Origin of the sequence: Cupriavidus sp. DB3 (assembly GCF_020418465.1) — a bacterium.
GTDB lineage: Bacteria > Pseudomonadota > Gammaproteobacteria > Burkholderiales > Burkholderiaceae > Cupriavidus > Cupriavidus cauae.
Genome location: NZ_JAIZPL010000007.1, coordinates 1 through 51,392, shown reverse-complemented (window position 1 = coordinate 51,392; position 51,392 = coordinate 1). Strand labels below are relative to the sequence as shown.

The 51,392-nt window shown below is 65.1% G+C and carries 75 protein-coding genes and 2 tRNA genes (1 of these 77 running past the window's edge); 48 read left to right on the top strand and 29 right to left on the bottom strand.

Annotated features, from left to right (window positions below):
• From K7G19_RS21205 to K7G19_RS21160, 10 genes are all read left to right on the top strand, one after another.
• Positions 1–2, top strand: a tRNA-Val gene (locus K7G19_RS21205) (it extends 75 nt beyond the left edge of the window).
• A 327-nt stretch (positions 3–329) separates the two neighbouring features.
• Positions 330–2,237 carry a threonine--tRNA ligase gene (thrS, locus tag K7G19_RS21200; protein WP_150082174.1) on the top strand — a complete coding sequence of 636 codons (1,908 nt, stop codon included), beginning with the start codon at positions 330–332 and terminating at the stop codon, positions 2,235–2,237.
• 41 nt (positions 2,238–2,278) lie between these two features.
• Positions 2,279–2,800: a translation initiation factor IF-3 gene (gene infC / locus K7G19_RS21195; RefSeq protein WP_149319229.1), complete on the top strand. Its 522-nt coding sequence runs from the start codon at positions 2,279–2,281 to the stop codon at positions 2,798–2,800.
• A gap of 162 nt (positions 2,801–2,962) precedes the next feature.
• Complete coding sequence (gene rpmI / locus K7G19_RS21190; RefSeq protein WP_006575466.1) at positions 2,963–3,160, top strand: 50S ribosomal protein L35; 198 nt, start codon at positions 2,963–2,965, stop codon at positions 3,158–3,160.
• Between the two features lie 28 nt (positions 3,161–3,188).
• Positions 3,189–3,545: a 50S ribosomal protein L20 gene (gene rplT / locus K7G19_RS21185; protein ID WP_006575465.1), complete on the top strand. Its 357-nt coding sequence runs from the start codon at positions 3,189–3,191 to the stop codon at positions 3,543–3,545.
• 177 nt (positions 3,546–3,722) lie between these two features.
• Complete coding sequence (gene pheS / locus K7G19_RS21180; protein ID WP_226109196.1) at positions 3,723–4,760, top strand: phenylalanine--tRNA ligase subunit alpha; 1,038 nt, start codon at positions 3,723–3,725, stop codon at positions 4,758–4,760.
• A gap of 121 nt (positions 4,761–4,881) precedes the next feature.
• Positions 4,882–7,329, top strand: coding sequence for a phenylalanine--tRNA ligase subunit beta (gene pheT, locus K7G19_RS21175; protein ID WP_226109057.1), 2,448 nt, complete (start codon positions 4,882–4,884; stop codon positions 7,327–7,329).
• A gap of 61 nt (positions 7,330–7,390) precedes the next feature.
• Positions 7,391–7,807 carry an integration host factor subunit alpha gene (locus tag K7G19_RS21170; RefSeq protein ID WP_149319226.1) on the top strand — a complete coding sequence of 139 codons (417 nt, stop codon included), beginning with the start codon at positions 7,391–7,393 and terminating at the stop codon, positions 7,805–7,807.
• A gap of 160 nt (positions 7,808–7,967) precedes the next feature.
• Positions 7,968–8,411 carry a MerR family transcriptional regulator gene (locus tag K7G19_RS21165; RefSeq protein WP_226109054.1) on the top strand — a complete coding sequence of 148 codons (444 nt, stop codon included), beginning with the start codon at positions 7,968–7,970 and terminating at the stop codon, positions 8,409–8,411.
• A gap of 58 nt (positions 8,412–8,469) precedes the next feature.
• Positions 8,470–8,546 (top strand) — tRNA-Pro (locus tag K7G19_RS21160).
• Positions 8,547–8,634: 88 nt separating this feature from the next.
• Here the strand turns inward: K7G19_RS21160 and K7G19_RS21155 are convergent.
• From K7G19_RS21155 to K7G19_RS21030, 26 genes are all read right to left on the bottom strand, one after another.
• Entirely contained in the window at positions 8,635–9,771 is a 1,137-nt protein-coding gene (locus tag K7G19_RS21155; protein WP_226109052.1) for a tyrosine-type recombinase/integrase, read from the bottom strand.
• Complete coding sequence (locus K7G19_RS21150) at positions 9,768–9,998, bottom strand: DUF4224 domain-containing protein (RefSeq protein ID WP_226109050.1); 231 nt, start codon at positions 9,996–9,998, stop codon at positions 9,768–9,770. The genes K7G19_RS21155 and K7G19_RS21150 overlap by 4 nt, the downstream gene beginning before the upstream one ends.
• A gap of 25 nt (positions 9,999–10,023) precedes the next feature.
• On the bottom strand, positions 10,024–10,386 hold the full coding sequence (locus K7G19_RS21145) for a hypothetical protein (protein ID WP_226109049.1): 363 nt from the start codon (positions 10,384–10,386) through the stop codon (positions 10,024–10,026).
• Positions 10,379–11,050: a hypothetical protein gene (locus tag K7G19_RS21140; protein WP_226109048.1), complete on the bottom strand. Its 672-nt coding sequence runs from the start codon at positions 11,048–11,050 to the stop codon at positions 10,379–10,381. Before K7G19_RS21140 ends, K7G19_RS21145 begins: the two co-directional genes overlap by 8 nt.
• A complete protein-coding gene (locus K7G19_RS21135) occupies positions 11,047–11,697 on the bottom strand; it encodes a hypothetical protein (protein WP_226109047.1) in 651 nt (216 codons plus the stop codon). Before K7G19_RS21135 ends, K7G19_RS21140 begins: the two co-directional genes overlap by 4 nt.
• Before the next feature lie 2 nt (positions 11,698–11,699).
• The gene (locus K7G19_RS21130) at positions 11,700–12,002 is read right to left on the bottom strand and encodes a hypothetical protein (protein WP_226109046.1); all 303 of its coding nucleotides are present in this window, start codon (positions 12,000–12,002) and stop codon (positions 11,700–11,702) included.
• Entirely contained in the window at positions 11,999–12,913 is a 915-nt protein-coding gene (locus K7G19_RS21125; protein WP_226109045.1) for a DNA cytosine methyltransferase, read from the bottom strand. Before K7G19_RS21125 ends, K7G19_RS21130 begins: the two co-directional genes overlap by 4 nt.
• Positions 12,910–13,098, bottom strand: a complete 189-nt coding sequence (locus K7G19_RS21120) for a hypothetical protein (RefSeq protein WP_226109044.1) — start codon at positions 13,096–13,098, stop codon at positions 12,910–12,912. The genes K7G19_RS21125 and K7G19_RS21120 overlap by 4 nt, the downstream gene beginning before the upstream one ends.
• The gene (locus tag K7G19_RS21115; protein WP_226109042.1) at positions 13,098–13,709 is read right to left on the bottom strand and encodes a Lar family restriction alleviation protein; all 612 of its coding nucleotides are present in this window, start codon (positions 13,707–13,709) and stop codon (positions 13,098–13,100) included. Before K7G19_RS21115 ends, K7G19_RS21120 begins: the two co-directional genes overlap by 1 nt.
• Positions 13,702–13,923: a hypothetical protein gene (locus K7G19_RS21110; RefSeq protein WP_226109040.1), complete on the bottom strand. Its 222-nt coding sequence runs from the start codon at positions 13,921–13,923 to the stop codon at positions 13,702–13,704. The genes K7G19_RS21115 and K7G19_RS21110 overlap by 8 nt, the downstream gene beginning before the upstream one ends.
• Positions 13,916–14,173 carry a hypothetical protein gene (locus K7G19_RS21105; protein WP_226109038.1) on the bottom strand — a complete coding sequence of 86 codons (258 nt, stop codon included), beginning with the start codon at positions 14,171–14,173 and terminating at the stop codon, positions 13,916–13,918. Before K7G19_RS21105 ends, K7G19_RS21110 begins: the two co-directional genes overlap by 8 nt.
• Entirely contained in the window at positions 14,163–14,450 is a 288-nt protein-coding gene (locus K7G19_RS21100) for a DUF4031 domain-containing protein (protein ID WP_226109036.1), read from the bottom strand. The genes K7G19_RS21105 and K7G19_RS21100 overlap by 11 nt, the downstream gene beginning before the upstream one ends.
• The gene (locus tag K7G19_RS21095) at positions 14,450–15,724 is read right to left on the bottom strand and encodes a hypothetical protein (RefSeq protein WP_226109034.1); all 1,275 of its coding nucleotides are present in this window, start codon (positions 15,722–15,724) and stop codon (positions 14,450–14,452) included. Before K7G19_RS21095 ends, K7G19_RS21100 begins: the two co-directional genes overlap by 1 nt.
• A 1-nt stretch (position 15,725) precedes the next feature.
• Positions 15,726–15,986 (bottom strand): hypothetical protein, encoded by a 261-nt coding sequence (locus K7G19_RS21090; protein WP_226109032.1) that lies wholly within the window; start codon positions 15,984–15,986, stop codon positions 15,726–15,728.
• Positions 15,983–16,318, bottom strand: coding sequence for a hypothetical protein (locus K7G19_RS21085; protein WP_226109030.1), 336 nt, complete (start codon positions 16,316–16,318; stop codon positions 15,983–15,985). The genes K7G19_RS21090 and K7G19_RS21085 overlap by 4 nt, the downstream gene beginning before the upstream one ends.
• A 198-nt stretch (positions 16,319–16,516) precedes the next feature.
• On the bottom strand, positions 16,517–17,020 hold the full coding sequence (locus tag K7G19_RS21080) for a hypothetical protein (RefSeq protein ID WP_226109028.1): 504 nt from the start codon (positions 17,018–17,020) through the stop codon (positions 16,517–16,519).
• Between the two features lie 57 nt (positions 17,021–17,077).
• Positions 17,078–17,845 carry a hypothetical protein gene (locus K7G19_RS21075; protein WP_226109026.1) on the bottom strand — a complete coding sequence of 256 codons (768 nt, stop codon included), beginning with the start codon at positions 17,843–17,845 and terminating at the stop codon, positions 17,078–17,080.
• 73 nt (positions 17,846–17,918) lie between these two features.
• Entirely contained in the window at positions 17,919–18,503 is a 585-nt protein-coding gene (locus tag K7G19_RS21070; protein ID WP_226109024.1) for a PD-(D/E)XK nuclease family protein, read from the bottom strand.
• Positions 18,503–19,477: a phage recombination protein Bet gene (gene bet, locus K7G19_RS21065; protein WP_226109022.1), complete on the bottom strand. Its 975-nt coding sequence runs from the start codon at positions 19,475–19,477 to the stop codon at positions 18,503–18,505. Before bet ends, K7G19_RS21070 begins: the two co-directional genes overlap by 1 nt.
• Positions 19,478–19,512: 35 nt before the next feature.
• Entirely contained in the window at positions 19,513–19,758 is a 246-nt protein-coding gene (locus K7G19_RS21060; protein WP_370639585.1) for a KTSC domain-containing protein, read from the bottom strand.
• A 51-nt stretch (positions 19,759–19,809) separates the two neighbouring features.
• The gene (locus K7G19_RS21055; RefSeq protein ID WP_226109018.1) at positions 19,810–19,989 is read right to left on the bottom strand and encodes a hypothetical protein; all 180 of its coding nucleotides are present in this window, start codon (positions 19,987–19,989) and stop codon (positions 19,810–19,812) included.
• Entirely contained in the window at positions 19,989–20,126 is a 138-nt protein-coding gene (locus tag K7G19_RS21050) for a hypothetical protein (protein ID WP_226109016.1), read from the bottom strand. The genes K7G19_RS21055 and K7G19_RS21050 overlap by 1 nt, the downstream gene beginning before the upstream one ends.
• Positions 20,123–20,647, bottom strand: a complete 525-nt coding sequence (locus K7G19_RS21045; protein ID WP_226109014.1) for a hypothetical protein — start codon at positions 20,645–20,647, stop codon at positions 20,123–20,125. Before K7G19_RS21045 ends, K7G19_RS21050 begins: the two co-directional genes overlap by 4 nt.
• Positions 20,644–20,940, bottom strand: coding sequence for a hypothetical protein (locus K7G19_RS21040; RefSeq protein ID WP_226109013.1), 297 nt, complete (start codon positions 20,938–20,940; stop codon positions 20,644–20,646). Before K7G19_RS21040 ends, K7G19_RS21045 begins: the two co-directional genes overlap by 4 nt.
• Before the next feature lie 146 nt (positions 20,941–21,086).
• Positions 21,087–21,371 (bottom strand): hypothetical protein, encoded by a 285-nt coding sequence (locus K7G19_RS21035; RefSeq protein WP_226109012.1) that lies wholly within the window; start codon positions 21,369–21,371, stop codon positions 21,087–21,089.
• A gap of 173 nt (positions 21,372–21,544) precedes the next feature.
• Complete coding sequence (locus tag K7G19_RS21030; protein WP_226109011.1) at positions 21,545–22,549, bottom strand: XRE family transcriptional regulator; 1,005 nt, start codon at positions 22,547–22,549, stop codon at positions 21,545–21,547.
• Positions 22,550–22,632: 83 nt separating this feature from the next.
• On the opposite strand from K7G19_RS21030, the gene K7G19_RS21025 reads away from it, so the two are divergent.
• Positions 22,633–22,878, top strand: a complete 246-nt coding sequence (locus K7G19_RS21025; protein WP_226109010.1) for a helix-turn-helix domain-containing protein — start codon at positions 22,633–22,635, stop codon at positions 22,876–22,878.
• 160 nt (positions 22,879–23,038) lie between these two features.
• Here K7G19_RS21025 and K7G19_RS21020 read toward each other — a convergent pair whose 3' ends face one another.
• On the bottom strand, positions 23,039–23,551 hold the full coding sequence (locus K7G19_RS21020; RefSeq protein WP_226109009.1) for a hypothetical protein: 513 nt from the start codon (positions 23,549–23,551) through the stop codon (positions 23,039–23,041).
• Between the two features lie 173 nt (positions 23,552–23,724).
• Between K7G19_RS21020 and K7G19_RS21015 the strand changes: the two genes are divergently transcribed.
• From K7G19_RS21015 to K7G19_RS20960, 12 genes are all read left to right on the top strand, one after another.
• Positions 23,725–24,111 (top strand): XRE family transcriptional regulator, encoded by a 387-nt coding sequence (locus tag K7G19_RS21015; RefSeq protein WP_226109008.1) that lies wholly within the window; start codon positions 23,725–23,727, stop codon positions 24,109–24,111.
• Complete coding sequence (locus tag K7G19_RS21010) at positions 24,108–24,293, top strand: hypothetical protein (RefSeq protein WP_208578675.1); 186 nt, start codon at positions 24,108–24,110, stop codon at positions 24,291–24,293. Before K7G19_RS21015 ends, K7G19_RS21010 begins: the two co-directional genes overlap by 4 nt.
• A gap of 7 nt (positions 24,294–24,300) precedes the next feature.
• Positions 24,301–24,462, top strand: coding sequence for a hypothetical protein (locus K7G19_RS21005; RefSeq protein ID WP_208579027.1), 162 nt, complete (start codon positions 24,301–24,303; stop codon positions 24,460–24,462).
• An 8-nt stretch (positions 24,463–24,470) separates the two neighbouring features.
• The gene (locus K7G19_RS21000) at positions 24,471–25,337 is read left to right on the top strand and encodes a hypothetical protein (RefSeq protein ID WP_226109006.1); all 867 of its coding nucleotides are present in this window, start codon (positions 24,471–24,473) and stop codon (positions 25,335–25,337) included.
• Positions 25,334–26,704 (top strand): replicative DNA helicase, encoded by a 1,371-nt coding sequence (gene dnaB / locus K7G19_RS20995; protein ID WP_226109004.1) that lies wholly within the window; start codon positions 25,334–25,336, stop codon positions 26,702–26,704. Before K7G19_RS21000 ends, dnaB begins: the two co-directional genes overlap by 4 nt.
• Positions 26,705–26,712: 8 nt before the next feature.
• Entirely contained in the window at positions 26,713–27,288 is a 576-nt protein-coding gene (locus tag K7G19_RS20990; protein ID WP_226109002.1) for a polynucleotidyl transferase, read from the top strand.
• A complete protein-coding gene (locus tag K7G19_RS20985) occupies positions 27,288–27,845 on the top strand; it encodes a hypothetical protein (RefSeq protein ID WP_226109000.1) in 558 nt (185 codons plus the stop codon). The genes K7G19_RS20990 and K7G19_RS20985 overlap by 1 nt, the downstream gene beginning before the upstream one ends.
• Positions 27,846–27,949: 104 nt before the next feature.
• Positions 27,950–28,372 (top strand): recombination protein NinB, encoded by a 423-nt coding sequence (locus K7G19_RS20980; protein WP_226108998.1) that lies wholly within the window; start codon positions 27,950–27,952, stop codon positions 28,370–28,372.
• The gene (locus tag K7G19_RS20975) at positions 28,369–28,809 is read left to right on the top strand and encodes an XF1762 family protein (protein ID WP_226108996.1); all 441 of its coding nucleotides are present in this window, start codon (positions 28,369–28,371) and stop codon (positions 28,807–28,809) included. The genes K7G19_RS20980 and K7G19_RS20975 overlap by 4 nt, the downstream gene beginning before the upstream one ends.
• Positions 28,806–29,012 (top strand): hypothetical protein, encoded by a 207-nt coding sequence (locus K7G19_RS20970; protein WP_226108994.1) that lies wholly within the window; start codon positions 28,806–28,808, stop codon positions 29,010–29,012. The genes K7G19_RS20975 and K7G19_RS20970 overlap by 4 nt, the downstream gene beginning before the upstream one ends.
• Positions 29,009–29,638 (top strand): hypothetical protein, encoded by a 630-nt coding sequence (locus K7G19_RS20965; RefSeq protein WP_226108992.1) that lies wholly within the window; start codon positions 29,009–29,011, stop codon positions 29,636–29,638. The genes K7G19_RS20970 and K7G19_RS20965 overlap by 4 nt, the downstream gene beginning before the upstream one ends.
• Before the next feature lie 174 nt (positions 29,639–29,812).
• Complete coding sequence (locus K7G19_RS20960; RefSeq protein WP_226108990.1) at positions 29,813–30,178, top strand: hypothetical protein; 366 nt, start codon at positions 29,813–29,815, stop codon at positions 30,176–30,178.
• Positions 30,179–30,231: 53 nt separating this feature from the next.
• Here the strand turns inward: K7G19_RS20960 and K7G19_RS20955 are convergent, their stop codons facing one another.
• On the bottom strand, positions 30,232–30,651 hold the full coding sequence (locus K7G19_RS20955) for a hypothetical protein (RefSeq protein WP_226108988.1): 420 nt from the start codon (positions 30,649–30,651) through the stop codon (positions 30,232–30,234).
• A 190-nt stretch (positions 30,652–30,841) separates the two neighbouring features.
• On the opposite strand from K7G19_RS20955, the gene K7G19_RS20950 reads away from it, so the two are divergent.
• The 25 genes from K7G19_RS20950 to K7G19_RS20835 all read left to right on the top strand — a co-directional run bounded on the left by K7G19_RS20950 (position 30,842) and on the right by K7G19_RS20835 (position 49,900).
• Complete coding sequence (locus K7G19_RS20950; RefSeq protein ID WP_226108987.1) at positions 30,842–31,375, top strand: hypothetical protein; 534 nt, start codon at positions 30,842–30,844, stop codon at positions 31,373–31,375.
• Positions 31,305–32,846, top strand: a complete 1,542-nt coding sequence (locus K7G19_RS20945; protein ID WP_226108986.1) for a terminase — start codon at positions 31,305–31,307, stop codon at positions 32,844–32,846. Before K7G19_RS20950 ends, K7G19_RS20945 begins: the two co-directional genes overlap by 71 nt.
• A 7-nt stretch (positions 32,847–32,853) precedes the next feature.
• A complete protein-coding gene (locus K7G19_RS20940) occupies positions 32,854–34,128 on the top strand; it encodes a DUF1073 domain-containing protein (RefSeq protein ID WP_226108985.1) in 1,275 nt (424 codons plus the stop codon).
• Positions 34,064–34,900, top strand: a complete 837-nt coding sequence (locus K7G19_RS20935) for a phage minor head protein (RefSeq protein WP_226108984.1) — start codon at positions 34,064–34,066, stop codon at positions 34,898–34,900. Before K7G19_RS20940 ends, K7G19_RS20935 begins: the two co-directional genes overlap by 65 nt.
• 11 nt (positions 34,901–34,911) lie before the next feature.
• Positions 34,912–35,985: a DUF2213 domain-containing protein gene (locus K7G19_RS20930; protein ID WP_226108983.1), complete on the top strand. Its 1,074-nt coding sequence runs from the start codon at positions 34,912–34,914 to the stop codon at positions 35,983–35,985.
• Between the two features lie 2 nt (positions 35,986–35,987).
• Positions 35,988–36,431, top strand: a complete 444-nt coding sequence (locus tag K7G19_RS20925) for a hypothetical protein (protein ID WP_226108982.1) — start codon at positions 35,988–35,990, stop codon at positions 36,429–36,431.
• Between the two features lie 64 nt (positions 36,432–36,495).
• Positions 36,496–37,455, top strand: a complete 960-nt coding sequence (locus tag K7G19_RS20920) for a DUF2184 domain-containing protein (protein ID WP_226108981.1) — start codon at positions 36,496–36,498, stop codon at positions 37,453–37,455.
• Between the two features lies 1 nt (position 37,456).
• Positions 37,457–37,765, top strand: coding sequence for a HeH/LEM domain-containing protein (locus tag K7G19_RS20915; RefSeq protein WP_226108979.1), 309 nt, complete (start codon positions 37,457–37,459; stop codon positions 37,763–37,765).
• Between the two features lie 3 nt (positions 37,766–37,768).
• Entirely contained in the window at positions 37,769–38,161 is a 393-nt protein-coding gene (locus K7G19_RS20910) for a DUF4054 domain-containing protein (RefSeq protein ID WP_226108977.1), read from the top strand.
• On the top strand, positions 38,136–38,591 hold the full coding sequence (locus K7G19_RS20905; RefSeq protein WP_226108975.1) for a hypothetical protein: 456 nt from the start codon (positions 38,136–38,138) through the stop codon (positions 38,589–38,591). Before K7G19_RS20910 ends, K7G19_RS20905 begins: the two co-directional genes overlap by 26 nt.
• A 98-nt stretch (positions 38,592–38,689) precedes the next feature.
• On the top strand, positions 38,690–38,953 hold the full coding sequence (locus K7G19_RS20900; protein WP_226108973.1) for a hypothetical protein: 264 nt from the start codon (positions 38,690–38,692) through the stop codon (positions 38,951–38,953).
• Positions 38,950–39,462 (top strand): hypothetical protein, encoded by a 513-nt coding sequence (locus tag K7G19_RS20895; RefSeq protein WP_226108971.1) that lies wholly within the window; start codon positions 38,950–38,952, stop codon positions 39,460–39,462. Before K7G19_RS20900 ends, K7G19_RS20895 begins: the two co-directional genes overlap by 4 nt.
• Before the next feature lie 45 nt (positions 39,463–39,507).
• Positions 39,508–40,869 carry a DUF3383 family protein gene (locus tag K7G19_RS20890; protein WP_226108969.1) on the top strand — a complete coding sequence of 454 codons (1,362 nt, stop codon included), beginning with the start codon at positions 39,508–39,510 and terminating at the stop codon, positions 40,867–40,869.
• A gap of 12 nt (positions 40,870–40,881) precedes the next feature.
• On the top strand, positions 40,882–41,310 hold the full coding sequence (locus tag K7G19_RS20885; protein WP_226108967.1) for a phage protein: 429 nt from the start codon (positions 40,882–40,884) through the stop codon (positions 41,308–41,310).
• On the top strand, positions 41,310–41,798 hold the full coding sequence (locus tag K7G19_RS20880) for a phage tail assembly chaperone (RefSeq protein WP_226108965.1): 489 nt from the start codon (positions 41,310–41,312) through the stop codon (positions 41,796–41,798). The genes K7G19_RS20885 and K7G19_RS20880 overlap by 1 nt, the downstream gene beginning before the upstream one ends.
• Before the next feature lie 29 nt (positions 41,799–41,827).
• Entirely contained in the window at positions 41,828–41,953 is a 126-nt protein-coding gene (locus K7G19_RS24990; RefSeq protein ID WP_255650882.1) for a hypothetical protein, read from the top strand.
• On the top strand, positions 41,950–43,902 hold the full coding sequence (locus K7G19_RS20875) for a tape measure protein (RefSeq protein WP_226108963.1): 1,953 nt from the start codon (positions 41,950–41,952) through the stop codon (positions 43,900–43,902). Before K7G19_RS24990 ends, K7G19_RS20875 begins: the two co-directional genes overlap by 4 nt.
• Complete coding sequence (locus K7G19_RS20870) at positions 43,899–44,471, top strand: phage baseplate protein (RefSeq protein ID WP_226108961.1); 573 nt, start codon at positions 43,899–43,901, stop codon at positions 44,469–44,471. The genes K7G19_RS20875 and K7G19_RS20870 overlap by 4 nt, the downstream gene beginning before the upstream one ends.
• Positions 44,471–44,806: a hypothetical protein gene (locus tag K7G19_RS20865; protein ID WP_226108959.1), complete on the top strand. Its 336-nt coding sequence runs from the start codon at positions 44,471–44,473 to the stop codon at positions 44,804–44,806. The genes K7G19_RS20870 and K7G19_RS20865 overlap by 1 nt, the downstream gene beginning before the upstream one ends.
• A complete protein-coding gene (locus K7G19_RS20860; protein ID WP_226108957.1) occupies positions 44,790–45,704 on the top strand; it encodes a hypothetical protein in 915 nt (304 codons plus the stop codon). The genes K7G19_RS20865 and K7G19_RS20860 overlap by 17 nt, the downstream gene beginning before the upstream one ends.
• The gene (locus K7G19_RS20855) at positions 45,701–46,390 is read left to right on the top strand and encodes a Gp138 family membrane-puncturing spike protein (protein WP_226108955.1); all 690 of its coding nucleotides are present in this window, start codon (positions 45,701–45,703) and stop codon (positions 46,388–46,390) included. Before K7G19_RS20860 ends, K7G19_RS20855 begins: the two co-directional genes overlap by 4 nt.
• Positions 46,390–46,749: a hypothetical protein gene (locus K7G19_RS20850; protein ID WP_226108952.1), complete on the top strand. Its 360-nt coding sequence runs from the start codon at positions 46,390–46,392 to the stop codon at positions 46,747–46,749. The genes K7G19_RS20855 and K7G19_RS20850 overlap by 1 nt, the downstream gene beginning before the upstream one ends.
• 84 nt (positions 46,750–46,833) lie before the next feature.
• Entirely contained in the window at positions 46,834–48,219 is a 1,386-nt protein-coding gene (locus K7G19_RS20845; RefSeq protein ID WP_226108951.1) for a baseplate J/gp47 family protein, read from the top strand.
• Positions 48,219–48,881 carry a DUF2612 domain-containing protein gene (locus K7G19_RS20840; RefSeq protein ID WP_226108948.1) on the top strand — a complete coding sequence of 221 codons (663 nt, stop codon included), beginning with the start codon at positions 48,219–48,221 and terminating at the stop codon, positions 48,879–48,881. The genes K7G19_RS20845 and K7G19_RS20840 overlap by 1 nt, the downstream gene beginning before the upstream one ends.
• The gene (locus K7G19_RS20835) at positions 48,881–49,900 is read left to right on the top strand and encodes a phage tail protein (RefSeq protein ID WP_226108946.1); all 1,020 of its coding nucleotides are present in this window, start codon (positions 48,881–48,883) and stop codon (positions 49,898–49,900) included. The genes K7G19_RS20840 and K7G19_RS20835 overlap by 1 nt, the downstream gene beginning before the upstream one ends.
• 188 nt (positions 49,901–50,088) lie before the next feature.
• On the opposite strand, the gene K7G19_RS20830 is transcribed toward K7G19_RS20835, so the two are convergent.
• On the bottom strand, positions 50,089–51,204 hold the full coding sequence (locus tag K7G19_RS20830) for a class I SAM-dependent methyltransferase (RefSeq protein WP_226108944.1): 1,116 nt from the start codon (positions 51,202–51,204) through the stop codon (positions 50,089–50,091).
• Positions 51,205–51,392: the final 188 nt, after the last annotated feature.

The following is a 51,392-nucleotide window of genomic DNA, read 5'->3' as shown; positions in this document are numbered from 1 at the left end:
CAACGAATTGCAGTACCGAAGACAGCAGCACCCAGACATTTCACCGAAGGACATCCAGACGCCATGGTTATGACACCGCGAACTACTACCGCTGACAAGCGACAGTAGGTCGAGGTGCGTCTTCGTCCCAGGTCGCCCGGAACATCGGGTCGATCGATTGGGTGAAATTATGAAAAACGCGGCCTTGGCCGCGTTTTTTTTCGCCTGTCGCCTGCCAGCACCCTGATAAGCTGCCGGTCGCCCGGTCCCGTGCGGGGCGGCCAGTCGAGAAATATTCATCCGCCCGAGGCAACGACCCTTGCCGGCGGATTCCCTGTAAGAGGTCCAAGATGATCGCAATCACGCTGCCGGATGGCTCCCGCCGCGAGTTCCCCGAACCCGTCACGGTTGCCCAGGTCGCGCAGAGCATCGGCGCCGGCCTGGCCAAGGCCGCGCTGGCCGGCAAGGTCGACGGCAACCTGGTCGATACCAGCTACCTGATCGACCGCGACGCGTCGCTGGCCATCGTCACGGACAAGGATCCGGAGGGCGTCGACATCATCCGCCACTCCACGGCCCACCTGCTGGCCTACGCGGTCAAGTCGCTCTATCCCGACGCGCAGGTCACGATCGGCCCGGTGATCGAGAACGGCTTCTACTACGACTTCGCCTACAAGCGTCCCTTCACGCCGGAAGACCTCGCCGCCATCGAGAAGAAGATGGCCGAGCTGGCGAAGAAGGACGAGAAGGTGTCGCGCGAGGTGTGGGATCGCGACGAGGCGGTCAAGCTGTTCGAGTCGATGGGCGAGAAGTACAAGGCCGAGATCATCGCGTCGATTCCCGCCGGCGAGGAAATCGGCCTGTATCGCGAAGGCGAGTTCGTCGACCTGTGCCGCGGCCCGCACGTGCCGTCCACGGGCAAGCTCAAGGTCTTCAAGCTGATGAAGGTGGCCGGCGCCTACTGGCGCGGCGACGCCAACAACGAGATGCTGCAGCGGATCTACGGCACGGCCTGGGCCCGCAAGGAAGACCAGGACGCCTACCTGCACATGCTGGAGGAGGCCGAGAAGCGCGACCACCGCAAGCTGGGCAAGCTGCTGGACCTGTTCCATCTGCAGGAAGAGGCGCCCGGCATGGTGTTCTGGCATCCGAAGGGCTGGCAGATCTGGCAGGCGGTCGAGCAGTACATGCGCGGCCGGCTGACGGAGGCCGGCTACAGCGAAGTGCGCACGCCGCAGGTGATGGACCGTTCGCTGTGGGAGAAGTCCGGCCACTGGCAGAACTACAAGGAAAACATGTTCGTCACGGAGTCGGAGAAGCGCGACTACGCGATCAAGCCGATGAACTGTCCGGGCCACGTGCAGATCTTCAACCACGGCCTGCGCTCGTACCGCGACCTGCCGCTGCGGCTGGCCGAGTTCGGCTCCTGCCACCGCAACGAGCCGTCCGGCGCGCTGCACGGGCTGATGCGCGTGCGCGGCTTCGTGCAGGACGATGCCCACATCTTCTGCACGGAAGAGCAGATCGTTGCCGAGGCCAAGGCCTTCAACGACCTGGCCTTCTCGGTCTACGACGACTTCGGCTTCAAGGATGTGGCCGTCAAGCTGTCGCTGCGCCCGGAGCAGCGCGCCGGTTCCGACGAGGTGTGGGATCACGCCGAGGAAGGGCTGCGGATGGCGCTGCGCGCCTGCGGTGTGCAGTGGGAGGAACTGCCGGGCGAGGGCGCCTTCTACGGCCCGAAGGTCGAGTACCACATCAAGGACGCGATCGGCCGCTCCTGGCAGTGCGGCACGCTCCAGCTCGATCTGGTGCTGCCCGAGCGTCTGGGTGCCGAGTTCGTCTCCGAGGACAACTCGCGCAAGCGCCCGGTGATGCTGCACCGGGCGATCCTGGGCTCGTTCGAGCGCTTCCTGGGCATCCTGCTGGAAAACCACGCCGGCGCGCTGCCGGCCTGGCTGGCCCCGGAGCAGGTTGTGGTGATGAATATTGCAGATTCGCAGGCGGAATATGCGGAAAACGTCGTGCAACTGCTGCAAAAACAAGGGTTTAGGGCCAAGGCGGATTTGCGTAACGAGAAAATTACGTATAAAATCCGCGAGCACTCGCTGCAGAAGGTGCCGTACCTGATCGTGGTCGGCGACAAGGAGCGGGATGCCAATCAAGTGGCCGTGCGTGCCCGTGGCAACGTGGATCTGGGTGTGATGCCCGTCTCCGCGTTCGTGGAGCGTCTGAACAACGACGTTGCCACCAAAGCCTGATGGGAGCACGGCTTGTTTTTTTCTTCTTGAGGTAACGGAACATCGCTACGGACAAAGGTCATCGCATCAACCGCGAAATCAGCGCGCCCGAAGTGCGCCTGGTAGGGGTTGATAACGAACAGCTGGGCATCGTCAAATTCATGGACGCACTGCGGCTGGCAGAAGACAAGGACTTGGATCTGGTGGAGATCGCGCCCAACGCGGCTCCTCCCGTGGTTCGCATCATGGACTACGGCAAGTTCAAGTACGAGGAAGCCAAGCGCGCCCACGAGGCCAAGCTGAAGCAGAAGATCATCCAGGTCAAGGAAGTCAAATTCCGCCCTGGCACGGATGACGGCGACTACAACGTCAAGCTGCGCAATCTGAAGCGATTCCTGGAAGAAGGCGACAAGACCAAGATCACGTTGCGTTTCCGTGGTCGCGAGATGGCCCACCAGGAAATCGGCGCGCGCATGCTCGAGCGGCTCAAGAGCGATCTGGAGGAGTTTGGCCAGGTCGAGCAGATGCCGAAGATGGAAGGCCGCCAGATGGTCATGGTGCTGGCCCCCAAGAAGAAAAAGTAAGCCAAGGTTTTGCGTGGCGTGCGGGCGCCGGTTGTGCGCCCGGACGACGCGCGAACACAGCGCGGGCCGCTCGCGGCGCCGTGCAAAACAAGTGGATGCGGGTCTTGCAAGCGTCGGCGTCAGCCGTCCACCTGCATGCATGTCATAGAGCTGGAGTTTTTCATGCCGAAGATGAAGACCAAGAAAAGCGCTTCCAAGCGCTTTACTGCGCGTCCGAACGGTTCGTTCAAGCGTGGCCAGGCCTTCAAGCGTCACATCCTGACGAAGAAGACCACCAAGAACAAGCGTCAACTGCGTGGCACTCAGGACGTCCATGAGACGAACCTGAAGTCCGTTCGCGCGATGATGCCCTACGCCTAACCCCTGACGAAAACGAAAGGAGAGTTTCATGCCTCGAGTCAAACGTGGGGTCACCGCACGGGCCCGCCACAAGAAAGTCATCGACGCTGCCAAGGGTTACCGCGGCCGTCGCAATAATGTCTATCGCATCGCCAAGCAGGCGGTCATGCGTGCTGGCCAGTACGCATACCGCGATCGTCGCAACAAGAAGCGCGTGTTCCGCGCCCTCTGGATTGCACGTATCAACGCGGCGACGCGTGAGCATGGCATGACCTACAGCGTGTTCATGAACGGTCTGAAGAAGGCCTCGATTGAGCTGGACCGCAAGGTGCTGTCGGACATGGCGATTCACGACAAGCCTGCCTTTGCCGCCATCGTCAACCAGGTGAAAGCCGCCGTTGCCTGATGCCGGTTCCGGTCGCGCGAGCGACCGGGCGCATGCACCGACCGCAAGGTCGAAAGCGGCCTCCGCCAAGGGGTCGCCGAAACGGGGCTCCGAATCGAGTCCCGTTTTTTTTTGCCGGTCCTGCCGTGTGCGGGGCCGGGAGCCATACACCATTCATCGCCGACCACCGCCATGTCACTGGATCCGGACCAAATCGTCGCCGACGCGCAGGCCGCCTTCGCCGCCGCCAACGACAACGCCACGCTGGAAAACGAGAAAGCGCGCTTTCTCGGCAAGACCGGCGCGCTGACCGAGCTGCTCAAGGGCCTCGGCAAACTGGACCCGGTAGCCCGCAAGGAGCAGGGCGCCCGCATCAACCAGGCCAAGCAGCAGGTTGAGGCCGCGCTGCAGGCGCGCCGCCAGGCGCTGGCCGACGCGCTGATGAACGCCCGGCTGGCGGCCGAGGCGATCGACGTCACGCTGCCCGGACGCGCCGTCGCGCGCGGCAGCCTGCATCCGGTCATGCGCACCTGGGAGCGCGTCGAGCAGATCTTCGGCTCGATCGGCTTCGACGTTGCCGACGGTCCGGAGATCGAGACCGACTGGATGAACTTCACGGCATTGAACAACCCGGACAACCACCCCGCGCGTTCGATGCAGGACACGTTCTACGTCGACGGCCGCGACAGCGACGACAAGCTACTGCTGTTGCGCACGCATACCAGCCCGATGCAGGTCCGCTATGCGCGCATGCACGTCGAGAAGTACCGGGGCAAGGCGATGCCGCCGATCAAGGTGATCTGCCCCGGCCGTACCTATCGCGTCGACAGCGACGCGACCCATTCGCCGATGTTCAACCAGGTCGAGGGCCTGTGGATCGGCGAGAACGTCAGCTTTGCCGACCTGAAAGGCGTCTATACCGATTTCCTGCGCAAGTTCTTCGAGCGCGACGATATCCAGGTGCGCTTCCGCCCCTCGTACTTCCCCTTCACCGAGCCGTCGGCCGAGATCGACATGGCGTTCGAGGAAGGCAAGAACGCGGGCCGCTGGCTGGAGATCTCCGGATCGGGCCAGGTGCACCCGAATGTCATGCGCAACATGGGGCTGGACCCCGAGCGCTATATCGGCTTCGCATTCGGCTCGGGGCTGGAGCGGCTGACGATGCTGCGCTATGGCATCAATGACCTGCGCCTGTTCTTCGAAGGCGACGTGCGTTTCCTGCGCCAGTTTGCGTGAAGGCCTCGGGCGCGTGTGTTCGCCGCGCCCGGCCTGCAACTCCGAACGGCCTTAGCGTCATCGTCGAACCCTGGCGGCGCCATGCCGCCGCCCACAGCATACCCACCGGATCAGTAGCGCCATGCAATTCTCGGAATCCTGGCTTCGTACCTTCGTCAATCCCGACAATCTGACCACCGACGCGCTTTCGCACCGCCTGACCATGGCCGGGCTGGAAGTCGAGGAGGTCGGGCCGGTCGCGCCGCCGTTCGACAAGATCGTGGTCGCCCGCGTGCTGGCCACCGAGCGCCATCCGAACGCCGATCGCCTCAACGTCTGCCAGGTCGATGCCGGCACCGGCGAGACGCTGCAGATCGTCTGCGGCGCGCCCAACGTCAAGCCGGGCATCCTGGTGCCGTGCGCGCTGGTGGGCGCGGTGCTGCCGCCGACCGAAGCGGGCGGCAAGCCGTTCGAGATCAAGGTCGGCAAGCTGCGTGGCGTCGAGAGCTACGGCATGCTGTGCTCGGCGCGCGAGCTGAAGCTGTCCGAGGACCATGAAGGGCTGCTGATCCTGCCCGAGGACGCGCCGGTCGGCGAGAACATCCGCCGCTACCTGGACCTCGACGATCAGGTCTTCGTGATCAAGCTGACGCCGAACAAGGCGGACTGCCTGTCGATCCACGGCGTCGCGCGCGAAGTGGCCGCGCTGACCGGCGCGCCGCTGACGCTGCCGGCGATGGAGCCGGTGGCGGTCACGATCGACGACCGTCTGCCGGTGAAGATTTCCGCGCCGGATCTGTGCGGCCGATTCAGCGGCCGCGTGATCCGCGGCGTCAATGCCCGCGCCGCGACGCCGGCGTGGATGGTGCAGCGGCTCGAGCGCGCCGGCCAGCGCAGCATCTCGGCGCTGGTCGACATCTCGAACTACGTGATGCTCGAGCTGGGCCGTCCCTCGCACGTGTTCGATCTGGACAAGATTCACGGCGGGCTCGACGTGCGCTGGGGCCGCAAGGGTGAGCAGCTGAAGCTGCTGAACGGCAATACCGTCGAGGTCGACGAGACCGTCGGCGTGATCGCCGACGACAAGGAAATCGAGAGCCTGGCCGGCATCATGGGTGGCGACAGCACCGCCGTGACGCTGGACACCACCAATATCTATCTGGAGGCCGCCTTCTGGTGGCCGCAGGCGATCCAGGGCCGCGCGCGCCGCTACAACTTCTCGACCGATGCCGCGCATCGCTTCGAGCGCGGCGTCGACTATGCGACCACGGTCGAGCATATCGAGCGTATTACCGCGCTGATCCTGCAGATCTGCGGCGGCCAGGCCGGCCCCGTCGACGATCAGGCGGTCAACCTGCCGCAGCGTCCGCCGGTGCGGCTGCGCGTCGTGCGCGCCGAGCGCGTGCTCGGCATCGCGCTGAACCCCGCCGAGATCGCCGACGTGTTCCAGCGCCTGGGCCTGCCGTTCACGCAGGGCGAGGGCGCCGAAGGCACCGTGTTCGAGGTCACGCCGCCGAGCTATCGCTTCGATCTGGAAATCGAAGAGGACCTGATCGAGGAAGTCGCCCGCATCTACGGCTTCGAGCGCATTCCGGCGCGGCCGCCGGTGGCCGAGAGCGAGATGCGTCCGACCGGCGAGGCGCGCCGTTCGACCCATGCAGTCCGCCATGCCGTTGCCGCCCGCGACTATCAGGAGGTGATCAACTTCGCCTTCGTCGAGGAGAAGTGGGAGCGCGATTTCGCCGCCAACGACAATCCGATCCGCCTGCTGAATCCGATCGCCAGCCAGCTGGCCGTGATGCGCTCGACGCTGATCGGCGGGCTGCTCGACAAGGTCCGCTACAACCTCAATCGCAAGGCCGCGCGTGTGCGCCTGTTCGAGGTCGGCCGGGTGTTCCTGCGCAATGCCGGCACCGGCGATGGCGGCCTGACCGTGGCCGGCTACGATCAGCCGATGCGCGTGGCTGGCATCGCCTGCGGCCCCGCCTTCGAGGAGCAGTGGGGCGTGCCGACGCGACCGGTGGACTTCTTCGACATCAAGGGCGATGTCGAGGCGCTGCTGCATCCGCGCCAGGCGCGCTTCGAGCCGGTCTCGCATCCCGCGCTGCATCCGGGCCGCGCCGCCACCGTGCTGCTCGAGGGCAAGCCGATCGGCGTCATCGGCGAATTGCATCCGCAGTGGCTGCAGGCCTATGAGCTGAGCAACGCGCCGGTGCTGTTCGAACTGGACCTGGATGCGGTGCGCGACATCGGTCTGCCAGGCTACACCGAGATCTCGAAATTCCCGGCCGCCGTGCGCGACCTGGCGCTGGTGGTCAAGCAGACCGTGCGCGTGCAGGACCTGACCGATGCGATGCGCGCCGCGCTCGACAAGCAGGGCTTCGGCCGCTATCTGCAGAGCCTGGTGCTGTTCGACGAATTCCGCCCGAAGGCCGCTTCGGCGGTCATTGGCGCGGACGAGAAAAGCCTTGCCTTCCGCTTGACCTTGCAAGATACTGGGGCGACCCTCCAGGACGAGACCGTCGACAGCGCCGTGCGCTGCATGGTCGAAGCCGCCACCGCCGCCTTCGGCGCCCGGCTGCGCGGCTAGCCACAGCCCGAACCCTGAATGGGCCGCCCGGGCACCCGCATCCGGGCGGCAGACTGACGAGATGAACGACCAACACGCGACTCTGATGACCGCAGCAGCATTGGGCGAAGCTGGCGACCGGCACGCGGCTACGCAGGCGGACGAAACGCCGGAACCGCGCGTCACCGAGGTCCCGACCCTGACCAAGGCCGAACTCGCCGAGATGCTGTTCGATCAGGTCGGTCTCAACAAGCGTGAATCGAAGGACATGGTCGAAGCCTTCTTCGACGTGATCCGCGAAGCGTTGGAGCAGGGCGACAGCGTCAAGCTGTCCGGCTTCGGCAACTTCCAGTTGCGCGACAAGCCGCAACGCCCCGGCCGCAATCCGAAGACCGGCGAAATCATTCCGATCACCGCCCGCCGCGTGGTGACCTTCCACGCCAGCCAGAAGCTCAAGAGCCTGGTGGAGGAACGCGCCGGCCTGGCGCCCAGCGACTGATTGACCTGACTTACCGCCCTGGCTGACTGACCGTCGATAGCCATCCCGCGCGGTCCATTGCCGCTGCCGCGGCCAGTCTGTATGCTGCTGCTGCGCGCCGAATCGGCGCCATTCCCCTCCAACCACCGCCGGCCCGGCCTGAAACCCGTCCGTCCACTGCATGTCGGATAAATCGAGCGAGCGCATCACGTTGCCGCCCATTCCCGCCAAGCGCTATTTCACCATCGGTGAAGTGAGCGAACTGTGCGCCGTCAAGCCGCACGTGCTGCGCTATTGGGAACAGGAATTCACGCAACTCAAACCCGTCAAGCGGCGCGGCAACCGGCGCTACTACCAGCACCACGAGGTGCTGCTGATCCGCCGCATCCGCGAGCTGCTGTACGAGCAAGGCTTCACCATCAACGGCGCGCGCAACCGGCTCGACGAAGGGCGCCATCACGCCGAACCGGCCATGCCGGAAGAAGCCGCGCCGCTGCCCTCGGCGAGCACGGGCATCGCACCTGCGGCGTCCGTATTGACGGTGGATGTTCCCGCCTTGCGCGGCGAACTGATCGAGGTCCAGCACGTGCTTGCGCAACTGAAGCAGATCGCCGCCAAGGACTAAAAAATGCGCTCCACCGCCTATTCATTTCGGTGGGGCTTCTGATATACTCTTGTGCTTTCGGGGCGTAGCGCAGCCTGGTAGCGTACCTGCATGGGGTGCAGGTGGTCGGAGGTTCAAATCCTCTCGCCCCGACCAGAATAAAGCCCGCATAATCAATCGGTTATGCGGGCTTTTGCTTTTGGAATGGTAGCGGCTTATCGGCAGGTAGTTAGAAGGTTTCTAATTAAGCCTGTTTGGCGTGGCCCGCCGGCAAATGCAAGTGGACGACCGACACCGGCACCTCTCGCTGCTTGATGTAATCCTCAGTCGTAGCGCGATCCGTGTGGACTCCGGCGACCTGCAGCGCATCGAGGTCATAGCCAGCCCGTTTCGCATCGGTCATCGCCTTCGCGCGGATGTCCTTGATCGTGTACTGCTTGTCAGCGAGTTTTGCCCGAGCCATCGCCTTCCTCCATGCTTGCAGGCATGCCTTCGCGGTCTTGGGCTGTCCGTCCTGGTCAAGGATGACATAGTCGTCGCTGATCGACTGCACCTTGACCCGTCGGCGCAGCTCTTCCGCGCGTTTCAAGACGGCTTCGATCTCTGGCGTGATGGGCCAGTCCACCGCCGCGCCGCTGCTGTCCTCGGTCTTGGTCGGGAGGAAGCGGATCAGCCGCGTCTGCCAGTCGATCTGCGACAGTCGGAGCAGCCGAATGTCCGTCGAGCGCTGCATGGTCAGATAGCATAGGTCGATGAGCACTTGCATTTCGGGACCGGTCGGCACCTTGGCGGTGACGGTCTCCAATTTGCCTCGCAAGCGACGCTCATAGGTGTACGTCAGCAGTGCCTCTCGAATGGCCATGAAGTGATTGTCGGGCATGTAGGTAGACCTGGGCTTAGGCTTCTTCACCTTGACCTCACGGCATGGGTTCGTGGCGACGTGACGTCGCAGGACAGCCCAAGTGAAGAACTTCGATAGCCATCCCTTCATGGCGCGCTGCGTGGGGACCTTGTCTGCCCAGTTTCCTTCGAGGAAATCCACCACGGACGCCGCGTCGACTTGCTCGATGTCGAAGGCCTTGAATGCCTTGCGGACGTCCTCGCCGCGGCGCTTCCATTCGTCGCGGAACGAGTCGGCGTACTTCCCGGCTTCCTGGTCCATGTAGATCGCAACCAGACGCGACATGGTCCCCTCGGTGCCGTCTATCTCGACCTTCCGCTTTTCCTCCGCGAGGCGATGAAGCATCGTCGTCTCGCCCTCCTCGATGCGAGAGAGGCGGATCCATTTCCGGTCCGTCGGCCGCACCCAGTAGAAGCTCCCGCCCTTGGTGTAGACCCAACGTGGCAAGCCGTCAGAACGCGATCTCCTGCGGCCCTTCATGCGGCTCTCCGGAGCGGTTGAAGCGCAGGGCGCTCCGCCGCCTGTCCGGCGGTGGCCGGAAGCACGCCGGCCCGCTTTGCCTGCAGCGCCTCGAATGCCGACCAGCTCATGATGATCCGGCCGTCGGCCCGCTGAACGGGCGTCACGCCGAAATGCCGCTGGAACCAGACCACCTGCAGCTTGTGCCGCTTCAAGCCGGTCACGTCGCGCAGGTCCTGCTCGCTCATCAATCTGTTGTCCATTCCTTCGCCTCTACTGCTCCGCGCCAGGTAGGGTTCGTCCCACTCCGATGCCGATCGCGCCGACCAGCATCCCGAGCCCTGTTTCGTCGCGCGCGGCCATCGCCTCAGCGATCTCTTGCTCCGTCGCGCTCGCAGCCATAAGGGATTCGTGGAACGCCTGCCAGTCGGTGAAGGTGGCCGCCGACTCGGCCGGCTGTTCAGCCGCCGGCGCGATGCCGGCCCTCATGTTCCAGTTCGCCTCCGGACAGCTCGCGCCGCACGTGTAGCACTTGACCACCTTGTATTGGTTCCGCGACGGGAACTCGGTCACCTCGATCTCGCCCTTTTCGCCGTCGTCGCCGCAGAAGGGGCAGGCCAGCAGGTCGTCAGGCATCGTTCGTTCCTCCAACTTCCATTTCGGCACGGCGCATGGCGGCCGTCAGCTCTGCCATGGCATCGTGCGAGCCGCCGCGGTCGGGGTGCACATCTTGCGCTCGCCGGCGATACACGGCGCGAATCACGCTGATGTCGCGCTCGCCCGGCGGCACGCCGATGATCTCGCGCCAGCTCCGGGCGGCGGCCGGTGACGGCAGGGCCGTAAATCCAGTAAAGGCGCGATCGAGGATCTGTGCACCGCCGTGCCGCTCAATCGCCCGCATCGCCTCCAGCGTGGCGGCGATGGCGGCTAGGTTGTCCGCCACGGTGGTGTACCGGTCGATCGCCATGACGCGCCGTGCGCCGCTGTGCGCCTGCCAGTAGACGGCGACGCCGGGGTCATCCGGCTCGCGCGCGCCGGAGCGCGGCAGTCCGTCGAGCCGGGTAGGCACGTTGGTGCTGATCACCGTGTCGTTCTCGCCAACGCCGAGCCGCTCGAGCTCGACCAGCACGCGCCGCACGCCGTCGCTGACGGTCAGGGCCTTCTTGGTGATCCACGATGACTCGCCGCCGTCGGAATACCGGACAACCCGCCGATCGTTCTTCGCGAAGCGGGCCTCGGTGCGCTGTGCAGCAGTCTTGCGGGGCCAGCCGGTCGGCCAGGCCAAGGGGTAGCGCGTCATACGTCGATCCTCCGAAACTCGACAACCCACACCCAGGGATTTGCACCCCACGCGCCGGCGCCGTTGAGCTCTTCCCATAGCAGCGCGAAGCTCCGCTCTGGATGCTTGAGCCTGCGGCCGAGCTGTTCGCCTGTCTCGCCGGTGGGCGGATAGGTATCCCTGATTGAGCCCGGATCGAACATCCCTTCCGCGATGGCATCGTCGTAGGTGATGTCCTGCAGCCGCTCGACGCGCACACCGGTGACTTCCAGCACCAGGCGGCACGCCGCGCGCGGCATGTGGATGCTCGGCTTCCAAGCGATCGCGTCTGCCGGCGGAACGTTATCGAAGCCGGCGGGCACGCACGCCGGATAGTCCGCGCGGTAGACCGTCGGGCCGGGGTCCAGCGCGGCCGGCTGCGCCCACGTCTCGCGGACCCACAGCCGATCGCCACGCTCGCCGTAAGGACAGGGCTGCGCCCATCCACCGAGCAGACTGCCGCCGTCGCAGGGATAGAAGACATCGCGGTCGCTGGGGTAGTGATAGATGCCGACTGCTTTCGTAGCAGCCGGCGGCTGTGGCTTCACGACGAGCCGCGTCTGGGTCTTCCGGCCGTCCAAAATGGCGCGCACCATGGCGCCGGAGAAGAGGATGGGGCGTTCTTTCACGGCTACCACTCCACGATCGTGTACATGTCCACGAACTGGCGTTCCTCGTAGAAGAACCGCACCTTGAAGCCGAGGTCTTTCAGCTGCCTCACCGCTTCGTCGTATTGCTTGGCGAGGGTAGTTGTCCGGTCGCTCCCGTAGCCACCATGGGCCCAGAAATCACCATGCAGGGCGACCTCGCGCTGCTTCTTCTCGGCGGCCTCTCGGATCCGATCGAGTGCGAGGTCAACGCGTTCGGAAACAGTGGGGCCAGCGATCTCGCGGGCTTCGGCTGCTGTGAGCCGTTTCACCTTCTCATTCGTCATGCTGCCTCCAGAATCGACGTGATTACGTCCCGCGCTACTGGCGGGCAAACCGCATTGCCAAGCAGGTGAACGGCCGTGCGGTGCTGCGCCGGCAGCCGGTAGTCCGCGGGGAAGCCCATGGCGGCCCGGTATTCGTCGGCGCGCAGCATGCGCATGCGGTCGCCGTCGATCAGCGCATACCGGTCGCGGGTCGTCACCGTGCCCAGCGGGCGGGCGAGAGAGCGCCCACCTGCCTCGTTGCCGTAGTAGGCAGTCAGGAAGCGGTCACCGTGAACGCGCCGGCCTTGCGCGATCCGCTCCAGCGTTGCCTTGGCCCGGCCCGGCTTCTCCACTGGTGACCAGTTCCCGGTACCGAAGTCCACAACCTCTGCAGCAGGGACGTGCCTGTGCTTGGGCAGGCGCAGCACCAGCGGCCGTTGGCTCCGGCTGGCCACCAGGAACAGCCGCTCACGGTGCTGGGGCACGCCATGGTCGGCGGCATCGATCAGGTGCGGCGCGAGCTGGTAGCCGAGCGCCTGCATTGCCAGCCGCCACGCCGGAAACAGGTTCCACTGCATGAATTCCTTCACGTTCTCGATGACGGCGAACGTCGGGCGGTGATATTCCAGCGCCGACACAACGGCCCACGCGGTAGACCGGCTGGCGTCGTGTTGCGGGTTGTTTGCTGCCTTGCCGCGGGCCCGGCTATGGCCCTGGCAGCAGGGTGATGCCAGCAGGATGTCGTGCGCCGGCACCTGCGACCAGTCCGCTTGGTGCAGGTCTTGGCAGACGTGCCGCGCCTCCGGGTGATTGGCGGCGTGCGTCTCGACGGCTGTCGGCCAGTGGTTGGCCGCCCATACCACTTCGATGCCGGCCATCCTGGCCCCGGTCGAGAAGCCGCCAGCGCCAGCGAAAAGGTCGATCGCCTTCATTCCCTCTCCCCCTTGCTGGCGGCCTTGACGATGCGCATGCGCGCCCACGGCGGCGCAACGCTCATTCTTGGATGGATGGGCCTGCCCATCTGGTAGTCGATGCCGTCATACCGGCTGTCATGCACGCCCCATTCGGACACGTATTCGATGCGATAGCCGAACAGCGCCAACAGTCTCCGTAGCATCACGCATCCCCCTTGCTGGCGGTCATGGCGTCGTTGATGGCCTGCCGCGCGAGCAGCTCCAACCAATCCCACTGCCGGTAAGTCCGCTCGAACGCAACCTTGGCGCCAACTTGACGGGCGATCGCGTCCCCTACGCGCACCGTGATCTCGACGTAGGGCTCGGGCCGCTCCGCATCGCCATCCGGCCGCGTGGGCGCGTCCAGCAGTCCAGCCCATTGGAACGCGCTCAGCAGGTCGTGGACGGTCAACGAATAGCGGACGTTGTTCAGGTCGCCGGCAGGCTCCGGGATCGGCTCGTCGGTCCACTCGTCCGCCTGCATGCTGTCGAAATTGGAGCCGATGAACTCGATCATCTGTTCCGCCGTGCGAGGGATGAAAGCCCCCTCCGGCACGCCTCGCGCCGTATCGCGCTGCCCGTCCGTGGCGCGGCGATTCCATTGCTCCACCTCAGTCGGCTCGTATCCTTCGCAAACGTAGTCGGTGCCAATATCGCATTGCCGACATCGAACACGACGATACGGCACGGTTTCATGCGACCACAGGCTTTCATCCATCGTCTGCTCGTGGTCCGCTTCGCCGCCGCAGAACGGGCACGGTTTCAGATCAGCCATGTTGACCTCCGCGAGCCGCTTCGATACCTGCATACGCACGCGCCTCCCGCTCCAGAGCGGCAATGTCCACCATGAAACGGAAGACAGGGCGCGCGCTCATGGGCTTCGGCCCGGCCAGCCTGTATCCGCTATCGTCATCCCCGATGTACAGCGATGGACCTTCCGGCCCATTCATTACCTCGAACCACACGTGACCGGGTTTCAGTTCAGCCATGCTCCTTCCCTCCGCGAGCCGCGTCGATGGTGATGCGCTGGAACTCGTGGAAATCCCCACCGGCGTCCATATACCGGATACAGTCGTTGTACTCAGCTACAACTTCGCGTAGCAGGGCGTTCTCCTGCTCCAGCTCGCGGACCTTGGCGATCAGGGCCAGCCCAATGGACGCAGACAGAAACGGGGGGGAGCCGATGTTCGATTCCCACGTCTTGCAGTCGCGCTCCAGCGCATCCAGATCAATCTGCATTGCCGCCTCCGGTCGGGTGGTGGGCAGCGCGGCGTGCCTGAATGATGGCGGCGAGCTGCTGACGATCAATCTCGATTGCGCCATGCTTGACGGCGCGGGCGCGCTTCGATTGGCAGATGTCGAAGTGTTCGTGCACAGTTCCGGCCTTCTGGAGCCACTTGCGGGCGACGCCGATCTTGTCGGCCATGGCCAGTAGCTCGGTGGTGCTATCTGCCAGCATGTGGCACATCACCATCCGGCCGTAGGGCGCTCCCATGTCGTCGACGTAGACTGCCATCACTTCCCCTTCTGCGCGGCGAGGGCCGCGCGTACAGCGGCAAGCGCCTTGTCGCACTCTGACTTCCCATCTGCCGGCCACGCGGTCACGTCATAGCATTCCGACAGAGCAGACTCCGCGAGACGCAATGCTTCGATAGCGCTATCGTCCAGCCCCTCCGCGCGCGGCTCCGATGCGGCGCGGGCGAGGATGGCGGCGCGCTCCCGCGCTTGTGCGGGGGATTTGCCATAGACGCGGGCCAGCACTTCATCGAAGTCCGGGCCGATCCGCAGCTGCACCCACCAGTCTCCAAGGCCGGGGTAGGTGTCCTGATTGAGCGTCGTCAAGTTGCCAATGTGGATCGGCGCAAGACCGGGCGCCGCGCTTTGCGTCTGCGGTTCCGCTGCGTCGAGCGCGGCGTCGAAAAACTCGCGGACGGATGCCGGCGCGTTCGGTGAGCACCAGATCGTCACCTGGTTGCCGCTGGCGTCCGTACCGGTTACCTCTACCGCGGCCGCGGCGAGCAGGGCGCCATAGTCGGCGCAGAGCGCCTTCACCGATGCCAAGTACCCGTTGCCGTTCCAGTCGACGTTCGCATGGCGCTGCGCGAGGTCATACCACTGAGCATCGGACAGACTGAACCCGCGCGCTTCCTCGGCGCCCTTCGTCAGCAGTTCGGTGAACTGGTCCATCAGAATGCAGCGCAGCGCGTGCCAGTTGATGCTGTTCGGGCGCTCGTGGTAGGTGTCCACCGCTTCGAGGATGCGCTTGCTACGGGCGATGGCGTCCGCGGAAGGGCGCGCTTCCTCGGCGGGCTGCTCGGCCCGCTGCGCGCTCGGATGCGGGGCGGCGTAGGTCAGGGCAATGCTGTACTGCCCGGCCACTTTCGCGCCTGGCCGGCCGTTGTGCTCGACCAGATCGCGTTTCTTCTGCGCCGTGATGGCGTCGCTTCCGTCCTCTCGCAGCCAGGCCACCGGCTCCCCGCTTTGTGCGGCCCGGGATAGCAGCGTGCGCTCGATCTCCTCCACGATGGCGTATAGCGGCGCCACGAGCTCGGTGCCGTGATTCACCAGCGCGGCGACAAAGCGGTCCTTCTCGTCTGCCGTCAGCCCCACCGCCTGCGCTGCCGCCTGCTGCGCGAGGGCGGCTCGCGCTTGCCACGCCTTCCAAGCACGGCTCGCGTCAGCATAGGCATACCCACCGTTTCGTCCGAGTGCCAGGCTATCGACGTGATCCTTTGCCCACGCCTCGAATGCTCGGCGCTCCCGCTCCATCCCCACCGCTTCCTTTTCCATGTCAGGCCTCCGTGATCAGTTGCCAGCCCATGGCATCGCCGCTGGCGATAAAGCGGATCTTCCCGGCCTTGCGCAGCGCCTGGAGCCGGCGGTCCACGACACGGAACGGATCGACGCCCCAGCGCGAGCGGGCGGTACCTTCGGCTTTGGCGATGCGCTCGCACTCGTCCTGCACCGCGCCGGCGAAGATCTGATTGAACTGAGTGCGGCCCGCTTTGATGCTGCTGAGGATGAGCGAGTCCAGCTTCCCGTACTTGGTCATGCTTGGTCCTTGATCGATTCGAGAAACACGGCCATTGGCCCAAACTTCACCCACCGCGAGATCGGCCAGTGCGGGTTCTTCACCGCGGCGCGCTTCACCTCGCGCGCAAGCTTCTCGAGCTGCAGCACCTGCAAGGTCAGCACGGCGTGCGCCTGGTTCGCGATCTCGGCGCGCTCTTCGGCCAGCGCGGCCGCGCGCTCGGCGGCCTGGAGCCGCTGGCGCAGCTCGGCGTTCTCGCGCTTGAGCGCGGTCGAGTCGCGCGCGAGGTCGACGATGTCGGCCTGCAGCTGCTGCTGCGCGCGGGAGAGTGGGGTAGCGATCGGGCAGTTCATGGTCGTGTCTCGGTTCGGGTGGGCCGCCTGCGACTTCCTGCCAACCAGTTGGAGTCGTCGCACGCTGTTTTTTGGGACTCGGCGTTGTCCCGCCGCAGGCTGCCCGTTGAGAGGGTGGGGTACTCGCTGCGTCCGCTTACTGCCCTGAGGCTTGCCTTTCGGCCTTCTTCACCGGCATCCGCTTTCCCCCGTTGATCGTTACGCTGCCTCGGGTAGCGCGTCGGGCTCGTCGTACTGCAGGCTCATGTGCACTTCCTGTCCGAGCAGCGACAGCAGCTTCGCCGCCGTCTTCTCGTCGGGGTGCACCTGCGCGCGGAAGTTGACGAACACCGTGCCGCCCTCCTGGAAGTCGAACTGCAGCTTGTTGACGCGCGCGTCGCTGAGCACGATGTCGTCGACCGCGCGTACGCCGTTGTGAATGGTGAGCACTTGGTGTTCCCAATCGCCAGCCCACTTCACCGGGCCAATGCTCGGATGCTTGAGGTTCGGCAGGTAGCCGGCGTCGGTCACCAAGTCGCCCTGCACGGACTCGTCCTTGTGGTAGAAGCTCGCCTTCAACATGGGCGAGAACAGCGACAGCACGTCGTTCGACAGCCGCGCCTCCAGCTTCAGGTCGACGGCCAGCACCGGCTCTTCGCCGTGCTTCTCGTTGCGCGTGTTGATGTGCGTGATCTTCACCAGTTCGTTTTCGAGTTCGAGCATGGGCGGCTCCTGTGGAATAGAAAGGGCCGGGACGCTGCACCGGCCAAGGGGGTTCGGTCAGGCGGCGCGGGCGGACATCACCGCGTCGGGGTAGGCCTCGACGCCGGGGATGCGCATCGCTTCCTTCTGGGCCTTGGCCAGTTGGTTGAGCGCCGACTGGTTGATGTCGAGCAGGTGCTGGTGCTCCGGGTGCTCGGCGATGAAGCGGATCAGCGCCATCTTGTCGACGCAGCGCGCCTTCCAGTTCTGCCGAGTGGACAGGCCGGACACCTTTGGCGCCGCGGTGGTCACCGGCACAGGCGCGGCGGTCACGAGCTCTGCGACGGTGGCCATCTGCTGTGCCTGTTCGGCGCCGGCGGCCGCAGTGCGCTCTGCTTCCGCCTTCAGCTCTTCGGCCTTTGCCTGGTCGCCGGCGGCTGCGGCTGCAGCAGCTTCACGGGCAATGCGCTCGGCTTCTTCGCGCGCGGCGCGTTCCGCTTCGCGCGCCTCGGCCTCGATCCGCTCGCGCTCCTTCCGGGCCGCTTCCTCGGCGGCGCGGCGGGCTTCTTCGGCCTTGCGCTGCTGCTCGCGGTCGTAGGCCAGCAGGGAGCCCTTGAGCGTCGCCTCGGCCGACTCCAGGTATTCCTTCGGCGCGCGGAACAGGTCGTTGACCGCCTTCAGCGCCTGGTTCAGCGGGCCGGTGATCGACGTGCGCTGCTCCTCGACCTGCTTCATCAGCGCCTTGACGCTTTTCAGGTCGTCGCTGGCCAGTTCGTACATGGTCGGGCTGTCGATGACGTAGCCTTTCGCGCTCTGCAGCGCTTTCTGCGCCTTGCCGGCCAGCACGACGGCCGCACTGGCGTCGTATGCGATCGTGCCTTGGGTGTTCGTGGTCATGGTGTCGTTCTCCGGGCCGCGATCAGGCGGCGTGCTTGTTGCGGTAGCGGTGCAGGGTGAGGCAGGACAAGAACACGGCCCAGTCCTCGGAATCGGTCATGGGGTGCAGGCGATAGGTGCCATCGTCGCGCAGCTCGACCGCATAGCGGCCCTGCACGCGCCGGCCGGTCTCATGCTCGACGGCGTTCTTGTAGGCGGCGAGCTGCGGGCCGTAGCTCGGGTACATGGCGCCGGTCTTGATGTCGAGGACGCAGAGCTTGCCGTCCATCACCACGAGGCGGTCGTAGGTGCCGGCGTAGCGGTGCACCGGGTGAAAGACGCGGTGCTCCAGCCCGACGATCTCGAAGGGCTTCTCGGCGCGCAGCCGGATCCAGGCATCGAGGTAGGGCTGCACCACCGGCGCGACGGTGGACTCGTCGAGCTCGCCGCTGTCATGCAGTTCGGTGGCCGCGTGGACGGCCGTGCCGAGGTCGCGCTTGTACTGCAGCGTCGCGGGCGGAATCATCGACAGGTCGTTCAGCGGCGCCAGGATCTGGGTCACGCTCGGGACCGCGACGCCGCCGACGGTGTAGGTGTGCGACGCCGCGTCGAATTGCAGGTCCGACATCAGCAGTTCTCCCGGATGTAGTCCTGGAAGGCGATGAAACCGTCGCGGGTCAGACCATCGAGCGATGCAGGCACGGACAGGCACAGCGTCGCGATCGCATCCTCGACCGTGATGTCGGCACTGGCCAGCTTGTTCCGGATCCACTGCTTCTCGCCGTCAGTGACGGCGTCATCGAGCTCCGCGACCGATGCGGCCGCCGGGGCAGGCGCAGGCGCCGGAGCGGGCGCGGCCTGGCGCTGCACCGGCTCGGCTTGGGTCGCGCGCTGCGCCGGCATGTCGATGGTGCGGGCTTCCTGCTGCGGGATCTGCCGCGGCCGCGCCTGCGGCATCTGGACCGCCGGCGCGCCGTTGCCGACGACGTCCGCCGTGCCCATGTCTCGCTCGACGATGCGGGCCGCTTCATCCTCGTCGTAGATTCCGGCGAACCCGAAGGCGATACGCGAACCCTGGATGAGCGCCTTGTGGCGGAGCATCCGTTTGGTGTGGCTCTGCCACGGTCCCGGGACGCGCTTCTCGCCGCGCGGCTCCTGGTAGGTTTCGTCCAGGTACTCGCGGATGATGGTGGGCTTCTCGCGGTCCTTGCGGTGGATGATCACTTCGCACCATTCCGGGCAAGGCTTGGCGCCAGACATCGTGACCAGTTCGTCGCAGTAGCGGAACTCGATACCGTTGAGCGCGGGATGCTCGTTGATGATCCGCGCCCAGCCGTCGACCGACACCACGGGGACGATCGCGCCCTTATCGTTGTAGGCGTAGATCTCCTTCGTGAACGGGTTCAGCTTGTACTGGTCGGCGACGATCAGCAGCGCGGCCATCTGTTCGTCCGAGATCGGCGTGTCGTTGCGCTGGCGGAAAGCCGTGGCCTTGAGCGTAGCCATGAGCTTGTTCGGCTCAATGCTGTAGCGCTCTGCAAACTTCGCAACAAGCGATTGCTTCTGGGGCGTGGCCGGACGTTCGGCGACGGCGGTGGTCATGTAGGTCTCCAGGCAGGAAAGGTGAGGGGAGCGGATCAGGCGGCCGGCGCCGACTCGACCTTCACGTACGGGTACTTGTCGGCGAACGGCTTGATGTGCTTGTAGAAGTGCGAGCCGATCGACTCGGCGCCGCGGAACGCCGCGAAGTCTTCGGCGGACACGTTGCGGTAGTGGTAGAGCGAGGTCGGCGCACCGGCCTTGTTCTTGAAGCGGATGGCCAGCGTCGAGCTGGCGGCGTCGTGGCCGATGCTGTGGATCTGCGACGAGTCGACGGAATCCATTTGGATTGCGACGGGGACGAGCATGGTGATTTCTCTCTGCTGGTGGTGATGTCAGGCGCCGGCGCGCAGGGCGACAGCGAGGTACCAAAGGCAGCCGATGCCGACGCCGTAGACGGCGGCCAGGAGCCAGGCCGTGATGTCGTAATCGGGCTCGACGTGCAACTGAGCCTTAGGCCCGCACGCATCGCGCAGCGACCGGTGGACCTGGTAGTCGGTGGTGGTGTCGTCCATCACAGGTAGGCCCTCAAGATGTCGATGACGTTGGCCACCAGCAGCACGCCGATGGCGAGCCACGTTGCCGCGCGCAGGCGGCGCAGATTGCGCGCATGGCGAGCACGCAGTGCGTTGAAGTCCTCGATGTCGATCACGACTTGACCTCCGTGGCGGCGATAGCTGCCAACTGGCGGGCCATCGACTCGGTTTCGGACTTGACGTACTCGAAATTGCGGTACGTTTCATCCCCGCACCAGCCGAACCGATCGGCCGTTACCGGGCAGAGGTCGCCGGCGTGCGCGCAATCGAATCCGAATACCCACAGGCCCTCGAGATCTGCGTCTCCCTGCTGCGAATAGGTCAAGCCGCCGTGCACATCCACGAGAAGCACAATCTCGCAGCTCTCACGGATGTCATCGCCGATCACAGAGGCGCAGAACAGGTTGAACGCACCGATCTTGTCGATGTCGATGGGGCGCTCGATCAGATCACGCGGCGGCTTGACGCGGTCGTTGTATTGCTTGCCGTACCAGGGGTGCGAATTGGGGACGCCGGCATAGCCGCACAGGTGACCGCTGTGCTTAACCCGACGAATCTCGCACTTGAACCCGTGCGCGTCGAACGTTGCGTTGTCGGGTTCATTGGTCCACGGCGCACCACCGTTGATCGTGGTCATGCCAGCACCTCGCTCGGCTGGTGCTCGATCGCGAGCAGCGACTGGATGCGCTCGTTGATCTCGGTGATGCGCTTGGTCATGTCGGCACGCACCTTTTCGCGCTCACGCTCGAGGGCGGCGACTTCGGCGGCGCGCGGGTCGAATTGAGCAGGCAACTCGCTAACGATCGTGTGGTCGCACACGTGAAACCAGCCGTCGAGGCCGATGTCGCTCGTGTGGAACATGAAGATCAGGCTGTCACCGAAGTGCATGCGGTAGGCGTAGATCGCCCCCTTGATCTCGATGGTTTGCATGGTGGTCTCCAAGCCCGCCGGCGCGGGCGGGTTAGTCAGCTGAACAGGCTGGCGATCGCCAGTCCGACCAACGCGAACAGCGGCGCGGCCAGATAGGCGAACAGCGCGAGGAAGAGGGCGTAGCGCTTCATGGCGGACTCCTCGCGTCAGGCGACGCGGCGGTCGTCCTGGAGCGAGTCGACAGCGAGCTCGCCCAGGTGGGCCACGAAGGTGGGATGGAGGTTGTCCAGCATGTCCTCGGTCTCGCTGCCGTCGTCGTTGACGAGGCGGATGTCCGTGGGCAGGAATGCCGGGGTGCGGCAGATGGCCGGGGTCGTGAATTCGCCAGTGACCGACCAGAACAGGCCGGCGGCATGAACTACTGTGCTCGCTTCGTCAACGCGCAGTTGCGGGCGGCGGACGATCTTGGCGTAGGTGGCTAGGGCTGGCATCGCTGACTCCATCAGGTGGTGCGTCGATGGAGAAATACTAGCAACGCTAATCAATTGAATCAACAGCAAAGCTTGTTGATTACGATTGAATATTTAAATAGCGGTGCTTGTTTCAATAGCGATGGACGAAAAAATACCCGCCATAGGGCGGGTTCGACGGGCCGGCGCGAGGCTTAGTCCGGGCGCCAAGCGGACGACTTCACGATGCCAGCCACGTAGTGCATGCGCTCAATCTGTTCCAAGGGTATGCGCAGCATGCCGTGCCGCTCGTTCACCGATGCGAGGTTGGCGACACCGTCCCGGATGTACGCCAGCTCCTTGACCATGACACGACCGTCAACCGATCGTACCAAGACTTCGTCGCCGTTCGTCACCGTTCGGTTCGGCTCGACCACGACAAACTCTCCGTGCTTCACGCGCGGCCGCATCGAATCGCCATTGCAGCGGAGCCCGTAGGCATCTGGGTCTGAGGTCGGGAAGTAGAGGAACCCGTCTCCGTCGCCGACTGGGTACTCGATCTCACAGAAGTGTCCGTTGTCTCCGAGCTGTGCCATTCCTCGTACTGGTATTCGTCTAAAGGCGCCTGCTGGAATCGGGACGGTGTCCAGCGGGAGGCCCGGTTCATCGTGCTCAGCCGGCTGGATGGGCTGGATCCTGGCCGGCCCCTTGCCGTTTATCAGCCATGCCGGGTTGTAGCCGAAGGTGTCCTGCAGCTTGACGGCGTGATGCAGGGGCATTTTGACGCCGTCGCCCTCCATCCATCCCCGGATCACCGGCACTTCGACTTCCAGCACCTTCGCCAAGCCTTCGGCGTCCAGGCTTTGCTCGGCCATCACGCGGGTTAGCCGATCGACCGGTCGGGACCCTTGTTCCGCGGGCGCGCCCATGGTCGGAACGGTATCGACCACTGCCGTCGAGGCGCGCCGAATCTCTTCAGCCAGGCGCGGGCTGAAATCACCCACACCGACCCCCAGGCCTTGAGCGAACCCGGTGGCTGCCTTGATGTTCAGCGGCCGCCGGCCATTCAGGTACTGCCACACCATGGACTGGCTGCCGATGCCAAAGCGGCTGCCGAACTCTTCCTGGCTGAGCTTTCCCTTCCGCTCGGCGAAGAGGGACTTCAGTCGCTCGGCATCTTCGATTTGCCAAGGCTCAAGGGTAGTGGAGGGGCGATTCATGCGCGGGGAGTGTAGCGATGCTAGTTATTAAAACAACCAGCAGCGCTGTTGACTTATTCACAAGCGATGCTAGTATTTCGGGTATGAAACTCGCCGAATACCTCGACTCGACAAAGACCAGCCAATCGGCCTTCGCCAAGCGGTTGGGTGTTTCACAAGGCTTGGTCTACCAGTGGCTTTCCGGCAAGCGCCCGATCTCGGCCGAGCAGTGCCCGGTCATCGAGCGCCTCACGGGCGGCCTGGTTACCTGCGAGGAACTGAACGACAAGGTGGACTGGGCCTACGTCCGAGGGACGGGGCCCCAGGCCAATGCGCAGGAGGCGGCGTGATGGCCTTCCTGACCGTCGTAATCGTCCTCGCTGCAGCCTACTTGGCGGCATGTCTCACGGGTCGCGGATGGGCTGCGATCGAGTTTCGCGATACGAAGCACCCACCGCCCCCCGCTAGGGAAAAAGCAAGCGCGAGCGGGGAGGCGACGTGAATTCAAAATCAAGGCCTCAAGCTTCGCGTGAGCCTATCCATCCCTTCTGCGGCTGCAGTTGCCATCTCCGGGCTCCAAACCTGTGCCTTACATGCAGGGCATTGAAGCGAGCCATAGCCGCCACCAGCCTGCAGAACGACCTTCTGCCCTTTGTCCATGCAGGCCTGGCAGCAGTAGTGAAGGGGTTCTCCTTGGGGCTCGACCTCCTTCAAGCCATAGGCAAAAGAGCCCCGGCCCAGCTGAACAAGCCTGTAGCGTTCGCGATCCTGCGCCTTCGCCTTAAGTTGCTCTGTTTCACGCTCCAGTGCGGCAACGCGTTGGTCCAGCGCGCGTGCCTCTTGCGCGAGCTTGAGGGCGTCCTGCGCCGCTTCCAATGCAGCCGCATAGGCGAGCCTGAGCTTGTCCGTCATGTCATCCATCGCGGTTTCTATAAGGCGCTGATCTCTGGCCGAAACAGCGCGCTTCGCCATATCCAGGCCGACATTTGCGCCGTTCAAGGCGGTGATTAGAGCGTCAATCATGCGTCCCCCTTTATGGGCGGTTGAGAAGGTCAGAGGTCTCGATTCTTCCATATCGCGGGGATGCACCTATTCGCACCAGATGGCGTCGTTGATCGGCGCCTTTATTTGGCCCTTCGGCCAACTGTGGAAGCAACTGTGGAATCGATGGTTTTTCCCTATCAGGAGAACAACAAATGCGGGTAGCTGAAGAGCCGGAAACCGGCGTCAGTACTGGGTCGCAAGGGTTTTTCATCAACGGTAAAGGGCGTTTTTTGCCCGACGCCGAGATCGCGACGTGCAGCACCTACCGCGATGCATGCGCGCTGGCGTGGGAACACCGCACGCAATCGGGTCTGACGCTCCAGGCCTTGGCCGCATTGGCGGACCTCTACCCGTCTCACGTTAGCGACTACTTCCAGCGTGAAGCCCTGAACGCGAAGGGCAACCCACGCCGTTCCCTGCCGGCCGACAAGATCGCCGACGTCGAGCGCGTGCTGGGCAACCGGATTCTGAGCCAGTACCTCATGCACCGCGGGGCCCTGACCATCATGGAAGCGGTGCTGGCGGCGAGGAATGCATGACCGACGTGGAAGCGATCGAAGTGGCCACCAAGGCCATGGAAGACGCGATGAAGCAGGGCGCTGGAGACGACGTCAGGATGACCAAGGCACTCGCTAAGGCTATGCGGGACCCCCGCGTCGCGCAGGCGTTTGCCACCGTCGGCTATCTCGACGTGCTGGCCGAGCAGAACACGAAGCATTGAGAGAACCATGGACGCACAGCAGGCACAGCGCGCCCAAGTCGCGTGGATCAACGAGTTGCTGCACCGGATGACGCTGGCCAATACGGTCGATGTCCGCCTGCAGCTGTGCGCCGAAACGAAACGCGCGATCGCCGAGCTGCTGGGCAGCCAGGCACCGCGCAGGGATTGAGGTAGCAGATGCGCGATTACGGAAAGATGCCCACTGCGCTTTGGTCAGACCCAGGCTTTCTGGGGCTGAGCGACCAAGGCAAAGTGCTGGCGCTCTATCTCCTCAGCAGCCCACACACGAACATGATCGGTGCATTCCGTCTTCCTGACGGGTATGTCGCCGAGGATCTTCGCTGGCCTATCGAAACGGTTTCCGAACGGTTTGCCGAACTGTCTCGAAACGGTTTCGCAACCCGGGATGAAGGGTCGAAATGGGTTGTCATCCACAAGTTCTGTCTGTGGAACGACATTGAGAACCCCAACCAAGGCAAGGCAGCGGCCAAGCTCTTTCACCAAGTTCCCGACGACTGCCCCGTAAAGCCAGTATTGGCGCGGGCTCTGCGGGATTTTGCTCCGAAATTCCCGGCCGAAGTGAGAGAGCCATTCGAAACCCTTGGCGAACGGTTACCTAAACCGTTTCGAAACCAGGAACAGGAACAGGAACAGGAACAGAAAAGAAATACCCCCCATACCCCCCAAGGGGGCAATGGGCCGGAAACCGAACGAGTCGGGAAGCCCAAGCGTTCGGCGATCGGTCTGCCGGCGTACCTGAAGGCCTGCAAGCAGCAGGGCGTGAAGCCCATCGCCGAAGACGACACCGTCTTCGCATACGCCGAGCAAGCGGGCATCCCGCTGGAATTCCTCCGCCTGCACTGGCTCGAGTTCAAGGCCCGGTACAGCCTGCCCGACGCCAAGCGCTACAAGGACTGGCCGGCCGTGCATCGCAAGTCCGTGCGCGGCAACTGGTTCAAGCTCTGGTACATCGCGGGCGACGGCAACGTCGTGCTGACCACGGTCGGCGAGCAGGCGCGGCGCGTCCACGCGGAGGCAGCATGAACGCTTCCATGCCGACTCCCGGCCACGACGACCGGCTGACCGCCGTGGCTTCCGAGCAAGCCGTGCTCGGCGCGCTGCTGATCGACAGCGAGTGCTTCGACCGCATCGGTGACCTGCAGGCGGAGCACTTCACCGTCGGTGATCACCGCGCCATCTTCGCCGAGCTGTCGCGCCAGATCCAAGCGGGCAAGCCGACCGACTGCGTCACGGTCTTCGAACGCCTGAAGGCCGCTGGTCAAGGCGCCGCCGACCTGGCGTACCTGACCGAGCTCGCGCAGAACACGCCAGGTACCGCAAGCGTTGGCCGGCACGCCGCGATCGTGCGCGAGCGGGCGGTGCGCCGCGCGCTGCTGGTTGTGGGCAGTGATCTTGCCCAGGAGGCGAAGGCTTCGCCCGACGAATCGCCGGCGTTGATCGACCGCGCTACCAGCCGTCTGGAGGCGCTCGCCCAGGCTCGCGTGCGAAGGGAGCCGACGCACGTGTCAAGCAGCCTGGTGGAATACGCGCGGATTCTGCAATCCCGCGAGACGGACGGTGCTCGGGCGATCTCGACGGGCTTCCGCGACATCGATGCGTTGCTCAACGGTGGCATCCGGCCGGGCGAGCTGATCGTGGTCGCGGCGCGTCCGAAGATGGGCAAGACGGCCTTCGCGCTCGGCTTGGCGCGCCATGCCGCCCGTGGCAGGCAGGTGCTCGTGCTGTCGATGGAGATGCCGCGCGCGCAACTGGACGATCGGAATCTCGCCGCGATCGGCCACATCCCGCTGTCGAACTTGCTGACGCCGAGCCGCATGACGGACGACGAATGGAACCGGCTATCGCAGGCGATGGGCGTGCTGGAAAGCATGGGCCTGTGGCTCGACGACCAAGGCGGCCTGCGCCTCCTGGACGTTCGCATGAAAGCCAAGCAGGTCAAGCGTCGAGCCGGCCTAGACGTCCTCGTGATCGACTACCTGCAGCTGATGGAAGGCGAGGGCGAAAACCGCAACGCGCAGATCGAGGGCATCACTCGCGGGCTCAAGGCGCTGGCGAAAGAGTTGGACATCGCGATCGTGCTGCTGTCGCAGCTCAACCGCGAGCTCGAGCGCCGGCCCAACAAGCGGCCGCAGCCGTCTGATCTCCGCGACTCCGGCGCGATCGAGCAGGACGCCGACGTCGTGATGTTCCTGTACCGCGACGAGGTCTACAACCCGGACACCGACGACAAGGGCATCTGTGAGGTCGATGTCGCGCTCAATCGGCAGGGCCAGCCCGGCCGCGTTGCGTTGGCCTACATCGGCGCTCAGACCCGATTCGAAACACTCGCCACGAACTGGCATCCGGCGCCGCCGAGGCGACCGCCCAGCGCGTCGCGCGGCTTTGAATGAGGCAATCCATGACGGACTTTTTCGACACGGTGACGCGAGACGAGGCGACCGATCAAGTCGCTGATTCCAAACGCAATGACCACGCAGCGTTGGGTACGCCGGCTTGCAACTTGAACATCCTGGCGATCGACATCGGCACTACCACTGGCTGGGCGCTGGGCATGCGCGACGGCACCGTGCAGAGCGGCAGCCAGTCCTTCGCGCCGCGGCGCCACGATGGCCCCGGCCAGCGCTGGCTCAAGTTCTCCGCCTGGTTAGGCGAGCGCGCGAGGCAGGCCGGCGAGATCCAAGCGATCTACTACGAGCTCGTCATGGCACATGGCACGAGGGAGAACCCGAACACTATCGCGGCGCACGTGTACGGCGGCTTCGAAGCGCACCTGCAGGCGTGGGCCGATCGCAACCGTGTGCCGCTCGTGGCCGTGCCGGTGACCGTCATCAAGAAGTCGGCCACGGGAAAGGGCAACGCCAACAAGGACGCCATGATCGCCGCCATGCGCGCGCGCGGGCACCGCGTCGTCGACGACAACCATGCCGACGCGCTGGCGCTGCTCGAATACGCCCGCGCACAGGAGGCTGCGTGATGCGTTGGACCGACGAGGACCTCGCCACGCTGCGGCGCCTTTGGTCGGAGGGCCATTCGTTCCGCGTAATCGGCGCCCATCTGAACCGGAGCGGTGACGCGGCGTACCGGAAGGGGAAGCAACTGGGGCTCGGGTCCAAGCCCCTGGCCCAAGCCGATCGCTCGCCCACGTGGATGCTCATCAAGCAGATCTGTGCCGATGGAAAACCGCGCACTGTGCACGAGATCGCCCACGCCACCGGCGCGGGCAGATCGACGGTCGACCAGCTCTTCAAGAAGCACAAGCTGGCTGGGGATGCGCACGTCGTGTCCTGGGATCGGCGGTGCGGCGCGCCGGTGCCGTACTGGCTACCGGTGCCAGGCAAGAGCGCCAAGAGGCCACGGATTCTGACCAGCACCGAGCGATCGCGGCTCGCGCGCAAGCGGATGAAGGAAGAGGACCCGCTTCGCTACAAGCAGATGATCGACCGAAACACCATCAATCGCGCGCGGCGCAACGGCACCGTGCCGCGGCAGCACCGCGTGATGAACGCACTGTTTGGGAGGTATGCCCGATGAACTGGAACGGCTACTGCTGCTACTGCGGGGCCTTCGGCCACCGGCCGGAACACTGCCGCTGGAACCGCGGCGCCAAGCTGGCGCGCCCGGTGGAGGCCTGAGCCATGGCGACGCTCTACCGAGAGTTCACCCTCAAGAGCCCGGGCATCTGGCCCACGGTGCTGGCCTTCATCAAGTCCAACGCCGCCGCTTGCTTGGAGAAGGGCACGCCGCTGCGGGTGATCGTCACGGCCGAAGAGCGCCGGCGCACCACCGAGGCGAACCGGTATTACTGGGGGGTCGTGCTGCGCGACATCGCGGAGCAGGCGTGGGTCCACGGACAGCAGTTCAGCAAGGACACCTGGCACGAATACTTCGCGGACCTGTACGGCGTGAAGGTGGAGATCCGGCTGCCGGACGGCCGCACGCGCGTCACGCGAAAGTCGACCGGTGATATGTCGGTGGGCGAGTTCAGCGAGTATCTGGCGAAGGTACAGGCGGCCGCAGCCAACGAATTCGGCGTCAGCTTCGACGGAGTGCATGCATGAGGCTGCGCATCGTCCCTATCTCGTTTGCCGAAGGAAATGCCTTCGTGGCCCAGCACCACCGTCACCACAAGCCGGCAGCTGGGTGCAAGTTCGCGGTCGGCGCGGCCGCCGGCGACCGGATCGTCGGTGTTGCGCTGGTAGGGCGCCCGGTCGCGCGCGCGCTCGACGACGGCCTGACGCTGGAGGTCAACCGGCTTTGCACGGACGGGCACCGCAACGCTTGCTCGATGCTCTACGCGGCGGCGTGGCGCGCCGCCCGCGCTTTGGGCTACCGGAGGCTGATCACCTACACGCTGAACACGGAAGGCGGGGCCTCGCTTCGCGCCGCCGGCTGGAGGGTTGTCGCGGAGACTGCGGGCGGCAGCTGGAACTGCCCGAGCCGACCGCGGGTCGACACGCACCCGCTGCAGGGGAAGCTGCGCTGGGAGGCCGCATGACGCTGCCCGCCCACATGTACCGCGACCCGGCCGAGGTCTACGAGCGCGCGGAGGCGCGCAGCTGCAAGGGCTGCCAGTGGGAAAAGACGGCCCGGCTGTTCGGCACCACGGTGCGGGTCTGCACCAAGCTGCTGCCGGACGGCAAGCGGAGGAATTACGGCCGGCGCTGCCGGCACTACAACGACGGGGAAAAGAACGAATGACCGACGCGATCTTCAAGAGCACGGAGCAGGCGCTGCACGTGTCGTACCTGGTGCTGTCCATGCCGCCGCGGCAGGGCGCGCCGTTCCGGAACATGCTGATCCGCCTGCTCGAGGATCTGGAGCACCCGACCGACAAGCAGCAGGCGTGGCTGGACCAGCTGCGCGGCGCGGCCGGCGGCGGGACGGTGAACTTCGCAGGCCTGTCGCCCGACGAGATCCGCGCCCAGTGCAGTATGGTCACGGCGGCGGTGCGCGATCGGCTGCCGAGCCAGGAGGTCGCGGCCATCTGGGCGCGCTTCGCGGTGGGGGAAGAGAAGATCGGCGGGATGAAGCGCCTGGCGCTGTTCGCACGCCGGTCGTCCGGGCTGACGGCGACCACGCTGCTGCTGGACCTGACCGCGCGACACTACCTGCCGCGGGACAGGCGGGAGGGGTACACCTTTCGCGCGATCGCGGAGAAGCACCAGGTCAGCAAGGATCAGGTCTTCCGGGCCGCGAAGTGGATGGACGCCCATTACCGCGCGCTGGAGAACCTGGCGCTGGCGCGGCTGGAACCGAAATTCGTGGCGCACGGCCTGGTCGAGGACCGTACGGCGTGCGATGAGCCGGAAGCCCTTGCCGCATAAGGGATGGCGGCGAAAAAGGGCTTGCGTTTTTGCGACAAGCGGTATAGATTTTCGCCAGACTCGCAGCAAGTGCATCCTGAGCCCGCGCATTGACGCGGGCTTATTCGTTTGTGGGGTGTCCCGTCGATTTCAAGCTGGATACACTGACTCCTTCCCATTCGATCAGGAGTTCAAATGCGCTTTTATGCGTACCACATAGTTCCCATTGATTTTGGTTGGCATTTGCTAAGTACGGTTGAGGAAACCGCAGCGCGTCTGGGCGCCGACGAGGCGCGAAGCCGGGTAAGCGGTGACATTGTCGAAGAGCCGACGGTCGCCGCGTTTGCCGACCTGTACAAACGAGCCCAGACCGCGGCAATGCATGCCGGCTGGGAAGGTGACTTCCGACAAGGTCCGGTGGTCTTCTGGATTCCCGAGCAGGATGGCTTTTATCCCGGCTTCGTCTGGAAGCAGGACAACAACGGCTCGACGTTCGTAGTCTCACCGGTGCGACTGCCGCACCTTGAGAAAATAGGGACGTGCGAGGTAGTGGACCTTTAATCGAGCTCACCTCACCAGTGGTAATACGGCCCGCGAAGACTGCGGGCTTTTCACTAGATGGATCCCTGCATCGCCAGTTTGAACCCTGCGGCGATCGCTTCGTCGGCCAGCTTTCGCGCAACAGATTTGGTCCCATTTGCGACAGCGGCACGCAGCTGGCGCCCCAGAGGCTCTTTTTTTTCAAGAGCGCCAGGGATCGAATTCAACGTCACGAGTCCTTTTTCCGTAAGCTGTACGAACAAGAACGTGTCGTCCAGCGTCTGGTCTTGACACCTAATATAGCCCTCCGCCATCAGCCAGCGAATGGTATGGGCCACCGGCTCAAAAGCCTCTTCCACGATGTCTGAGTCGGCTTCGGCAAGAGCGAAGCTGTCTGCGGATAGGTGGATTGGTGTGGGGAAGTTCTCGTAGAGCAGGGCAAACGTCTGAGATACGTGCTCATTGAAGAGGTCTATGTTGGTTGGTGCAGACATGGTCGGCTTCCTTCCTCCGGTAAATGGGGCAGCGTACCAGTACTCGTCCTCCCGTTTTTCCCCACTTGAGTGGGGCCCCCGGCCGGCGGTGGGGCAAAACACCGGCAGCTGCTGACGTGGTGGCAAGCCGGTCTCCTCCCGCGGGGTGCGGGCATCTCACGGCGGCGGGCAGCAGCATTCCTGAACTCCCATGGCAAAAGCAAAGGACATCGACTGGGTCGCCGTCGAGGCGGCTTATCGCGCCGGCACCGAGCCCGTGACCGCGATCGCCGCGAAGCACGGCATCAGCCATACCGCGATCAACAAGCGCGCGAAGGCGCAGGGCTGGATCCGCAACCCGGGCACCGCCAAGCGTGCCCTCGTGGAGGCGCATTTCAGCGGCGCGGCCGCTCCCGCCGACGGCGGAGTTTCAGCCGAAGTTTCAGGTTTAACCCGTGAAACCATCGCCGGCGCCGCCCGCCAGGACATCGACGACATGGAGCGCGGCCTGCGCATCCATCGGCTGTGCCTGGTGAACCTGGAGACCTGCGCCAGCAGCGCGCAGGACCCCAAGGAAATCAAGACCATCGTCGAAGCGGCCAGCGCGGCTGTCGCGGCGATCCGCAAGATTCGCGGCCTCGACGCACCGACGCCTGCCGACATGAAAGACATCGATGCAGCAATCGAGGCAGAACTGGCGCAACTGGAGCGCAGCCGACAAGCTGGCGCTGCTGCAGACACTTAAGGCGCGCAACCGGCTGAACTGGAAGCCGCTGCCTGGGCCGCAGTCCATGGCCTACGCCTGCCGGGCAGACGTGCTGCTGTATGGCGGCGCGGCTGGCGGCGGCAAGACGGACTTGGCGCTCGGCAAGGCGCTGACCCAGCACCAGCGATCGCTGATCCTCCGGCGCGAATTCCCGCAGCTCAAGGGCATCCTGCAGCGGGCGGAAGAACTCTACAGCGAGTATGGCCGCTACGGCGACAAGGTCTGGCGCTGCGAGTTCGCCGGCAAGCGCCGGATCATCGAGTTCGGGTCCGTCCAGCACGAGGCGGACAAGAACAAATTTCAGGGCCGGCCGCACGACCTGAAGGTCTTCGACGAGGCGGCCAACTTCCTGGAGTCGCAAGTCGAGTTCATTGCCGGCTGGAACCGCAGCGAGGATCCCGACCAGCACTGCCAGGTGCTGCTCTGCTCGAACCCGCCCACGGACGCCACCGGCGACTGGCTGAACAAGTGGTTCGCGCCGTGGCTGGATCCGGCGCATCCCAACCCGGCCGCGCCCGGCGAGCTCCGCTGGTTCGCTTCGATCGACGGTGAGCAGCACGAGTGCGAGACCGGAGACCCGTTCATCCTGGTGGACGGTCGACGGGTGTATGACTTTGACCCCCAGAAGGTCAAGAAGGTCGACATCATCCGGCCGCTGACGCGCACGTTCATCCCGGCGCGGGTCACGGACAACCCGTTCTATGCCGATTCGGGCTATGTGGCGAAGCTGCAGGCGCTGCCCGAGCCGCTGCGCAGCAAGATGCTGTACGGCGACTTCGGGGCGGGCCGGCAGGATGACCGCTGGCAGATCATCCCGAGCGAGTGGGTCCGGATGGCCCAGCGGCGCTGGGTGGAGCGTCCCGAGTGCGACGCGCCGATGACCTCGCTCGGCGTGGACGTGGCGCGGGGCGGGCAGGACAAGACGATCCTGTCGCCGCGGCACGGCAACTGGTACGCCCCGCAGGTCTCGATGCCCGGCAAAGAGACGCCAGACGGCGAGGCAGTTGCCGCGCAGGTCCTGCTGCTGCGCCAGCCCCGCACGGCGGTGAACATCGACGTGATTGGGGTCGGCACCAGCCCGTACGACATCCTGAAGGGCAAGATCAAGGTCTACGCCGTGGCAATGAATGGGTCTGAGGGTTCGGAAGCCAAGGACCGCACCGGTAATCTGGGCTTCGTCAACAAGCGCGCCGAGTGGTGGTGGCGGATGCGGGAAGCACTGGACCCGGTCCACGGCGACGACCTTGCACTTCCGCCCGACCCGCAACTGGCCGCCGACCTCTGCGCGCCGCGGTGGAAGATGACCGCGCGCGGCATTCAGGTTGAATCGAAGGAAGAAATCAAGAAGCGGATCGGCCGCAGCCCGGACAAGGGCGACAGTGCGGTCTACGCGCTGGCCGACGGTGGCGCCATGGCGTTGCTGGCCCGCCATTTGGCACTTGCAAGCTGAAACGACTATGAGACTCGACGGATACGAATCGGCGCTGCTGGGACCTCGCGCCCTGGCGCAAGTCGTGCCGCAGTCCGAGGTCGAGCTGTACGCGGCTGGCGGCCTGTATGGCCGTGTCGTGGACATGCCGGCCGACGCAGCGGTCGCGCGCGGCGTGACCATCGAAGGGGACACCGAAAAGGTAATCGCCGATGAGCTGGACCGTCTCAAGGTGCTGCCGGCCCTGGCCGATGGCATCCGCTGGGCCCGGCTCACCGGCGGCGCGGCGATCCTGCTGGTGGTCGACGACGGCAAGACCCTGCGCGACCCGCTAAACGTCGCCGGCATCCGGCAGATCGAGGAACTGAAGGTCTTCGACCTGGACGACATCAGCGCGACAGACGATCGGTACATCGACCCGACGAAGTCGAACTTCGGCATGCCGGAGCGCTACCGCGTCCGGGTGACGGCGTCGGGCGCAGCACAGGCGGAATTCACCGTCCACGAGTCGCGGCTGATCCCGATCTCCGGCGACCCGCTGCCGCGGCGCATGGCCGCGATCAAGGGCGTGCCGTGGGCTGGGCGCAGCGCCGTGCGACGCGCCTACCAGGTCATCAACCAGTACCGGCAGTCGCTGCGCTGGTCCCTGAGCATCCTCGAACGGAAGCAGCAGGGCATCTACGGCATGAAGGGCCTGGCCGAGCTGATCCAGGCTGACATGGAAGGCGTGGTCCAGAAGCGGATCGCGCTGGTCGATGGCGTGCGCAACGTGCGCAACACCGTGGCCGTCGACGGCGAGGACGACTACAGAATCGAGGACACCAACGTCAGCGGTGTCCGGGACGTCGTTGCCGAGTTCCAGATTGCGCTGTCGGCCGAGACCGGCATCCCGGTGACGCTGCTGTTTGGTCGATCGCCCGCCGGCATGAACTCGACCGGCGAGGCCGACTTCGACGGCTTCTACGACATGGTCGAGAACCTGCAGCTCAACCGCGGCAAGCCCGCGCTGGAGCGGCTGGTGTCGCTGATCCTCGCGCAGAAGACCGTCCAGAAGAAGGTTGATCAGTGGTCGATCGTCTGGCCGCCGCTGCACAGCCCGACCGACAAGGAACAGGCCGACGTGCGCAAGCTCAACGCGGAAGCCGAGAAGGCCGAAGCCGACGCGCTGGGCGGCCTGATCGACCGTGGCGTGATCAGCGAGGAAGAGGGCAAGGACCATCTGGTCGCGGAAGGCAGGTATGGACTTAAACCCACTCAGGGCAGCCGGACGGCGGCCACGCAGTACGCCGCGCAAACCGCGTAAATGGCTGTATCCGGCGGCGATCGAGCGCGAGTACGTCCGGGTGGTGCAGGGCATCGCCGATCAGACCATCGCAGCGGTCGAGCGCTTCGTCATTCCGGCGCTGGCCGAGATTCGCGGCGACGACCGGGACCGGCCGCCCGAGGATGACCGCTGGTACACCGCGATGGAGACCGCCTTCGCGGAAGCGATCGCGGCTGCTGCCGTCTCGGACGAGGCGGTGCGCAGCACGATCGACCTGTTCGCCGGGCGCGTGAACGCCTTCAACAGCAACCAGTTCCACGCGCTGCTGCGCGGCGCGTATGGCGTCGACATCGTGACCGCCGAGCCGGCCATCGACGCGCTGATGCGGGTCTGGGAGGCCGAGAACCTGCGGCTGATCAAGTCGATCCCGACGCAGTACCTGGAGAACCTGCAGGGCCGGATCGTGGCCGCCGTCGCGCGCGGCGAGACGCTGCGCAGCCTGACCGCCTTCGTGCGGGAAACCTACCGGCTGCCGACCGATCGCGCGGAGCTCATCGCGCGGGACCAGATCGGCAAGCTCAATGGCCGGCTGACCGGCTATCGACAGACGAACATCGGCGTCAGCGAATACCGCTGGCGCGGCACGCTGGACGCACGTGAGCGCGATGCCCACGTCGCCCGGGAGGGCAAGGTGATCTCGTGGGACAGCCCGCCGGACGACGGCCACCCCGGCGAGCCGATCCGCTGCCGCTGCTGGGCGGAGCCGGTGCTGCCGGAACTCGATGACCTGGACGCCCTGATCGTCCATTGAGGTGACAAACGATGGTGATGCGATTCGATACCGCGCCGCTCAAGGCCACGAGCACGCGCGAGGGGTTCATCACGGACACGCCGATCCTGACCCGGACCGGCGTCTTTCCGTACAGGAACCCCGACGGCTCCATGCGGCTGGAATTCCGGCCGCCAGAAGAAGTCTTCCACGCCGACTCGCTGGCGAGCCTCAAGGGCAAGCCGATCACCGACGGGCATCCCGGGCTGGTGACGGCGCGCAATGCCAAGCAGCACACCGTCGGCGCCGTGCTCACGGAGGGCCGGCAGGACGGCGACAACATGGTGGGCGAGGTGGTCATCTACGACACCGCGCCTATCGCCCAGGGCAAGAAGGAGCTGTCCCTGGGCTACACCCTCGACCTCGACGAAACGCCGGGGGAGTGGAACGGGCAGCGGTACGACGCGGTGCAGCGAAACATCCGCATCAACCATCTGGCCCTGGTGAAGGCTGGCCGGGCGGGGAATGCCCGCCTGAATCTGGACGCGGCGGATGCCGATTTGACCAACGATGAGGAAAGCGAACCCATGAACATGGTGAAAGTTCGCCTGGACTCGGGACTGTCGTACGACGCCGCGCCCGAGGTAGCCCAGGAACTGGAGGCCCTGCGGGCCAAGGTGAAGGCCGAAGCCACGCGCGCGGACAGCGCGGAAGCGCGAGCCGACACCGAGAAGGCTCGCGCCGACAAGGCCGAGAAGGATGTCGAGCAAGCGCGCGCCGATGGCTTGGCGCAGGCGCTGGCCCGCACCCGGCTCGAGACCGAGGCGAAAGCGCACGGCGTCGAGATCAAGCAGGACATGGCCGACAAGGACATCCGCGTCGCGGTGATCAAGGCGGTTCGCGGCGACGGCTTCGACGTCACGGGCAAGTCCGACGCCTATATCGAGGCGGCCTATGACCTGGCGGTGGCCGAGAAGCAGAAGCGTGCCGACGCGCTGTCGAGCCAGCGGATGGACATGCAGGTGCACAACCGACAGGACGGCAAGGGCGGCGGTGACGGCGACGGCAGCAAGCCGGCGTCGGCCGCGCGCGCCGCGATGATCAAGCAACAGCGTGGGGGTGAATGACCATGTACGAGAACTATCAGGACGTCGCCTTCGCGGGCATGAAGGTGGATTCGGGCGATGACCGCGTCGAATCGTTCCCCGTCGCGGGCAACCTGCCGTTCGGCGTGGTCACCGGCACGGACGCACAAGGCCGGCTCGTTCCGGGCCCGGGCACCAAGGTGCGCGGCATCACGCTGCAATCGCACACCATCACCGCGGCCACCTATGTGCAGTACGACTGCGCCTCGGTGATGACCCGCGGTCTGGTCTGGGCGCGCGTGACGCCGGCCGCCGCCGTGACGAAGGATGGCCCGGTCAAGTTCGCCGCGGACGGCACGGTCTCTGACGCCGGCGCCAACACCTTGCCCAATGCGGTGTTCCGCAGCGCCAAGGTGACGACCAGCGATGGCGTCGAGATCGTGGCCGTCGAGCAGCACAACCCGTTCTCGGTGCCCGCCGCGGCGTAATCCCAGATCCAGAACCACGAGAGCCCGCCGCGCGCGGGCTTTTTCATTTCCGCGAGGGAAAAACATGGAACACCTGCACTACGACGAAGCCGACCTGGCAGGCGTCCGCGCAATCGCCCCCCAGATGGGCGGCCTGCGCGAGGACGAGTCGATCTTCACGGCGCGCCAGCTCGACTACGTCAAGGCTCGCGTCTACAACAAGAAGCTGCCGCCGATGAAGGGCCTGCAGCTCGTGCCCATCGAGACGGACGTGCCGGAGTGGGCGGAGACCGTCACCTTCCGCATGTACGACCAGGTCGGCATGGCCAAGATCGTGGCCAACTACGCCGACGACCTGCCGCGCGCGGACGTGAAGGGCACCGAGAAGACCATCCGCGTCAAGGACATCGGCGACAGCTACGGCTACAACATCAACGAGCTGCGCGCCAGCGTGGCGCTGGGCCAGAACCTGCCTACCCGCAAGGCCGACGCGGCGCGCCGGGCCGTCGAGATCAAGCTGAACCAGATCGCCATGGTCGGTGACGCCGACTACGGTCTGTACGGCCTGGTCAACCACCCCAACATCGGCATCACCGCTGGCCTGAACGGCAACTGGGACGCCCCGGCCACCTCGGCCGACCAGATCCTGGCCGACCTCGACGCCCTGTACAACACGATCCGCGTGCAATCCAAGGGCGTCCACACGCCGAACCTGGCCGCGCTGCCCAGCGCCCAGCACGCCGCAATCACGTCGAAACGCTTGCCGGACTCGGGTGGCCAGACGGTGGCCGAGTTCTTCATCAAGAAGCACCCGGGCTTCCGCTTCGAGGAGGCGCCGGAGCTGACCGGCGCGGGCACCGATGGTGCCGACATCATCATCATGTACGAGTTCAGCGCCGAGAACCTGAACCTGGACCTGGTGATGCCGTTCAACCAACTGCCGGCCCAGGCGCGCAACCTGGAACTGGTGGTGCCGTGCCTGGCCCGCACCGCGGGCGTCACCGTGCACTACCCGCTGGCGCTGACCAAGGGGGAGGGCATCTGACATGGCCAACGTCAAGAACGTCTCCACGCACGTCGTGTCGATCCGCGGCACGACCATCATCCCGCCGCTGGGCTCCGCCGACATCGACCTGAAGACGCCCGGTGTTCCGGCGCTGCTGAAGCGCGGCGTGCTCCAGGCGGTGCCCGACGCGCCGGCCGAGGGGGAAGGCGAAGGCGGCTCCGGCGAAGGCGACGGCGTGCCCGGAACCGTGGCCGAGCTCAAGGCGGCGCTGACCGAGCTCGGTATCGACTTCCCCGAGCACGCCAAGAAGGCGGAGCTGCAGGCGCTGTTCGACCAAGCCGGGAAGTAAGCCATGGCGGCCACCATCGAGCTGCTCGACTTCCTGGCGCCAGCCGTGGCGGACGCCGCCGAGGCGGACAAGAATCGGGCGCTCTCGATGGCGGCTGCCTACCGGCCGTCGTGTCTGCCCGAAGCCAAGCAGGACGAGGCGCAGGCCTGGTACGCGGCGTGGCTGCTCTACCAGCGCATGCAGCAGACTGCGCAGGCCGGCGCTGTCATCCGGCCCGGCATCGTCAGCGAGAAGGAAGGCGATCTCGCCCGGACGTTCGGCAGCACGGCCGGCGCCGACGGCGTCGCTGATCCGCTTGGCTTCTACGGCCAGTACAAGAGGCTTGCCGACCTGTGCGGACACGGCGCCATCACCGTCGGGAGGCCGCCATATGGCTGCTGCTGTGAAGGTTATTGACCGCGGGCTGGCCAAGTACGTGCGCGACACGTCGAAGCTGAACGGCCGGGGCGTCAAGGTCGGGATTCAGGCCGATGCCGGGCGCGACCAGGAGAGCGGCGACGACCTGCTCGACATCGCCATCTTCAACGAGTACGGCACCGAGACCATCCCGGCGCGCCCCTTCGTGCGGGACTTCTTCGAGAAGAACCGCAAGGTGCTGGCTACGGCCATGGACCGGCAAGCCGACGCTGTCTCGGGCGGCGCGAGCCCGGCGCAGGCGATGGACACCCTCGGGCTGTTCGTCGAGAAGCACCAGCGCCGGCACGTGCAGCAGTCGCCGTCGTGGGCAACGCCGAACGCCCCCGCCACGGTCAAGAAGAAGGGCAGCAGCACGCCCCTGATCGACCACGGCACCCTGGTCAACGCCATCCGGTACGAGAAGCTATGAGCAGCTTTCGCAGACCCGTGCAGGTCATTCGGCGCGGCGCAGGGCAATGGGTTGACGGAAGGTGGGTGGAGGGTGGCGACGTGCCGCCGGAGACCATCATGGCATCCGTGCAGCCCGCCACGCTGTCCGAGGACTACGACACGCTGCAGGCACTGCCGGAAGGGCGGCGCGTCGAGGCGATGATCCGTGTCTACACGGATGCGGTGCTGGCCGTCGCCGGCGCTGCCGACACCAACGGCGATCGCATCGTCTGGCCGCACGGGCCCCGACCGGGCAACTACCTGGTGCGCGCCGTCAGCCCATGGCAATCCGGCGTGATCTCGCACTACCGCTATCTCGCCGTGCTGGAGGTCGAGCCATGACGCCTGAGCAGGCCATCTTCGACCTGATCACCACCGCGGCGACCGCGCCGGTGATCTTTGCCGACGAGAACGGGCCACGGCCGCCCAAGCCGTACATCGCGCTGCGGGTGAACCCGGCCGCGCGGTTGCCGGTGCACCGCGGGCCGGTGGGCGAGGATGGCGTGCAGCCTGTCTTCGCGCACCGTTCGGCACAGGTCGAGCTGCAGTGCTTTGGCGCCGGCTGCATGGACGCGCTCGACGCGCTCGGCCAGCGCCTACACATGCAAGCTGCGCTCGATCGTGCCGAGCAGCTCGATCTGGCCGTGACGGCCATCGGCCGGCTTCGCCAGGTGCCGGTGCTGCGTGACAGCACGACCTATGAGCCCCGCGCGGTGCTCGAGCTGACCATCGCCTACACCACGACGCTGCCCGACGAGGTGGGCGTCATCGAGACGGTGAACATCACCGGAACAACGGACGGCGGCGCGCTGCCGGGTCCAACGATCACCATCCACGCCAGCGTGGAATAGAAGACCGACGCCGCCTCCGGGCGGCGATTTCATTTGGAGCCGCGAATGGCCAACCTCGACCGTATCGTCAACGTCCAGATCAGCCTGAGCACCACGGCGATCAAGGAACAGTCCTTTTCCGACCTGCTGGTGATCGGGCCGCATGCCCTGTCGCTGGCGCGCGTCATCGCCGTGACCGAGGCCGACGAGCTGCTGGAGATGGGCTTGCCCAGCACGTCGCCGATCTACGCCGCGGTGCGGGACGTGTTCAAGCAGATCCCGACCCTGAATCGCTGCTTCGTCGGCCGCCAGGCTGTCGACGATATCGACGTGGCGGTCACCCGCGCGTCGCAGTCGGAATATGCCGTCACGCTCAGCTGGTACGACGCCAACGGCGCAGCCCAGACCGCGACGGCGACCTATACCGGGCTGGCGGCCGACACCGAGGCCCTGATCGCGCAGGGCCTGGCCGCAGCGATCGAGGCGACCGCAGCGCCGGTGGCAACGACCACCACCGGCGCGGTCGTGACCATCACGCCGAGCGTGGACGGCGAAGCCATCGCGGTCAGCCTGGCCGGCAACCTAGCAATGCAGACGCCGGAGAGCACCGAGCCGCTGGCCGAGGCGCTGGCCGCCTGCCGGCGCCAGAACGACGACTGGTACGGCGTGGTGCTCTACAGCCGCACCGAAGCCGACATCCTGGCCGCCGCCGAGTGGGTCGAGACCAACGAGAAGCTGCTCGGCGTGTCGTCGAGCCAGGCCGGCATCCTCGATCCGGGCGTCAACAACGACATCGCCAGCAAGCTGCGCGACAAGCAGTACTTCCGCACCCACCTCTGGTATCACGCCGCCGCGGCCACCGAATGGCTGGAGGCGGCCATCAGCGGGAACCGGTTCACCATCTATCCGGGCGGCGAGACCTGGGCGAACGTGCGGCTGGCCGGCATCACCATCGACAACCTCGCCGAAGGCGCTTCCATCGCCGCGCGCGCCAAGAACGCCAACACCTTCGAGCCCTTCCGCAACTTCGCGATCACGCAGGGCGGCAAGGTGGCGGCCGGCGAGTGGATCGACGTGATTCGCTTCCGAGACTGGCTGGCCGAGCAGATCAAGATCAACGTCGTCTCGGCGCTGGTCAACGCATCCGCCAACGGCAAGGTGCCGTACACCGATGGCGGAATCGGCATCGTGACCACCGCAATGCGCAAGGCGCTCGACCTGGGCGTCTCGCGCGGCGGCATCGCACCGGAAGAGCTGGACGAGGACGGCCGGAAGATCCCGTCGTACACGATCAGCGCGCCGCTGTCCGCCAACGTGCCCTTCAACGACAAGGCCAACCGGGTGCTGAACGACGTGTCGTTCACCGCGCGCCTGGCCGGCGCTATTCACGCGGTGACCATCCGCGGCAACCTGACCTACGCGCTCTGATCGGAGTTATAGATGACCGTACATACCTACGACCCCGCGCGGGTCATCGTTACCGTGGCCGCAGCGACGCTGAGCGGCTTCGCCGAGGACACCTTCATCGGCATCGAGGAAATCGGCGATGGCGTGACCTCGACGTCCGGCGCCGACGGCGAAGTGGCCCGGGCGATGTCCAGCGATCGACGCTGCCGCGTCACCATCACGCTGCAGCAGACCAGCGCGGGCAACGACATCCTATCCGCGCTGCTGGCGGCTGACCGCCTCAGCGGCGGCGGCGGCATCTTCCCGATCGCCGTGGCCGACTTGCGCGGCCGCACCGTGTTCAACTCGTCCGAAGCCTGGGTGGTGAAGAACCCGAATGCCGAGTTCGCTGCCGAGGTTGGAACCCGCGAATGGATCATCGAGACCGGCAGCAGCACCTACTTCGTTGGGGGTAACAGCTGATGAACCGCGTCTTGACTGTGCCGATCGGCGACACCGAATTCATCATCCGCAAGATCGACCCGTTCCTCGCGCTGCAGATCTTCGGCGACTTGCAGCGCGACATCCTGCCGGCCGTCGGCCACCTGCTCGAAGGCGTGTTCGCCGAAGGCAAGGACGTGCAGGTCGCCGCCAAGACGGACGCCGCGGTGGCCGAAGCGGTCCGGGAGCTGTCCAGCAAGCTCGATGGCGCCTCGCTGACGGCCTGGGCGGACCGTCTGTTCAATCCCGAGTTCATCGCCGTGTCGATCAACGGCCGCGAATCGAAGCTGACCAAGGAAATGCGGGCGCTGGCGTTCCGCGACGCCGGCGACATCCTCGAGCTGATGTTCCACGTCATCCGGCATAACTTCGCCGATTTTTTTCTGCGCTGGGCCGGCCGTTTTGGGTCGGTCCAAGGGCTCGCGGCGAAGCTGTCGGTCGGTTCCGGCCCGACTTCGAACGCGAGCTAGTCATCTGGCGCCCCGTGCTGGCGGGGCACGTGCAGCTCGGTGACATCCGCGCCGGTGCGGTGGACTTGGTCGACCTCCTGAAGATCAACGCGCTGATGGATGCGCAAGAGGCAGCCCAAGAGCGGGCAGCCAAAATCAAGACGGGCAAGACATGAATGCGATCCGGGAACTGGTGACGGTGCTGCGTTACCAGGTCGACCAATCTGGGTTGCGCAAGTACCAGACGGCCTACCGCGAAGCCATCGGCAAGATCGGCGCCGGCGTGCGCAACGTGCGTGACTTCGGTCTGGGCTTCGTCGATGGCGTGCGGCAGGGCATCGGCGAGGTGATGGTCAGCCAGCGCGCGCTCAATGCCGCGCAGGCTCAGGGCACGCGCGAAGTCCAGCAGATGGGGCAGGGGTATCGCTCGATCGCCGGCGTGGTGCGCAGCATCGTTGCAGGCGTCTCGGTGATCTCGGCTGCGCGGATCGCCGACGAGTGGGCTAGCGTCGAGGGCCGCGTGGCGCTGGTCACCGACGGCGTGGAGGAACAGCAGCGCGCACTCAAGGAGCTCTATCGGATCTCCCAGGATTCCGGGCAGGAATACGGCGCGACCGCCGGCCTGTTCCAGTCTGTGCAGCGCAACCGGAAAGAGCTGGACCTGACGCTGGACAAGTCGCTAGAGCTGAGCGGGGTCATCGGCAAGTTCATGACCATCGGCGGCGGCAGCGCCGCATCGCAGCAGGCAGCGCTTGTGCAGCTTGGCCAGGCGCTGGGTACCGGCACCCTGCGGGGTGAGGAACTGAACTCGGTGATGGAGCAAGCGCCGCGGCTCGCCCAAGCGATCGCCGAAGCGTTCGGGGTTCCTGTCGGCCAACTGAAAAAGCTCGGGGAGCAGGGCAAGCTCTCCAGCAAGGTGCTGGCGGAAGGCCTGCTTCGGCAAGCAGAGAAGGCGAACGAAGAGTTTGGCCGCATGCCGATGACGTTCGCGCGGGCGTGGACGCGTCTGACCAACGCACTCGGCAAGCAGATCGACCAGCTGAATAAGAGCAGCCGCGCCGCCAACATCTTCTACGCCCTGACCAGTCTGTTGATCGACAACCTGGGCGACATCCTGAAGCTGTTGGCCCTGATCGGGGCCTCCTATGGGTTGGTGCGCCTGCGCGCGGCGCTGATCGGCGCCACGCAAGCCACGACCCTGCTGCAGGCGGCCATGATCCGACTGCGCGCGCTGTCGCTCGCGGCGCTCTGGCCGTATCTGCGGATGGCGGCGCTGCTGACCAGCCTCTACCTGATCGGTGAGGACATCCTTGTCTGGATGCGTGGCGGCGTGTCGGTCACCGGCGGCCTGATCGGGCGTGTCGAGGAATGGCAGGAGTGGATCGACCGGATCCGTGATGGTCTGGCGTGGATCAAGGACCAGCTCGGCGGCCTCAATGACGAGCTGGGACCATGGCTGCGCAAATGGGGCACGATCGGCGTGCTGATCCTAGGCCTCAGCGGGCCGCTGTTCCGGGTACTGCAACTGATGTTCACGCTGGGGAAAGGCCTGCTCTTCCTCGGCCGCGGCTTCGGCCTGGTGCTCCGCCTGGCGTGGATGCTGGTGGCTGGGTTGGCCGCCGTTGTGGGCTGGCCCGCGCTGCTGGTCGCGGCCGTCGTCGCGGCGGTAGCCGCCGCCGGTGTCGCCATCTACAAGCACTGGGACGACATCAAGAAGTGGGGCGCTGACGCCTGGGACAGCATCACCGCTGGCGCCGGCGCGGCGTACGACTCGATCGTCGCCTGGATCAAGGGCATCGGCGAGTCCATCTCGACCTGGATCACCGGCAAGCTCGAAGAGGCGAAATCCATGTTCAGCAACCTGGCGCCGGACTGGCTCAAGACTGGCGCCTCGTGGGTCGGCCGGAACGTCCTCGGAGTCGGGGCGGCCGATGTGCAGCGCGCCGGCGCCACCAAGGCGTCCGTCACGGTGCAGAACAACGTCGGCGGGGTGACGGTGAACGCGCCGAATGCCAACCCGGCATCGGTTGCTGCAGCGACGCAGCGCGGCGTGTCTGGCGCGCTGGCCGGTGCGCGGGCCAGTACCGCCGGCGTCGCGGTACCGATGGTGGAGGCCATGCCATGAGCTTTGTGTCCCTCGTGTTCTCGCTCGGTACCGTCAGGAGCAGCATCGGCGCGATCACCCTCGACGCGCTGCTCGACGAAAGCACGGAACTAAACAGCCGCGCGACCGAGTATGCCGTCGAGGACGGCGCTCCGATCTCGGACCACATCGTCCAGGAATCGGAGCGCCTGTCCCTGTCGGGGTGGGTCACGGCCGCCGATACCGAGCTGTTCGGCGCCGGCGGACGCAGCAAGCTGATCACGGCCAAGGATGCGTTGCGGGCGATGCACAAGGACCGCATCGCTACCACGGTCGTGACCGGCTTGGACACCTATCCCGACATGGTGATGGAGACCTGCAAGGTCAGCCGTGACGGCAAGGGCGAGTTCCTCCATCTGGCCTGCGAGTTCCGGCGCATCCGCAAGGCGACGCTGCGCACAGCCGAGATCCCGCCGGACAAGGTCGCCAAGTCGGGCCGTGCAAAGGGCAAGGCCGGCGCTACCAAGACGAAGGCGGGCAAGGTGAGTGGTACCCAGCCGACCGCGCAGGAACGCTCCCGACTGTCGACGAACGTGAACTGGGGCCGCTGATGATCAAGATCCCGGTGCTCGACGCCAACGACAGCCTGACCGAGGTGGTGCTGGACGGTGAAACGTTCTTCCTGCACCTGTCCTGGAACAGCGAGGCCGAGCTGTGGACGTTGGCGATCGAGAATGCCTACAACGAGGTCATCGTCAGCGGCATCGCCGTGGTGCCTGATACCCCTTTGCTGAATCGGTACAGGCATCTGCTGGTGCCGGCCGGCGAGCTGGTGGCGCTGACGCCCGACCGGCGCGACACGATCAGCCGAGAGGCATTGCCGTCAGGCGACGTGGCGCTGATCTACGTCGAGGCGGAGGAATTGGCCAATGGCACGCTTCAATAGGGTCTACCGCGCGCTGATCGGCCACGCCGGCCGGCCCGGCATCGAGATCAAGCCACCGATCCGGGTGACCTTCGACATCGACAAGGACGCCAGCGAACAGCCCAACCCGCACAAGATCCGCTTCTTCAACCTCGCGCCGGCGACCCGCAAGGGCATCGAGGAGCCGGACCTTCGGTGCGTGCTGTACGCCGGCTATGGCGAAGAGGATGGCCCGATTCTGCTGGCGGCTGGCGCGATCACGTACGCCTACAGCTACTTCGACGGGCCGGACGTGGTGACCGAGCTGGAAGTGCGCGACGGCTACGTCGAGATCCGCGACACCGCGGTATCGCTCGGCTACGGCCCCGGCGCCACGGCTCGGACCATCATCACGGACATCGCCAAGCAGATGGGCCTGCCGTTGGTGATGGCGAAGGACGTGCCTGACCGCGCCTGGCAGAACGGGTTTTCATTCTACGGGCCGGCGCGCCAGGCGCTGCACAAGGTGGTGCAGGGCACCGGTCTGGAATGGTCGATCCAGAACCAGACGCTGCAGGTGGTGCCCAAGCGCGGCACCACGCTGCGCCAGGCGGTGGTGCTTGCCGCTGACTCGGGGCTGATCGGCTATCCGGAGCGGACCCGCGAGGGCGCGCGCGAGAAAGCCCGCGTCAAGGACGAGCGGACGGGCAATCGCGCCAATCTCGTCAGCGCCGAGCAGCAGCGCGACGGCTGGCGCGTGCGATCGCTGCTGCTGCCGCAGGTCAACCCGGGCGACCTGGTGAAGCTGGAGAGCAAGTCGGCCAACGGCTTCTACCGGGCCGAGAGCGTCAAGCACACCGGCGACTCGGAGGGCGGGGACTGGCAGAGCGAGCTGCATCTTGTCGACCGCAATGCGCCCGTCAAACCGAAGAAGAAATGATGGACATCACCGAACTGCGCCGCCTGATCGCGACCGAGCTATCGGAGGTTCATACCACGCTGCCCGGCGTGATCGTGGCCTATGACGGCAAGACGGCCACCGTGCGGCCGGCGCTGCCGAAGCAGTTGGCCAGCGGGCAGGTGCTGGCCGCCCCTCAGATCGTGCAGGTGCCGGTCTGCTGGCCGGTGGGCGACGTGGGCGGGGCGGTGGCACTGATCTCGGTCCCGCTCAAGCCCGGTGACCCGGTGAAGCTCTCATTCTCCGAGCGCGCGCTGGAGAACTGGCTGTCGGGCTCGGACGGGCCGCCGGACGACCCGCGGCAGTTCGATCTGTCGGACGCGTTCGCGACGCCGGTGGTGCGGCCAGGCTCAGCCGAGGCCGACACGGTCAACGTCAGCGTCCAGTACGGTGCCTGCTCGCTGAAGCTGTCGCCTGCCGGTGATGCAACGCTGGTCGGGCCCGGCACCTTCACGGTGGACATGGTGACCATCTTCAAGCAGGAGGTGACCATGGAGAAACTGATGACCTACATGCAGGGTCTCTCTGGGGCGGGCGGCACTGGCCGCACGACGATCACCGGCGATATCGAACACACAGGTGGCACGATCCGCTCGACCAGCATCGTCGAGGATGGCCACCGGCACACCGACAGCGTCGGTGGCAAGACATCGACACCGGAGCAGTGATGGCACTCGATCTGGCACTGACCGCTGGCCACGACCTCGATCTGTCCCCGGCCGGCGATACCTCGCTGATCGACGGTGCCGAGCGCATCGCCCAGCAGATCAAGGTCACGCTGCTGACGTTCCTCGGCGAATGGTTCCTCGACATCACGGTGGGCGTGCCGTACTTCGAGCAAGTCCTGATCAAGGCACCGGATCGCGCGGCGCTGGAGGCGATCTTCCGCTCGCGCATCGCCGCGGTACCGGGTGTCCGCCTGGTCCGCCGGATCGACCTGCAGATCGACCACCAGGGCCGCACGCTGGCGGTCGACTTCGAAGTCGACAGCGACGAAGGGCTGATCGCCCGCCGCTACCTTCTGTAAGCACAAGGATTCCCAGATATGGCCTACGGTGTAACCCCGGAGGGGTTCGTGCGCCCGCGTCTGCCCGAGATCCGTCAGGAGATCGTGCAGGACCTGAACGACCGGCTGCGCAACGCCGGATTCACGGGCGAGGTGTCAACGCGACCGAACTCGATCACGGGCATCCTGATCGACACCTTCGCCGAGCGTGAGGCGGCACTGTGGGAGCAGGCCGAGGGCGTCTATTTGGCGATGTATCCGGGCTCGGCCTTCGGTACGTCGCTGGACAACTCGGTCTCGTTCACCGGCGTGAAGCGCCTCAACGCCGAGAAGTCGCGCTGCTACGTGGTCTGCTATGGCGCCGTGGGCACGGTGGTGCCGGCCGGCTCGCAGATCCGGCATCGATCGACGCAGACCATCTGGGCTACGGCTGCCGACGTGACCATCACGCCCGGCGCGGCCGCAGACGTCGTCGCAGTGCCGACGGTGGTAGCGGGCCAGCTCTACCGGATAACGCTGGACGGTACCGACTACACCTACACGTCGGACGCCACGGCCACGATCGCCGAGATCTTGGCCGGCTTGGTCGCCGCACTCAGCAGCTCGCCCTATACCGTCAGCAGCGACGGGGCGGCGGTACGCATCGTCTCCGACGGGCGGGTGGCCTTCTCCGTGACGCTGGGCGGCCCGCTGACGCTGTCGAGCGTCGGCTCGCCGGTGCTGGCCGAGACGATCGAGCCCATGGCCGAAGCGGCCGCGCCGGGCGACCTGAATGGAATCGTCACCACGGTGACGGGCTGGGACGCGGTGAACAACCTGCAGGCCGCGGTCGTCGGGCGGCTGGCCGAGAACAATGCCGAGCTGCGCGCGCGGTATCCGAGCGGCCTGTTTCGCCTGGGCGCCGCGACCAAGCCCAGCATCGCGCCGAACATCCGGGATCGGGTGGCCGGCATCACGGCGATCAAGGACTTCCAGAACGACACGGACGTTACGGACTCAGTTGGCCGGCCGCCGCACAGCATCCACGTGGTGGTCGACGGCGGCCTCGACAACGAAATCGCCGATGCGCTCTACCGGGTGAAGGCTGCCGGCATCGATACCCATGGCGCGATCGCCGTCGAGGTGACGGCCGACGACGGCGACAAGCACATCGTGCGGTTCGATCGGCCGACGCCGATCTATGTCTGGGTCAGGGCAGTGCTGACTCTGCTGCCTGCCACGGAGCAACCGTTTCCGCCGGACGGCTTCACGCAGGTGGCGCAGGCCACCGCGGCGGCGGGCAATGCGTTGGGCATCGGTCAGGACGTCGTGCAACAGCGGTTCTATTGCGCGGTGTACGCGACGCCCGGCATTGCCCACGTCGACCTGAAGTTCGCGCACTCGACCGATCCCGAGTTCGATCCGCAGCCTGCCGACTATTCCGCGGCCAACATCACGATCCAGGACTTCGAGGTGGCGAAGTTCGATCTGTCGCGCATCGAGGTGTCCTGATGGATCTTGAACAGGACCACGCGGGCACCGCCTGGGGCCACTGGCTGAGCCAGTTCGACAGCAAGCCCAAGCTCGAGGCGCTGGTCAAGGCGTTGCTCAAGCCGGCGCAGGGGCTGCAAGGCACGCTCAAGGCCCTGTACGAAGAGCGATGGCTCGACACAGCCGTTGGCAAGCAGCTCGACGGCATCGGCGAGATCGTCGGGCTCTCGCGCGTCATCGACGAGGCGCTGTTCACGGCTTTCTTCGGCTTCGTCGGCCAGCCGGCCATCGGCGGCTTTGGCCAAGCGCGCATCCGACGCGCGTACGAGAACGCGCTAGTCGGCTCGACCACGCTACAGGACCCGGAGTACCGGAAGCTGCTGTATTGGAAGATCGCGCTGAACAACGGCCACGGCACCGCGCCGGAGATCGTTACGGCGCTCAAGCCCATCTTCGGCGTCGACCGCGTGATCGTCGAGGACGCTGGCAACGCCAAGATCCGCATCTGGGTGAGCAAGATTCCTGGGCCGACGGATGTCCTCATGAATAACCCATATCGCTGGGTGCCGAAGGCATCCGGCGTCGGCGTGCAAATTATCACCGGATCGACGGAAAAGCCGTTCGGATTCCTGAATCAGGGCTTCTACGGCTTCGGCGTCGGCGTATTGACAAGGGGCATTTGATGACAGCGGTCAACTTTTTCGACAGCTTCGAGACGCCATGGGCGCAAAACGGCAATGTCGAATCGATTGAGGACAACCAGTACAAACAAGGCTGGGCCTACATCGGCGCCACTCCGCCATCGGTCGAGCAATTCAACAAGGTGCAGCAGCTCAGCGACGAGAAGGCGGCATGGCTGTTTGCGCAGATCAAGGAACTGGCCGACCGAGCGGGCTTCGATTTAACTGCTCAGACGAATGACGCTCTGACTCGGGGCGTGTCGCGTCTGGCCCCTGGCGTCGTCGGCATGATGCGGAATGGCCGTATGTCAGTGGCCACAGCCTCCGCGTCGGCGACATTCACGGCCGATGAGATCATCGTCGCCTCTGCTCTGGGGGGTGAGACTTACCGGCTCGCGAATTTCAGCGAGACTATCAACCTCGCCACCACAGGCGCTGGAGGCATGGATACCGGCACTGCGCCGGCGAACGGCTATGTCGCCCTCTATGCCATCCACAACCCGACGACAGGGGATACGGCGCTGCTGGCACGCAATGCCACCGCCGCGGTTCAGCCGGAGGTGTACGGCGGGATGAACATGCCGGCCGGTTACACGGCGTCTGCGCTAGTGTCGGTATGGCCGACGAATGGAAGCGGTCAGTTCGATGTTGGCGTGCAACAGGGGCGGCGCATTTCGAGATCTAGTGCGACGGTCCTTTCCCAGACAACCAGTACGACGTCGTCGATAGCCGTCGAGCTCTCCATTGCCTCCGCTGTTCCTCCAAATGCTACTGGAGTAGGTGGGACACTGTACTGTCACTTCAATTCATCAACTGGAAGCGCTCCGACCTTATCGGTGTCCCCAACAAATCCTTTTGTTGGCGCCAATCAATTGTTCTGCTCCGGCAATACGACGACGCCAGATTTCGGATGCCCCTTCGATATCTTCGGAATCAGCTCACAGCGACTTTATTATTCGATCATCAATTCAGTGTCCGCATCAGTTACATACACACTGATCGTCATGAAATACGAATTCTGAGAGGCGACATGGAAACGATAAACGTTCAGTTTGCGGACTCTGATGAGTCCGCTATCACGGCATATTTTTCTTCGCCTCAGAGTAGTGAGCAATACGACCACCTGGGGCAGGTAAGGGCTGATGATCCCAGGTGGTTGGCGTACTACAATTCCATGCCGAGCCGTCTCCGTGAAATGCTGCCAACCCCATCAGAGTGATGGCGTCGCCTTGTAGGGGCGGCCCTCATACCATCCGAATAGTTTGTAGTGGGATGCTGGATCGGCGCCGTTCTCTTTTACATCTGGATGGATTCTCAAATATTCGTTAGGAGAAAAATTGGTCGGGAGTCCCAGTGGCTCTCTGGGATCCAGTTCACTTGGGCGCCCGGTGGTGCGGGAAAGCGGGTGAAGGGCGCCATTTGGCCTGAGTCTCTTGGAAACGTTACGAAGAGACCAGGAGAGAGAGCCTGGCCGAGCCATATTGGACGCCTTCTCCATGGCCCGCCAAGTTTCGACGACGTATGTGCGATCTCGCGATCTCCGAAGATGCACAAAGAACTCGGCATGCCATCTTTTCGTGTCGATGAATCGCTCGCATGCGAGATCTGTCAGTCCGGCTTGCGCCAAGTCACCGAGAAGTCTCGCGAAGGATCGCGGCGTGAAGACCCAGCAATGGACATCGTGATAGTTTCCATTTCGAAGTGAATCTTCCGCCAAGCCTAGTGCTTCCTGCCAAGAATAATGGCGCTGTGCCGCATGCTGCGTTATCCCTTTCCATGCTTTCTTTGCATCGATCTTCGCGGCATTGATGGCGAAATCAAGTAGGCAGTGAGGTTGCGGGATCCTGGCTTTAGCCATATAGCTCAACAGCACATCGGAGAGGCTGGTTTCGCGCCGTAGACAGTCAAATGTGAATCTTTTGTCTGGGACCGCGAGGCGTACCTCTCCGGTCGGCGACAGGATCGAAGCCAGCTCCTGAAGCCATGAGACGACGTCGGGGACATGTTCGACAACGTGAGACGCGATCACATAGTCGACGAAGCGTCCGTTTATTGCCTGATGGAGTGTGTTGGCGCCCCATACGGCATCAACATTCACAAGGCGGGCAGCATCGACGTCTGGATCCCTTTGATACTTTCGCTTTAGGGCCTCCGTGTCGACATGGTCGACGTAGATTATGTTCCCGTCCGTTCTCTGTACCATAGGGCGGCACAATGCTCCAATCTCAACGCCTGTCGTCTTTCGAGGATCTAGGCCATCAAGGAGGCATTTTCTTCGCTGCTGAAAAGCTTTGCGGAACTCTTCCGTGTCTTGAGGGAAACCCAATGTCGTCTCCGGTGCTGTTTTATGGCCACTGATAAAGCGTAGCAATTCTATACGACCAGATCTTGGTCAGAACCCGCTCCGGCGGGCTTTTTCATGCCCGCCGCAGAGCGGGCTTTTTCTTTTCCGGGGTCTACATGCGACAACTCCATCCCGTCGAAGCCACGAGCTACGCCGGCGCGATCACCTCG

Bases quoted from the DNA above. Each gene is read 5' to 3' on its own strand.
- thrS (WP_150082174.1), top strand. From the start codon at position 330: ATGATCGCAATCACGCTGCCGGATGGCTCCCGCCGCGAGTTCCCCGAA.
- K7G19_RS21005 (WP_208579027.1), top strand. From the start codon at position 24,301: ATGGACGCACAGCAGGCACAGCGCGCCCAAGTCGCGTGGATCAACGAG.
- K7G19_RS20910 (WP_226108977.1), top strand. From the start codon at position 37,769: ATGGCGGCCACCATCGAGCTGCTCGACTTCCTGGCGCCAGCCGTGGCG.
- dnaB (WP_226109004.1), top strand. From the start codon at position 25,334: ATGAACGCTTCCATGCCGACTCCCGGCCACGACGACCGGCTGACCGCC.
- K7G19_RS20840 (WP_226108948.1), top strand. From the start codon at position 48,219: ATGGATCTTGAACAGGACCACGCGGGCACCGCCTGGGGCCACTGGCTG.
- K7G19_RS21015 (WP_226109008.1), top strand. From the start codon at position 23,725: ATGCGGGTAGCTGAAGAGCCGGAAACCGGCGTCAGTACTGGGTCGCAA.
- K7G19_RS20890 (WP_226108969.1), top strand. From the start codon at position 39,508: ATGGCCAACCTCGACCGTATCGTCAACGTCCAGATCAGCCTGAGCACC.
- K7G19_RS21060 (WP_370639585.1), bottom strand. From the start codon at position 19,758: ATGGATTCCGTCGACTCGTCGCAGATCCACAGCATCGGCCACGACGCC.
- K7G19_RS20870 (WP_226108961.1), top strand. From the start codon at position 43,899: ATGAGCTTTGTGTCCCTCGTGTTCTCGCTCGGTACCGTCAGGAGCAGC.
- K7G19_RS21070 (WP_226109024.1), bottom strand. From the start codon at position 18,503: ATGTCGGACCTGCAATTCGACGCGGCGTCGCACACCTACACCGTCGGC.
- K7G19_RS20955 (WP_226108988.1), bottom strand. From the start codon at position 30,651: ATGTCTGCACCAACCAACATAGACCTCTTCAATGAGCACGTATCTCAG.
- K7G19_RS20980 (WP_226108998.1), top strand. From the start codon at position 27,950: ATGGCGACGCTCTACCGAGAGTTCACCCTCAAGAGCCCGGGCATCTGG.
- K7G19_RS20920 (WP_226108981.1), top strand. From the start codon at position 36,496: ATGGAACACCTGCACTACGACGAAGCCGACCTGGCAGGCGTCCGCGCA.
- K7G19_RS21110 (WP_226109040.1), bottom strand. From the start codon at position 13,923: ATGGCTGAACTGAAACCCGGTCACGTGTGGTTCGAGGTAATGAATGGG.
- K7G19_RS20965 (WP_226108992.1), top strand. From the start codon at position 29,009: ATGACCGACGCGATCTTCAAGAGCACGGAGCAGGCGCTGCACGTGTCG.
- K7G19_RS20935 (WP_226108984.1), top strand. From the start codon at position 34,064: ATGGACTTAAACCCACTCAGGGCAGCCGGACGGCGGCCACGCAGTACG.
- K7G19_RS21025 (WP_226109010.1), top strand. From the start codon at position 22,633: ATGAAACTCGCCGAATACCTCGACTCGACAAAGACCAGCCAATCGGCC.
- K7G19_RS21100 (WP_226109036.1), bottom strand. From the start codon at position 14,450: ATGGCAGTCTACGTCGACGACATGGGAGCGCCCTACGGCCGGATGGTG.
- K7G19_RS20885 (WP_226108967.1), top strand. From the start codon at position 40,882: ATGACCGTACATACCTACGACCCCGCGCGGGTCATCGTTACCGTGGCC.
- K7G19_RS20970 (WP_226108994.1), top strand. From the start codon at position 28,806: ATGACGCTGCCCGCCCACATGTACCGCGACCCGGCCGAGGTCTACGAG.
- K7G19_RS20860 (WP_226108957.1), top strand. From the start codon at position 44,790: ATGGCACGCTTCAATAGGGTCTACCGCGCGCTGATCGGCCACGCCGGC.
- bet (WP_226109022.1), bottom strand. From the start codon at position 19,477: ATGACCACCGCCGTCGCCGAACGTCCGGCCACGCCCCAGAAGCAATCG.
- K7G19_RS21055 (WP_226109018.1), bottom strand. From the start codon at position 19,989: ATGGACGACACCACCACCGACTACCAGGTCCACCGGTCGCTGCGCGAT.
- K7G19_RS20835 (WP_226108946.1), top strand. From the start codon at position 48,881: ATGACAGCGGTCAACTTTTTCGACAGCTTCGAGACGCCATGGGCGCAA.
- K7G19_RS21130 (WP_226109046.1), bottom strand. From the start codon at position 12,002: ATGACGAATGAGAAGGTGAAACGGCTCACAGCAGCCGAAGCCCGCGAG.
- K7G19_RS21085 (WP_226109030.1), bottom strand. From the start codon at position 16,318: ATGAACTGCCCGATCGCTACCCCACTCTCCCGCGCGCAGCAGCAGCTG.
- K7G19_RS21020 (WP_226109009.1), bottom strand. From the start codon at position 23,551: ATGATTGACGCTCTAATCACCGCCTTGAACGGCGCAAATGTCGGCCTG.
- K7G19_RS20960 (WP_226108990.1), top strand. From the start codon at position 29,813: ATGCGCTTTTATGCGTACCACATAGTTCCCATTGATTTTGGTTGGCAT.
- K7G19_RS21150 (WP_226109050.1), bottom strand. From the start codon at position 9,998: ATGAGCGAGCAGGACCTGCGCGACGTGACCGGCTTGAAGCGGCACAAG.
- K7G19_RS21170 (WP_149319226.1), top strand. From the start codon at position 7,391: ATGAACGACCAACACGCGACTCTGATGACCGCAGCAGCATTGGGCGAA.
- K7G19_RS21155 (WP_226109052.1), bottom strand. From the start codon at position 9,771: ATGAAGGGCCGCAGGAGATCGCGTTCTGACGGCTTGCCACGTTGGGTC.
- K7G19_RS21105 (WP_226109038.1), bottom strand. From the start codon at position 14,173: ATGCAGATTGATCTGGATGCGCTGGAGCGCGACTGCAAGACGTGGGAA.
- K7G19_RS20950 (WP_226108987.1), top strand. From the start codon at position 30,842: ATGGCAAAAGCAAAGGACATCGACTGGGTCGCCGTCGAGGCGGCTTAT.
- K7G19_RS21145 (WP_226109049.1), bottom strand. From the start codon at position 10,386: ATGCCTGACGACCTGCTGGCCTGCCCCTTCTGCGGCGACGACGGCGAA.
- K7G19_RS20985 (WP_226109000.1), top strand. From the start codon at position 27,288: ATGCGTTGGACCGACGAGGACCTCGCCACGCTGCGGCGCCTTTGGTCG.
- K7G19_RS21115 (WP_226109042.1), bottom strand. From the start codon at position 13,709: ATGGCTGATCTGAAACCGTGCCCGTTCTGCGGCGGCGAAGCGGACCAC.
- pheT (WP_226109057.1), top strand. From the start codon at position 4,882: ATGCAATTCTCGGAATCCTGGCTTCGTACCTTCGTCAATCCCGACAAT.
- K7G19_RS20900 (WP_226108973.1), top strand. From the start codon at position 38,690: ATGGCATCCGTGCAGCCCGCCACGCTGTCCGAGGACTACGACACGCTG.
- K7G19_RS21030 (WP_226109011.1), bottom strand. From the start codon at position 22,549: ATGAATCGCCCCTCCACTACCCTTGAGCCTTGGCAAATCGAAGATGCC.
- K7G19_RS20975 (WP_226108996.1), top strand. From the start codon at position 28,369: ATGAGGCTGCGCATCGTCCCTATCTCGTTTGCCGAAGGAAATGCCTTC.
- K7G19_RS20865 (WP_226108959.1), top strand. From the start codon at position 44,471: ATGATCAAGATCCCGGTGCTCGACGCCAACGACAGCCTGACCGAGGTG.
- K7G19_RS21045 (WP_226109014.1), bottom strand. From the start codon at position 20,647: ATGACCACGATCAACGGTGGTGCGCCGTGGACCAATGAACCCGACAAC.
- K7G19_RS20855 (WP_226108955.1), top strand. From the start codon at position 45,701: ATGATGGACATCACCGAACTGCGCCGCCTGATCGCGACCGAGCTATCG.
- rplT (WP_006575465.1), top strand. From the start codon at position 3,189: ATGCCTCGAGTCAAACGTGGGGTCACCGCACGGGCCCGCCACAAGAAA.
- K7G19_RS21010 (WP_208578675.1), top strand. From the start codon at position 24,108: ATGACCGACGTGGAAGCGATCGAAGTGGCCACCAAGGCCATGGAAGAC.
- K7G19_RS21095 (WP_226109034.1), bottom strand. From the start codon at position 15,724: ATGGAAAAGGAAGCGGTGGGGATGGAGCGGGAGCGCCGAGCATTCGAG.
- K7G19_RS20895 (WP_226108971.1), top strand. From the start codon at position 38,950: ATGACGCCTGAGCAGGCCATCTTCGACCTGATCACCACCGCGGCGACC.
- K7G19_RS20875 (WP_226108963.1), top strand. From the start codon at position 41,950: ATGAATGCGATCCGGGAACTGGTGACGGTGCTGCGTTACCAGGTCGAC.
- K7G19_RS21035 (WP_226109012.1), bottom strand. From the start codon at position 21,371: ATGCCAGCCCTAGCCACCTACGCCAAGATCGTCCGCCGCCCGCAACTG.
- K7G19_RS21140 (WP_226109048.1), bottom strand. From the start codon at position 11,050: ATGACGCGCTACCCCTTGGCCTGGCCGACCGGCTGGCCCCGCAAGACT.
- K7G19_RS20930 (WP_226108983.1), top strand. From the start codon at position 34,912: ATGGTGATGCGATTCGATACCGCGCCGCTCAAGGCCACGAGCACGCGC.
- K7G19_RS20905 (WP_226108975.1), top strand. From the start codon at position 38,136: ATGGCTGCTGCTGTGAAGGTTATTGACCGCGGGCTGGCCAAGTACGTG.
- K7G19_RS21120 (WP_226109044.1), bottom strand. From the start codon at position 13,098: ATGCTACGGAGACTGTTGGCGCTGTTCGGCTATCGCATCGAATACGTG.
- rpmI (WP_006575466.1), top strand. From the start codon at position 2,963: ATGCCGAAGATGAAGACCAAGAAAAGCGCTTCCAAGCGCTTTACTGCG.
- K7G19_RS21080 (WP_226109028.1), bottom strand. From the start codon at position 17,020: ATGCTCGAACTCGAAAACGAACTGGTGAAGATCACGCACATCAACACG.
- K7G19_RS20945 (WP_226108986.1), top strand. From the start codon at position 31,305: ATGCAGCAATCGAGGCAGAACTGGCGCAACTGGAGCGCAGCCGACAAG.
- K7G19_RS21090 (WP_226109032.1), bottom strand. From the start codon at position 15,986: ATGACCAAGTACGGGAAGCTGGACTCGCTCATCCTCAGCAGCATCAAA.
- K7G19_RS20850 (WP_226108952.1), top strand. From the start codon at position 46,390: ATGGCACTCGATCTGGCACTGACCGCTGGCCACGACCTCGATCTGTCC.
- K7G19_RS20915 (WP_226108979.1), top strand. From the start codon at position 37,457: ATGGCCAACGTCAAGAACGTCTCCACGCACGTCGTGTCGATCCGCGGC.
- K7G19_RS21040 (WP_226109013.1), bottom strand. From the start codon at position 20,940: ATGCAAACCATCGAGATCAAGGGGGCGATCTACGCCTACCGCATGCAC.
- K7G19_RS21165 (WP_226109054.1), top strand. From the start codon at position 7,968: ATGTCGGATAAATCGAGCGAGCGCATCACGTTGCCGCCCATTCCCGCC.
- K7G19_RS20990 (WP_226109002.1), top strand. From the start codon at position 26,713: ATGACGGACTTTTTCGACACGGTGACGCGAGACGAGGCGACCGATCAA.
- K7G19_RS21000 (WP_226109006.1), top strand. From the start codon at position 24,471: ATGCGCGATTACGGAAAGATGCCCACTGCGCTTTGGTCAGACCCAGGC.
- K7G19_RS20880 (WP_226108965.1), top strand. From the start codon at position 41,310: ATGAACCGCGTCTTGACTGTGCCGATCGGCGACACCGAATTCATCATC.
- K7G19_RS21125 (WP_226109045.1), bottom strand. From the start codon at position 12,913: ATGAAGGCGATCGACCTTTTCGCTGGCGCTGGCGGCTTCTCGACCGGG.
- K7G19_RS20925 (WP_226108982.1), top strand. From the start codon at position 35,988: ATGTACGAGAACTATCAGGACGTCGCCTTCGCGGGCATGAAGGTGGAT.
- K7G19_RS20940 (WP_226108985.1), top strand. From the start codon at position 32,854: ATGAGACTCGACGGATACGAATCGGCGCTGCTGGGACCTCGCGCCCTG.